Below are 57671 nucleotides of genomic sequence, written 5' to 3' on the forward strand. Positions count from 1 at the left end.
GGCGGGCGGCCCCGTCACCGGCCGGTGCGCCGAGGGTCCGGCTCTGCGGAGCCGACGGCCCGCAGGGACCGGTCGGCGACGGTCACCGCCAGGAACAGCACGCTGACGGCGAGCATGAACCAGGCGAGGTGGTGCAGACCCACCGTATCGATGTGGTGGCCGAAGAACGCGGCATTGGCCGCGGAGGCGATGATCGCGCCGAGGTAGCCGAAGGTGCGCAGGAGCCCCGCCGAGGAACCCATGCGTTCGGGGTCGGCCTGATGGTAGACGGAGTTCTGCAGGGCGAGGCTGTTCAACCCCTGGGGCACCCCGAGCACGACCACGACGGCCAGCAGCATCCATACCGGGCTGTCGGCATGCAGCAGGAACAGCAGCGCACAGGCGCCGATCTGTCCCGCCGCACCCGCCAGCAGCTTGCCGCGCACGGCCTGACGTCGGCCGGTGAGGGTGGACACGAGGATCGCGACGCTGAACAGGGGCAGCTGCACCAGACCGGCCTGCGAAGCGGTCAGCCCGCGCCCCTCCTCCGTCCACTGGGTGTACCCGTACAGGAAGGCGTACGTGACGACGTAACACAGCAGCGCCCTGCCGTAGGTGGCGACCAGCGGCAGGTTGCTGCCGAGTACGCGTACGTCGATGAACGGCTGCCGGGCGCGCAGCTCGCGCCAGGTGAAGCCGGTGCCCGCGGTGACCGCCAGGACGGGCAGGTACCGGGTGCCGGCGCCGGGGTCCATCAGGAACAGCAGGAGACAGACGAGGGCCGAGGCGAACAGGCCCATCCCCGGCAGGTCCAGGTCGCTCACCGGGTGGTGGCCGTCGTCGCGGCGCTGGGCGGGCGTGGCGGGGAGGCGGCGCGCCCCGAGATACAGGCCGGCCACCGCGAGCGGGATGTTCACGGCCAGGATCGCGCGCCAGCCGCCGACACCGATCAGCAGGCCACCGAGGCTGGGCCCGATGACGGCGATGGTCTGGGTGGTGACGGCGAGGGCGGTGAGCACACCGGCCGGGCTCTCCATTCCGGTGCGCCGGGCCTCGCTGCGGATGAGGTACATCGCGGCCGGATAGCCGGAGCAGGTGCCGAGGCCGAGGAGCACGCGGGCGGCGATGAGCACGCCCAGGTTGGGCGCGCACATGCCGACGACGCCCGCGACACCGGTCAGCGCGGTCCCGGCCAGGAACAGGCGGCGGGGGCCGAAGAGGTCGATCAGCCGCCCCACCACGGGCTGCCCTATGGCGGTGGCCAGATAGAGGGCGGAGATGAGCCAGGCCGTCCGCGAGGGCGGTGCGCCGAAGGCGGCGCCGATCGGCACCAGCGAGACGGAGATGATGGACGAGTTGACGGGGTTGAGCACCGAGCCCAGCATCATCGGGGCCAGCAGCCGCCGGTCGAAGCCGGCCGCCGGTCTCTTCGCCCCGCCGGGGAGCAGGCGCCGCAGTACCCCGGTCATGCCCGGACGATCCGTTCCAGCAGGGCCGTCGCGGCGAGGAGCGTATGCCGTTCCTCCTCCGTGCACTCGTCTTCCAGGGCACGTGTGAGCCAGCCCTCGCCGGCGCGGCGGCGGTCCTCCAGGAAGGCGTGGCCCTGCCCGGTGACGAAGATCAGCTGCCGCCGGCCGTCCCCGGGGTCGGGGCGGCGGGCGACGAGACCGCGCTCGGCCAGCACGGCGACGGTGGCGGCCACCGATTGGTGCCGGACGCGCTCTGCGGTCGCGAGATCGCTCACCGACGCCTCGCCGTCCTTGTCCAGCCGGCTCAGCACGGAGGTCTGGGTCGGGGTGAGGTCGCCGGGGTCGTACGTCTCGCGCATCCGGCGCCTCAGCCGGCTGAACACCACGCGCACCTCGCGGGCCGCGCGCGCCGCCGACTCCGAGACTCCGTCGGCGGTGTTCCGAGCGGTGCGGGCGGCCTCGTCCATATCCTCAGGTTAACGTGCGCAGCTTGGACTGCGGACCTGGCGCTCCGCGTGCATGTACAACAACGCGCTCGCCGGGGCAGGAGAGGTTCCTGCCCCGGCGAGCGCGGGACGTGAGCGGAGGGTCAGGCCATTTCGGGCTGGGGCTCCAGCTTCGGCACGGTCACGGCCTTCGGCTCCCACCGCTTGGTGGTCCGTACGTAGCCGTAAATCACCGAGCCCATGGCCGCGAGGAGAAGCGGTCCGAACACCCACGGATAGTGGGCCATCTCCAGAGACAGATAGCGATAGGACACCAGCAGCAGCGCGAACACCGCGGTGCCGTAGGCGACCAGCTGAATGCCCGACCGGTCCCAGCCGCGTTCGAGCGCGCGCATACCCGTCTCGATCGTGAGCGTGAACACCACACCGGCGACGAGGTCCGCGCCGTAGTGGTAGCCGAAACCGAGTGTCGCGGCGAGCGTGGCCACCAGCCAGAAGGCGCCCGCGTACTGGAGGAACTTCGGGCCCTTGCGGGAATGGATGAAGATCGCGGTGGCCCAGGCGGTGTGCAGGCTGGGCATGCAATTGCGCGGGGTGATCTCGTCGAACGGCATGTGGTGCGGAGTCCCGATCGGCGTCGGGGTGTCCGGCCACAGGTTGGCCACCGCCCAGTGCCCGCCGTCCGCGCCGAACGCGAAGATCGGTCCGACCACCGGGAAGATCATGTAAATGGCCGGACCGAGAAGACCGATGACCAGGAAGGTGCGCACCAGGTGGTGGCCGGGGAAACGGCGGTCGGTGGCCACGTTGCGCAGCTGGTACAGCGCGACGAGGACCGCGGCCACGGCCAGCTGCGTATAGACGTAGTCGAGAAAACGGGCGCCGACCGGGCCGGTCGCCTCGATGAGCCGCCCCGCCACCCAGGAGGGGTTGCCGAGCGCGTGGTCGGCGTTCCCCATGTACTGGTCGAGCACATCGGGGCGGGTCTTGGAGGTGATGAGCAGCCAGGTGTCACCGGTCTTCCGGCCGGCCACGAGAAGCAGCCCCAGCCCGACGCCCTTCAGGAGCAGGATGCGTTCCCGGCCCGTGCGACGGGTGACGGCGATGACCGCGACCCCCACGATCACCCACAACGCGCCGTTGCCGAAGGGGTGGCCTTCGGTGACGGGGGCGTCGGCCACCCACCGCACCAGCGCGATGACGATGTCGATGCCGGCCGCGACACCGACCGCGATGAACCGTTGCCGCCAGGTGAGGACCACCATCATCAAACCCATGCTGGCGTACAGCAGAAAGCCCGATTTGGGGGCGAATATCGCTTCTTGGGCCTGAGTGGTGACCGGCCCCGGCAGGCCGTAGTGGCGTGCGGCGATCTCCAGCGCGACGAGGAATGCGAGGGTCACCACCGCCGCCGCCGTCCACAGTATCGCTCGCGGTTGGCGCCACGCGGCGAAGGGTATTCGGCGGTTTATTCGCGAAAACACCCGCGATGCTATAGATATCAATTCTCTGGCCGATGTCTTAGGTTTTGGTCGAGTGGGTCGCTTTTCATGCCGGACGGCATGGTTGTGCGGGCGATGAGGGCGTCGCCGGGGTGCGATCATGCTAGCGGAGGGGGTCTGGACGGGATTCGCTGGTCATGACTGGTAAGAAGGACGCGGAATCCTGATCCGGGGTTCACTATCACGACGCTGACACGAAACACGGCCACCCCCCGGCGTGGACCTTACGTCAGTGGGTGGCGGCTTCCGAAGGTGTACGTCCCGAATGAGACGTAGCCCGCCACTGAGGGCGGGCTGCGACGCTCCCTTCGCGAGCCGGGCCGTACGCGGGTGACTCCCGTCAGGACAGGGTGCAGCTCACGGTCGGTACGCCGCCGGCGCCGGGCGCCCCCTGGAAGCCGAAGCTCGTGTGGGCGCCGGCCGCGAGGCTGCCGTTGTAGTCGGTGTTCGTGACGGTGACGGCGCCCCCGCTCTGCGTGTAGGAGGCGTTCCACATGTTCGTGACCTTCTGGCCGCCGTCCCAGGTCCAGGTCACCTTCCACGATGTGGCGGCCGATGTGCCCGTGTTGGTCACGGTCACATCCACCCCGAAGCCGCTGCCCCAGTCGCCGTTCACGGTGTAGGCCGCCGTGCAGCCGCTGTTTGAGCCGGAACCGGAGCCGGTGGTGAGGGCGGTGACGGAGGCGGAGCGCGGCGAGGTGTTGCCCGTCGCGTCACGGGCCCGGTCGGTGTAGGTGTACGACGTCCCGGCGGACACACCGGTGTCGGTATACGTGGTGCCGGTGGCCGCGCCGACCTTGGTGGAGCCGCGGTAGACGTCGTAGCCGGTGACCCCGGTGTCGTCGGAGGCGGCCGACCAGGAGAGGGAGACGGACGTGCCGGTGGTCGCGGTGACGGTGAGGCCGGACGGGGCGGTGGGCGCCTGGGTGTCCTCGCCACCGTCACCGCCACCGCCACCGTCACCGCCGCTGCCGTCGCCGTTGCCGAAGTCGGGCGCCTTGATGCTCGCCAGGTAGCCGTCCTTCACCGTGTCGACCGAGGTCCAGTCGTCCTTGAGGACGCCTCCGGTGTCACCGGAGTTGGGGTTCCAGGACCAGAAGGTCCACGAGAAGCTGTCGCCCCCGTACTGATCGGTCGGCCGCAGGTAGTCGGCCAGCGCCTTCAGCCACTTCTGGTCGGTGGTGGACTGGAGCGTCGTGCCGAACTCGCCCATCCAGACCGGGGCGATGTTCTGCTTGAAGAGGTAGCCCCAGTACTTGTCCCAGACGCCGGGCATGTTGCCGGGGAAGGAGGCGTCGGTGAACCATGGCTGCTGGGCGACGCTCGTCGCGTAGTCGTGCGCCGAGTAGACCACCCGGTGCGCCACGCTGAGCTCCACCGGATGCCGGCCGGCGCCCATGAGGTTGCCGCCCCACCAGCCGGACGCCCCGTCGAAGGCCTGCACACCCTCGACGAAGATCAGCAGGTCGGGGTTGGCCGACAGGACGGCGTCACCGCCGCGCTCGGCCGCCAGCCGCCAGTCCTTCGTCGTGTCGCCGCACCCCCAGCAGGCGGGGTCGTGGGGCTCGTTGTGCAGGTCGATGCCGATCACCGCGTCGTTGCCCGCGTACCGGCCGGCCAGCGACTTGAGGTTGGCCAGCCAGGTGGATTCGGGCACGGCCGAGGTGTACCAGAGGGGCGACTGACCGGCGGAGTCCGGTCGGTGCCGGTCGAGGACGACCTTCATGCCGAGGCTGCCCGCGTGGTCCACGGTCCGGTCCATGACGCCGAGCGAGTCGAGGCCCTGCAGATCGCTGTTCATCCCGCCGGAATAGTTGATGCTCGCGGCTTCGGTGCCCGCGAAGATGTCGTCGCTGGAGGGCAGCCGGATGGTGTTGTAGCCCAGCGACCGCATCTGGTCGATCATGCTCTTGTAGTCGCGGGACCACAGGCCGTGGGCCACGTAGTTGGCGGTCTCGAAGCCGAACCAGTTGATGCCGGCGACGCGGACCGGCTGGTTGTCCGCGTCCAGGATCTGCCGGCCGCTGGTGTGCCAGTAGCCGGAACCGGACGAGGCCTCGGCGGCCGAGGCCACCTGGGCGCCGGCGAGGGGCAGGAGCAGGGCCGCCGGGGTCACGGCGGCGGTTCTGGCGGCTCTGCGGAGGGTGCGGAGAGGGCGAAGCACAGTGCTGCTGGTTCCTCTCTCGGCGGCGCGGTCCCGGCGATTATGGGAGCGCTCCCATTGCGCCGTGCGCCGTGCCGCCTGTGGCATGGGGGACGGGGGTCTCGGTGGGCGCCGGCCGCCCCGGCTCTCCGTGGCGAAGTCTGGTTGCCCGGAGGGGGTGGGGGTGGATGGTCGGCGACCCGGCGCCATAAAAGCGATAAAGCCATGGCCATGTCAATGGAGTGTGCGGCGTTCGTGAGTTGAAGCCGGGGTGCGGTGGGGTGTGCGTCACCGTCCCGAGGTCGAGACCGGCCGGTATGGGCCGGGCGTATCCCGGAAAGGGGTGGACGCCCAGCCTACGTGATGCAAATATATGCGACATGAAGCATGACCATGCATCGAAACCAGGAGCCGACACCGTGGCCTGGCCTACGGGCTTCCTCGCGTATACGGGGCACGGCGGACTGCGCGAACACGGTGACGACATCTCGATCGTCGCCTCGGACCGGCCGGCGTCCAGCGCCGCGATGTTCACGCGGAGCCTCTTCGCCGGTCCGGCCGTGGTCCTCAGCCGCAGGCACGCCGCAGGGCGGAATCTGCGTGCCGTGACGACGCTGGCGCAGAACGCCAACGTCGCCACGGGGCGCCAGGGCGAACGGAACGCCGCCGAGGTGGTCCGCCGCGTCGCCGGGATTCTGGGCGCCCCGGAGGGCGAGGTGCTCATCGGCTCCACCGGCGTCATCGGTCGCCCCCTGCCGATGGCCACCATCCTCCCGCACTTCGACCGGACGGCCGAGCGGGGCATCGCGGCGTTCACGGCCGGTCCGCTGGACGTGGCCCGCGCGATGATGACCACCGACACCCGCCCGAAGGTCGCGGTCCGCACCGTCGGGCAGGCCCGCATCGTGGGCGTCGCCAAGGGTGTCGGCATGCTGGAGCCCGACATGGCCACGATGCTCGCCTACGTCTTCACCGACGCCGAGGTGTCACCGGCAGACCTGGACGCCGCACTGCGCGGGGCGGTGGACCGTACGTTCAACTGCCTGAGCGTCGACACCGACACCTCCACGTCCGACACCGTCGCGGTCATCGCCAACGGCGCGGCCGGAGCGGTCGACGCGGCCCTGTTCGCCGATGCGCTCGCCGACCTGTGCCTGGACCTCACACTCCAGCTGGCCGGCGACGGCGAAGGGGCCACCAAACTCCTGCGCGTCACCGTCGCCCGCGCCCGCGACCACGCACAGGCCAAGCGCATCGCCAAGAGCGTGGTGAACTCCCCGTTGGTCAAGACCGCCGTCCACGGCGCGGACCCCAACTGGGGGCGGGTGCTGATGGCCATCGGCAAGAACACCGACGACACCGACATCGTGCCGGGCGACGTCACAGTGCGGTTCGGCGAGATCGAGGTGTACCCCGAGGAGCCCGAGGAGGACACCCTCGGCAGACTCGTGGAGATCATGCGTCAGGACGAGGTCGACATCGTCGTCACACTCGGCCTCGGCGCCGCCGAAGCCACCGTCTACGGCTGCGACTTGTCCGCCGGCTACATCCGCGTCAACGCCGACTACACGACCTGACCCGCCGGGCCCGCCGCCCCGGCCGAAAACAGACCGAGGCGACGGGCCCGGTGTCACAGCCGTACGAAACTCCCGACGAGCACGGCCAGTGAGAGCAGCAGCATGCCGAGACAGTTCACCCAGAACGCGCTGCTCAGCGCTCGCGCGCGGATGTGCGAGGCGGCCGCCGCGAGGAAGTAGACGACGATCGCGGCCGTCGTCGTCATGGCGACACCGGGCACCCACAGGCCGACGAGGAGCCCCACGACCGAAGCGGCCTTGGCGGTGGTCAGCGCCCACCACCAGTCGCGCGGCAGCCGCACGCTCTCCAGGCAGTCGACGATGAACCGCGGCGGACGCAGCATCATCGCCGCGTCGCCCGCCTGGATGACGAGCAGAACCACCACCGGCCATATGAGGGACGGGAGTTCGGAGAGCGACACCGGTCAGAGCCCTTCCTGCGCGGTGACGAATGCGGCAGTGCGCCCGATTCTCGCCGCCGTCTGCTGGGGGTCGGTCGATCCCGCGGCGAGCAGCGTCAGCTCACCCAGGTAGCTGGAGAACATCACCTGCGCACCCAGCCGGGCCTGCGCCTCGGGTGCACCGGCGTTCACCAGCGCCGCGGTGAGGTTGTCCTCGGTGAGCGTGCGCAGCGCGCCCAGGGCGGCGTTCTCGTCCTTGCCCCGGGCCAGCGTCCGGAAGTAGGCGCGCGCGAGGTCGTCGTTCTCGGCGAACAGGCCCAGGAACGGGTCGAAGTAGTGGGACAGGTACTCGACGGCCGACGGTGCGGCGGCCCCCGCCCCGGCCGGTGCCGGCGGGGGAGGGATGCGGTCGGCGATGGCCCGGTCGTACACCAGGCTCAGCAGGGACTCCTTGTCGCCGACCGCCATCACCGCGCCCACGGAGACCCCCGCTTGCGCAGCGACCTGGCGCACCGTCGTGCTCTGGAAGCCGTGCTCCGTGAAGAGCTGCGCGGCGGCCTCGACGATGCGGGTGGCGGTCCGCTGCTTCTGCGCCGCACGCATTGACTGAACCTGTTCATCGAACATGTCCATGATGTAGGCACGCGTTCGCGCCCCCGCAAGGGCGGCGGCGCGCCCGGTCCGCGGCGGCGCGGACCGGGCGCTTGCCGACTACAACTCGTCGCCGAAGGCGGCGGCGAGTTCGCGCCACTCGGCGAGCGGCAGCCCCGTTTTGCCGTCTTCGGCGGTGACCACCTGGAGCGCGACATGGTCGGCGCCCGCGTCGATGTACTCCCGCGTCCGCGCCTTCACCCGTTCGGCGTCGCCCAGCGCGAAGAGGGCGTCCAGGAGACGGGGGCTGCCGCCGCCGTCGAAGTCGCTCTCCGTGAAACCGAGGCGCAGCAGGTTGTCGGTGTAGTTGGGCAGCTGGAGGTACATCGCCAGCATGGCGCGCGCCGTGGTGCGGGCGCGGTCGGAATCGGTGTCGAGTACGACGGACAGCTCGGGGGCGAGCAGGGCGTCGGGTCCGAGGGCCTCGCGTGCCTCCGCGGTGTGCGCGGCGGTGACGAGGTAGGGGTGGGCGCCCAGCGCCCTGCCCGCCGCGAGCTTCAGCATCTTCGGGCCGAGCGCCGCCAGCACCCGGTGACCGGGCCCCACGGACGGCTCGGCGGCGTCCAGGGCGTCCAGGTAGGCCACCATCGCGCTGTACGGCTTCGCGTACTGGGGGACCATCGGGCCGTGGCTGACGCCCAGGCCGAGGACGAAGCGCCCCCGGGCGTCGGCCTCGATCGCGGCGACCCGCGCCGCCACCTGCTCGGCGGTGTGGTCCCAGATGCTCAGGATGCCGGTGGCGACGGTGATCGTCCGGGTGGCGTCGACGATCGCGGCGGCGTCGTCGGGGGAGGGGCTGGCGCCGATCCACAGCGTCCCGTACCCCAGGGTTTCGAGTTCGGCGACCGCGTCCGCGATCGCCGCCTTCCCCGCGGCGTCCGCCCTCGACGGGTGCAGCGCGCTGCTCCAGATGCCGACCCGTCCGAATGTCTCACGTGTCTCAGAAGTCATGCCGTGCTCAACAGCGGCCGGCCCCCGCTATTCCCCGTCGGCCGCATTCGGGCCGGGATTCACCCGACAGGCCGTCACGCCCCCGTGTGCGCACCTCATGTGGGCGAGTGGCCGCGTGTGCGCGGGCGCCGCCGGGGCAACTGGCGGATATTGGATGCTCTGCGGCCCCGCAGTGTGCGCCCGCCCGACGAGGAGGTAGCTGCCGTGACGACCCCCGCCGCATCGGAGGGACCTGGAGGCAGGGAGCAACGCCCGGACGGGGGAGGGGGTGGCAGGAGAGAGGGCCGCGATCCGCGTGACGAGGTGGCTGCGCCGGGCGATTCCGGGCTCGGCACCATCACGACGGCCGTACCGGCCCGGCTGGACCGGCTGCCGTGGTCGCGCTGGCACTGGATGATCGTCATCGGCCTCGGCACGGTGTGGATTCTGGACGGCCTGGAAGTCACGACGGTCGGCAACATCGCGAGCCGTCTCTCGGAGGACGGCTCGGGCCTGGACATCACGTCCGCCCAGGTCACCGGACTCGCCGCCGCCCTGTATGTGGCGGGCGCCTGCTCGGGTGCGCTGTTCTTCGGGTGGCTCACCGACCGGTTCGGCCGCAAGAAGCTGTTCATGGTGACGCTCGCGGTGTACCTCGCCGCGACCGCCATGACCGGTCTGTCCTTCAGCGCGTGGTGGTTCTTCCTCTTCCGCTTCCTCACCGGCTTCGGTATCGGCGGCGAGTACGCGGCCATCAACTCGGCCATCGACGAGCTGATCCCCTCGAAGTACCGGGGCCGGGTCGACCTCATCATCAACGGCAGCTACTGGCTGGGCGCGGTCGGCGGTGCGCTGCTGTCGATCGTCATGCTGAACACGGACTTCTTCCCCAAGGACCTCGGCTGGCGGCTCACCTTCGCCCTCGGCGTCGTCCTCGGCTTCGTGATCCTGCTCGTACGGCGGCACGTGCCGGAGAGCCCGCGGTGGCAGTTCATCCACGGGCACGGGGAGGAGGCGGACAAGCTCGTCGCGTCCGTCGAGCGGGAGATCGAGGACGAGAAGCACGAGAAGCTGCCGGCCCCGGCCGGTGAGATCACGATCCACGAGCGCAAGAGCATCGGCTTCGGCCTCATCGCCAAGACCGTCTTCCGCAGCTACCCCAAGCGCGCCGTGCTCGGTCTCTCCCTCTTCGTCGGGCAGGCCTTCCTCTACAACGCGATCACCTTCGGCTTCGGCGCGATCCTGACGAAGTTCTACGACGTGCAGAGCGGCCACACCGGCTACTACTTCGCGGTGATCGCGGGCGGCAACTTCATCGGCCCGCTCGTGCTCGGCAAGCTGTTCGACACGATCGGCCGGCGCATCATGATCGCCGGCACCTACATCCTGCCGGGCATCCTGCTGTTCATCACGGCCTGGCTCTTCGACCGGGGGTCGCTGACCGCCAACACCCTCACCGCGTGCTGGTGCGTCGTCCTGTTCTTCGCCTCGGCCGGCGCGAGCAGCGCGTATCTGACGGTCTCCGAGGTCTTCCCCATGGAGACCCGGGCCATGGCCATCGCCTTCTTCTACGCCGTCGGTACCGCGGTCGGCGGGATCAGCGGGCCGCTGATCTTCGCCGACCTCACCGAGTCGGGCATCCCCGGCGACACGGCCCTCGCCTTCTCCATCGGCGCGGCGCTGATGTGCGCGGCCGGTATCGTCGCGGCCTTCCTCGCGGTCGACGCCGAGCAGCGCTCCCTGGAGGACATCGCCAAGCCGCTCTCCCAGACGGCCTCCGGCACCTGAGCGACGCCGGGGCCGGCCCCGTGACGGCCGCTCAGCGCGGGGTCGGCGTGGGGCCGGCGAGGCCGTGCAGCAGCAGGCGCGTGAGCGTGTCGATGATCTCGTCGTCGGGGACCTCCGGGCGCCCCGGCCCCGCGGTCGTCACCGCGAACCCGAGCATCGAGACCATCGCCCCCATGGCGGCGGCGACGATGGCGGGGTCACCCGGGAGCGGGTGACCCCGCTCGCGCAGCCACGCCAGGTGCTCACGGAAGACGCCGGTGTCCCCGGCCAGGCTCGCCCAGGCGCGGCCCTCGCTCGGCGGACCGGCGAAGCCGGTCTGCATCAGCGCCACGATCACGGGCAGGTGGTCGCGGATCACCCCCCAGGTGACGGCCAGATGGGCGCGCAGCTGCTCGGGGTCCGTCAGATCGTGGTCGGCCGCGTGGCCGTCCGCGCCCATCTCCGAGTCGACGTGCGCGTTCAGGTCCCGCATCAGGGACTGGAGCAGGGCTTCCTTGTCCGCGAAGTGGGCGTAGAACGAGCCGGTGGCGCGCCCCGCTTCCCGCGTGATGTCGGTGATCTTCGTGTCGAGATAGCCGCGCTCGGCGAAGAGCCTGCGCGCCGCCTCCTTCAGCGCCGTCTCGGTCTCGGCGGCCTTCTCCTTGCGAACGCCCATCTGACGGGGGCTCCTTCGGGCTTGACGTGCGGTCCGGGCTCCATCATAGTGAACCCGCATTCGGTGAATATTGATTCAGTGAATATGGATTCATGGGGGCGGAAGTGAACGTGATCGTCGTCGGCGGGGGAGTGGCCGGAATGGCGAGCGCCATCGCGCTGCGGCGGATCGGAGTGGAGGTCGCGGTCTACGAGGCGTACGCCGAACCGGCGGGCCAGGTCGGCTCGTTCCTGAGCCTCGCGTCCAACGGGCTGCGGGTGCTGCGCGCCCTCGGCGTACTGGAACAGGTGCGGCGGGCCGGGATCGACGTGCCGCACCAGCGCATGTGGGCCGGCTCCGGCAAGGTGCTGGGAGACGTCCCACGCGGACGGCTCAGCGGCGACACGCTGCACAGTGTGACCCTGATGCGGGGCGCGCTGGTCGAAACGCTCCGCGCGCAGGCGGCGGCCGCCGGGGCGGACCTCGTCACCGGTGAACGGCTGGTGGACGCCGTCACCACGGACGAGGGCGTACGAGCGGTCTTCGCGAGCGGCCGCACGGCGGAGGCGTCCCTGCTCATCGGGGCGGACGGCATCGGCTCGGTCACCCGGTCGCTGCTCGACCCGCACGCGCCCGCACCCGAGTACGCCGGCACGTACAGCATCTCCGGCGTGTCCGACGGCGTGGACACCGAACCCGGCGTCTTCCACCTGACCTTCGCCCGCCCGGGCGCCTTCCTCCACCTCGCCGCCCCGGACGGCAGGGTCTGGTGGTCCGCCCAGATCGCGAGCCCCGGGGAACCGGGACTCAGCCGCACCGACGAGGAATGGCTGAGCCACCTCGCCGGCCTGTACCGGCACGACCGGATGCCGTCCACGATCATCGGCGCCACCGTCGAACTGCACCGCCCCACCCTGACCCACAAGCTCGACGCGGTCCCGGTCCGCCACAACGACCGCGTCGTGCTCCTCGGTGACGCCGTACACCCCGTCGGTGCCGGGCAGGGCGCGTCGATGGCACTGGAGGACGCGCTCGTCCTGGCCCGGTCACTGGCGACGGAGCCCTCGCTGCCGGCCGCCCTCGCGGCATACGACACCGCTCGTTCGGGCCGGATCGCCAAGATGGCCAAGGCTGCGTCGGGCAACCGCGACAGCAAGGCGGCCGGCCCGCTCGCCCGGCGGATGCGCGACCTGATGATGCCGCTGGGCATACGGATCTTCTACGAGAAGGCCATGGCCTGGCTCTACACCTACGACTGCGGAGAACTCCAGGCCGCGCGGCCGCCCGGCAGCCCGGGGACGACGGGCTGCTCGAACCGACGGGTGTGCACCGGGGACGGGGGCCGCCCGTGAGGGGGCACGCGTACCGGCCCCGGCGCTGATCATGGACGGCGCGGTTCGGGGCACACGGCGGTGGACGACGTTCGTGACATGCCGAGGGAGACGCCGTGCCGATACGGAGACCGAGAAGCGACACGCCCCGTCCCCGCACGACGGGTTCGCTGCGCAGCCCCCTGCTCACCCTCGCCCTGGCCGGCGCCCTGATCTGTGCCGCGGCCCTGCTCTTCCTGCGCTTCGCCCACTGGGCCGGCGCCCACCCGGTCACCGCCGTACTGTTGGCCGTGCTCGCCGTCCCCGTGCTCTACATCCTGTTCCGGGCGATGCCACGCACCCGTGAGCTGCGCCGGGCCGCCCGCGAGGGGATGACACCGTCCCCCGGGGAAGCCGCTGGCGCTCCCCGGAGCGACGACGCCGCCGAAGCGCCCCCATCCACCGCGGACGGAACGGCAGGCCCCGCGCCTCTCTCCGACGCACGGGGCGGGCTCACCGCCGTACTCCCGCAGCCGGCTTCCGACTTGCCCGCGTTCGACTTCGGCGCGCTCGACCCCGACGGCTTCGAGGCGGCCGTGGCCGCGCTGTGCGAACGCGACGGCTGCCGCGAGGTCGAGGTCGTCGGCGGCGCCGGCGACCTCGGCGCCGACGTCCTCGCCACCGCACCGGACGGCCGGCGCGTCGTCGTGCAGTGCAAGCAGTACGGGCCCGCGCACAAGGTGGGCTCCCAGGACCTCCAGCGCTTCGGCGGCACCTGCTGGACAGTCCACGGAGCGCAGCTCGCCACCGTGGTGACGACCAGTGAGTTCACCGCGCCCGCCCTGGAGTACGCGGCGGCCTGCGGCATCCAGTGCGTGGACGGGGCCTCGCTCACCGCCTGGGCCGAAGGCTCGGGCCCGGCCCCCTGGGGCCCGGCGATGCTGGACACGGCCTGAGAAGCGCTCTCGGCCCGGGCATCGGCCCACCGACCGCATACGCGCACAGCATCACGGACCCGCGGGGGAGGAACGGGGCGTGGCGCCTTCGGAGTTGGCCGCGGCGGCGGTACGGGTGCCGACGGGGGGCGAGCCGGCCACGGCCGAGCGGAAGGCGGCCGTACGGGAACTGGTGTGGGGCCGGCTGGGGCAAAGCGATCTGGGGGTATCCGCCCTCACCCGGTTGCACGAGCACCCCGGTGAGGGCTCAGCGGCCATCGTGGCCTCCGTGCTCGCCGACGACCTGCGCGCGGACCCCGACTTGTCGGCGCTCGTCGCCGAGGCGCTTCGTCCGCACCCGGAACCACGGGTGCCGGCCGGCGCTCCGCAGGCGCCCCCGCGAGAGAGCACCCCTCCCCTCCCACCGCCTCCCAGGCCGACCGCGCCCCGCCCCAGGCGACCGGGACCGCGTCGGAAGTACGCAAGGTCTGGCTGCTGGGTCTCCCCCGGATGATCCTGGCATCCTCGGCCCTCGGCATCGCCGGAAACCTAGGAGCCAAGCGGCCCCTGCTGCTCGTCATCGTGTGCGTGTCCGCGGGCCCGGCCGGGTACGGACCGCGGTGCGGAAGCCGCCTTCTGCGGCGAGGCGTGCCCGGCCTCTCGCTCCGGGCCGCCATGGTGATCGACGCGCTGGTCCTGACCAGGCTGTTTCTCTGGGTGTTCATCCGCTGACGAGGCGCGCCGCACGGGGACTGCCAACGGCACCGGCGTGCAGCCCCGGCGCCCCGCGTCCCGGCGTGCGAGGCCGGGCGAGGTCCCGCCGCCCACGACCCGGCCGTCCAGGACCGCGAGCCAGCCGTCCTCGGGCAGGGCGGCGGGCAGCCCCTGCGCGTCGGGCGGATCGAGGGCCCTGAGCAGCGCAGGGTCCGGGTCCGCCGGGGCGGTGGCGGCTGCCGCGCGCGGTGCGCTCGCACGCCACTCGGCGACCGTCCGCTCGGCGCCCCGGGACCGTACCCACAGCACGTGCTGGACCACGATCAGCGGACCGAGCGCGGTCAGGAGGGGAAACGCCCCGGTCAGCGCGCCCAGGGCGAACAGCAGGCTGACGGCGCCGGACACCGCCACCCCGATGCCGGCCGCGAGCAGACCGGCGGCCCGCCCGAAGGCCTTGAGCGCCACCAGCGGGAACAGCACGAGCAGAAGCAGGTCACCCAGCCCCAGCGCCACCGGCGGATCGCCCCGGGTGACAGCCAGCAACGGGGCGAAGGGCAGCCCCATCACCTGGGCGGCGAACCGGTCCATCACGGAGGTGAGCCCGGTCGCCACCAGGTCGTAGCAGGCCAACGCCCCCGCGAACCAGGCCGCGTGCGCCGACCGCATGCCGCTCTGCGCCCACATGTTCGCCACGCCCACTACGGCCGTCGCGAGCAGCACATCGGTGAGCACTACCACGGCGAGCGACCGGTCCGCGAACGCGCACCCGGCGGTGGCCGCGACCGAGACGAGCGCGACCGCCCACGCCCGGCCCCCGCCCGTCAGCGGCGCCAGCGTGAATTGGAGCGCCGCGCAGAGCACCAGCCCGAAGACGACCGCCACCGCCGTCCGGGGCAGCTCCAGGTAGAGCAGCGGTGCGGCCACCACCACCGCGAACACCACGGCCACGTCCGCGAGTTCGTACCGGCCCACCGGCGGGCGCGGCATCCGGACACGGCCGAAGTAGGCGAGGCCCGCCAGCGTGATCACGGCGACGCAGCAGTTCAGGCCCACCAGGGCCGCCGTGCTCACGCCGGGCTCACGATGCGGGCCGCGGCCGGGCGGGCCGACTCGAACGTGCGCTCCCGCAGGTCCGCCCGGACCGGCCCGGTCGGCGGCATCGAGGACGGCTCGTCGTGCAGCACGATCGCGCCAAGCGCGAGCCCCGAGGCGGTGGCCCGCTCCTCCAGCCTGCTCAGCAGGCCCGCGGCGGGCAGCCGGCGGACCAGGACGTGCAGGCGCGGACCGGAGGGCGTTTCGACGAGGGCGTAGCGCGCGGGCAGCGGGATGTCCGGCTCCGACTCAAGCAGGTTCAGCACCGAACGGGTGGGGACCGCGACGCTGAGCGGACCCGACCAGCGGCCGAGTATCTGCGAGGTTGCGGGCAGATGGGCCAGCTCGCAGCCGGTCGAGCTCTCCGGCAGCCGCACCAGGTCCCCGGTCGCGTACCGCAGCAGCAGGGTGCAGTCCCGGTAGGGGACGTACGGGGTCTGCACGATGACCCCCACACCGCCCGGCGCAGTCGGCGCGTGGGTCACCGGGTCGAGCACTTCAAGATGCCCGAACTCGGTGGTGTGGTGCAGATGCCCCTCGGCGCACGGCGTGCCGCCCGACGGCACGGTCTCCGTCATCATGTACGAGGTGGAGGTATCGGCCCCCAGGACCGCCGCCGCCCGCTCCCTCAGCGGTTCGGAGAGCGGTTCGCCGCCCACGCCGATGTATACGAGCCCGAAGTCCGAAGCCTGCCAGCCGCCGCGTTCCGCCTCTTCGACCAGGGCCGCGAGGTAGGAGGCGGACAGGGTCAGGTGCGTGATCTGCGGGGCCTTGCCGCGCAGCCCGAGCGGGGCGGCAAGCCGGTCCAGCGCCACCGCCGGCTCCACGGTCCCGAGCTGCACGAACGATGCCCCGATGCGGGTCACCGACTCCTCCACGTTGAGCAACGGGAGCGTCGCCCGCGAGCAGCCCGCGTAGGCAAGGGTGTGGTGGGGGCGCAGGCCCAGCCCGAGCACGGCGGACACGGTGCTCATGGCGACCGCGATCTCGACCTCGGCCCGGGAGTACCAGACGGTGGTGGGTGTGCCGCTCGTCCCCGTGGTGAGCGCCATCAGCGCAGGTGCGGAGACGGCCGAGACGAATGCCGCCGGCAGACCGCGCAAGGCCGCCTTCGGTGTCACCGGCACCTGATCCCAGGTCTCCGGCGTGAGTGTGCCCGGATCGAGGCCCAGCCGGTCGAACGTCCTGCGGTAGTAGGCGGTGTGCCGGGCGGCCGCCCGTGCCGTGGCCCGCAGACTGCGTTCGGTGACGGTTCGCCGTACCGCCGGATCGACGGCCCCCGCCCGGCCGGGCAGCAGAGCCGAGTCCGCGCCCGGTTCACCGAACTCCGCGATCGTGGCGACGAGATCCCGGGCGATGCGCTCCAGGTCGTACGGGCGGATCGGGCGATTGCGCAGTATCGCCGCACCGTAGCGGAGCTGGCTGAGCGCGGTACCGAACAAAGAGGCCTCCTGCGCCTGGACCGGTATTGAACTCCCGGTCCAGGCCGGGCGGTTCCGTCAGACCATGCTGGCGAACATGGCCGCGGTGAGCGTGCTGAAGGCGTACTTGATGTAGTGCTTGACCATGGCGGGTCTCCCTCCTCGGGACCGCCCCGCAGGACGGCTGGGCTCCTGTGGTGCACTCGCAGCCAAGGACGGCTGTTCGATGAACGAGAGAGTAGAGCAGGGCTGTTGCATACTCAACGGTGCGTGCCGATCTGGTCGTTCACCCCGGTCGCTCCGGGCATCGCCCCCATCGGCCGCATCGGCCGCATCGGCCGCATCGGCCGCATCGGCCGCACCGGCCGGCCATGGGCTCGCGATCAGGGGCCGGTCTCTTCTGCGCCCTCATCCGTTTCCCGTTCGCGCGGGGCGAGCGCGGCGAGGTCGCGGTGGAGGGCGGTGGCGTCGCCGCCGCGCCGGTTGAACCCCTGGAGGAGGCGGCGCGTGATGGCGGGCGCGAGGAGGGCGTCACCGGTACGGACGGTACGCACGGCGGCGGTCAACTGCTCGGGGGTGACGTCCGCGAGGGAGGCCCGGGTGCACGCCGAGGAGTGGGGTCTCCCCTGTTCGAGCGGAGCCGAGAACTTCGGGGAGCCCCAGACGCCGCGGGATGCTTCACGAAGATCCGCCGGACCGGCCCTGGGCGACGCGGGAGCGCCGCTGGTCCAGGCGCCGGATCACGGGCGTCGCCGTCGCACCGTGCAGGAGCACGGAGGCGAGGACCGTGAACGCCGCGACCGCCCACAGCTCGTCGGCGTACCGGGTGAACGGCCCCTTGCCGAGGGCGTACGCGAGGTAGAAGAGCGAGCCGATACCCCGGATGCCGAACAGGGCCGTGACCGCCCGCTCGCGCCGCCCGGCCGGAAAGCCCAGCTGCGCGGCGACACCGGCGACCGGACGGATAACAAGGATCAGGGTGACCCCGAGGAGCGCCCCCTGCCAACTGAGGACGGACAGCCCGTCCGCGACCAGGTACCCACCGAGGAGGAACAGCAGAACAGCGGTCAGCAGACGCTCGATCTGTTCGCTGAAGCCGTGCAGCACTTGGTGGTAGCCGTGGTTGCGCTCGGCGGCCCGAATGGTGCACGCCGTGACGAACACGGCGAGGAATCCGTATCCATGGGCCAGCTCGGTCAGCCCGTAGGCGGTGAAGGTGGCACCGAGGGCGGTGAAACCCTCCATCTGCTGCGAGAGCCGAACATGGCGGGAGCGGAAGAACAACCAGCCGAGCATGCGCCCCACCAGCACTCCCGCGACCAGCCCGACAGTCGCCCGCAGCAGCACATCGGCCACCAGCCAGTGGCCGATCCAGTCCGCCGACCAGCCCTCGCCCGCCGTCGTCGCCAGCGCGACGGCGGCGAGGACGAACGGCAGCGCCAGCCCGTCGTTGAGACCGGCCTCGGAGGTCAGCGTGAAGCGCACCTCCTCCTCGTCCTCCTCGTCCTCACCACTGATCGGCTCCCCGACCCGCACCTCCGCCGCCAGCACCGGATCGGTCGGCGCGAGCGCGGCGGCCAGGAGCAGGGCCACGGCCGGAGGCCAGCCCATGAGCCATGTGCCCAGCAGCGCCACCCCGGCGATGGTCAGCGGCAGGGCCAGCCCCAGGAAGCGCCAGGTTCCCGCCCACGCACGCCATCCGAACGGCCGGTCGATCGCCAGCCCCGCGCCCATCAGCGAAACGATCACGCAGACCTCCGTCACATGCTCGACCCACACGCGGTCCCGCACGGGGTCCACCACGGGCACGTCCAGCGGCAGCAGGGCGATCGCCGCACCCGCGACGAGGAACACCATGGGCATGGAAAAGGGACGCCGACGAACCAGCGGGGGAAGGACAGCGGCCATCAGGATGCCGATACCTGCTGCCATGTATATGCCGTGCGCCAACGTCATGCGGTACCGAGTCCTCCGTCGCTTCGGGCCGCAAACGGATGAACGGGCACGGGACGGCCACGCTGACTGAGGATGCGGCGGGAGGAATACCCGGATACCCCGACACCCGGTACACACGCACCCGCACGTCAGCACACCCGCCCACAGCCCCGAGTGCCCGGCAGGCCGTGCGGCGGATGCATGGCGGCAGGCGTCGGGGCAAGGTGGGGGACATGACGACGATCCTTGGCGCCATCGTTCTCGGCACGCCCGACCCGCCCGCCCTGGCCGACTTCTACCGCGCCATGCTGGGATGGGAGGAGGCCGAGCGGGAGCCCGATTGGGTCAGGCTGAAGGCCCCGGAAGGGGAGCGCCCAGGCCTCAGCTTCCAGCTGGAAACCGACCACACACCCCCGGTCTGGCCCCAACTCCCGGGAACCCAGCAGATGCAGGCGCACCTGGACATCCAGGTCGACGACCTGGAAGCGGAGACCCAGCGAGCCTGCGCCCTGGGAGCGACGCTGGAGGAGCTACAGCCCCAGAAGGACGTACGTGTCCTGCGCGACCCCCACGGCCACCCGTTCTGCCTCTTCCTCCCGGGCGCCTGAAGACCCTGCCCGACGGGGACGGTCTCACCCCTGCTCGGCCGCGCCGTTGAAGAAGTCGATGAAGCTGTACGGCGCGCGGTCGCCGAGGCAGAGGTCGAGGATCTCGCGCGCGTCGTCGTAGAACGGCTCGGTACGCGCGAACAGCGCCTCCTCGTACGCGGTGAGCGCCGCCTCGATGTCGCCGGGACGGGCGGCGATGGCCCTGCCGAGCTCGGAGCCGTCGAACATCGCCAGGTTGGCGCCGTCACCGGAGGGGCGCATCAGGTGCGCGGCATCGCCGAGAAGGGTCACCCCGGGCACCCGGTCCCAGCGATGACCGTCCGGAAGGGTGTGGATCATGCGGGCGACGGGAGCGGTCTCGCCCTCGGTGATCAGGGCGGTGAGGTGCGGCGCCCAGCTCTCGAACTCCGCGGCGACCCGGGCGCGCGCTGCGGCGGGGTCGCCGAAGTCGAGCGCGCCGATCCACTCGGCGGAGCGGTTCAGCTCGACGTAGGTGTGGATGGTGTCACCCGCCTCGCGGTGGGCCACGATCCCCTTCCCCGGCGTGAGCGCGTACATGGCGCCCTCGCCGACCGCCTCGGCCGTCGCGGGGTGGCGCCGGTCCACGTCGTACAGGTAGGTCTCGACGAACGTCGTGCCCGTGTACGAGGGTGTGGCGTCGGACAGCAGCGGCCGGATGCGCGACCAGGCGCCGTCGGCACCGACGAGGACGTCGCTGGTCACGGTCGAGCCGTCGGCGAAGCTCAGCTCGTGCCGGCCGCCACCGAGCGGCCGGACACCGGTGAGCTTGCGCCCCCATCGAATGGTCCCCCCGGGCAGTGAGTCGAGCAGGATCTGCCGCAGCTCGCCGCGGAGCACCTCGGGGCGTGCGGCCGTGCCGTCGTCCGGGAGGTCGAGCAGCACCGCGCCCCGCTCGTCCAGCACGCGCGCGGCCTCGGCGCCCGCGTGGATGATCGCGCGGAACTCGTCGAGGAGACCGGCTTCGGCGAGCGCGCGCTGTCCGTCTTCCTCGTGGATGTCGAGCTGGCCACCCTGCGTACGGGACGCGGCCGAGGGATCGGCCTCGTAGACGGTCGCGGGGATGCCGTGGACCTGCAGGACGCGTGCGAGGGCGAGGCCGCCGAGGCCCGCGCCGATGATCGTGACCGGGGTCGTCATGGCGGGTTCCTTTCGCTGGGTAACGAGGACTGGAACATCGTTCCAATCGCTCGCACCCATGTTGGAACGCCGTTCCAGTCATGTCAAACTTGTCCCATGGCGACCAGACCGAAGCGAGCCGAACGGCGCACGGACGCGCTCTCGAAGGAGCGGATCGTGCGGGCCGCGATCCAGATACTCGACGCGGACGGTGAGAGTGCGCTGACGTTCCGCGCACTCGCGGCGCGCCTGGCCACCGGCAGCGGGGCGATCTACTGGCACATCGCCAACAAGGACGACCTGCTGGCCGCGGCCACCGACGACGTCATCGCCCGCGTCGTGACGGACGTGCCGAGCGGCGCCGGCCCGCAGGAGGCGGTCCGGGCCATCGCCCTGGGAATCTTCGACGCGATCGACGCCCACCCGTGGGTGGGCCACCAGCTCTCCCGCATGCCCTGGCTGGCCGCGATGCCGCAGATCTTCGAGGGCATCGGCGGCCAGCTCCAGGCGCTGGGCGTCAGCGAGGACGCCTGGTTCGATTCGGCGTCCGCGCTCGTGAACTACATCCTCGGCGTCGCCGGACAGAACGCCGCCAACAGCCGCGCGCACGCCCACGGGACCGATCGCACGGCCTTCCTGGGCGCCGTCGCCGACCAGTGGACGCGGCTCGACCCGGCACGGTATCCCTTCGTGCACCGGGTGGCGGGGCAACTGGCCGACCACGACGACCGCGAGCAGTTCCTCGCCGGCATCGACCTCATCCTGGCCGGCCTCAGGACCGCGACACCCGTGCCGGACGCCTCAGGCGGCGACGGGGCCTGACCGGGCACCGCGAACCGGCGTCGGGCGGCTCGCCGAGTCCGGCACGCCGTTGCGCAGAAGAGCGTCGGCGGTGCTCAGGGCCTCCCGCACGTCGCTGACGCCCGTCATGACACACAGGGTGTACGCCGTGTCCTCGCGTTGCCGGACGGTGTCCGGGGTGGAACGGCGCTCGTCCTCGATCACCGCGTCGGCGTAACGGGACAACGCGGCACGCAGGTCTCCGGGCGTGGGAAGCAGCACAGCCAACTCCTCCTCAGTGGACCGCCCCTCCTGAGCCGCACGATGGGCGGGGGCAGGGGCATCGCTCACAACGATCTTCGGATTCCCCGCATCACGCAGAGCATTCCCCCGTATTCCGGCCACCTCGACAGGCCCGCAGTCGATCCCGATAAGCCTGCTGGGACGGGGCACACGTCAGGTATGGCCGGGGAGGCCGCCCTGCGGAAGTCGGAAGAGGACCCGCACGGCAGGCCCCTCGGTCATGTACGTCGCCCACCCCGCCCCGGTCCACCCGCACCTGTGGCCGTTGCGGGCGATCGGACGCAACGAACGTGCCATCGCTGCCCTCGGCCCAGCCGCGGCGTTTCACGCGGAGCCGCGGCTGAGCGATCGGTGACTTCTCGCGAAGGGGCCGGATGACGCGTGTTCCCGCAGGGCCGAGGCTACGGGTGCCACACCTGGCCGAAGCGCGCCACGTAATGCCACACCTTCTTGACCGCCTGGGCGTCGAAGCGCCCCGCGCAGGCCGCGTCTCCGACGATGCGGGGGTCGAGCACACCGTCAACGGCGATCGTCGTGCCCAGGTCGACGTACTCCTGACCGCGGTAGCCCGGGTGCCGGCGCAGGTCCTCGACCGTGAGCCGGAACCCGGGATGCCACTCCACGGGGCAGCCGAGGCGCCGGGCGGCGGTCTCGACAGCCGTGTCCCGGTAGCAGGGGTCCAGGACCAGCGCCTCCACATGGCGCTCCGGACGGACCGGCCCATGCACCTGCGCCTCGATGTAGTCGTCCAGGGCGTCCCGACGGCCGGCCAGGGCGAGGCCGACGAGCCCCATACGGGAGACGACCCCGAAATCCGAAGGCTGGAGGAAGCTGTCCGGGTAGCAGAACGTGGTGCGCTCCAGCGCCTCGAAGGCCAGCCTGAAATGCGCGGAGCCGAACCGCGGCGCTCCGCCGGCCGGCTTCCGGCGGAAGTTCAACGCCCCGTAGACGGGCCGCTCGTGGGCCGGAGCCGTGTCGTACGCCCCGTCGAAGATCCGGCTCTCCCAGCGCCACCGGTCGCCGCCCGGATGGGCGGTCAGTCCGCCGTTGCTGGTTCCGGTGACGAACTGCGAGCAGTAGGCCCCGGTCTCGGCCATCGCCTCCAGGATCGGCCTGCCGCGCACCGGACGGTCCGGGTGGAAGTTGAGGGTCACCCGAAGTGCGGGGTCCGCCGGAGGGCCCGATGCCAGCGACGTGACGTGGTCGAGGGCCCGTTGCTGCGAAGTCCGGAAGGAGGAAGGGGAACTCATCCGCACAGTCTTCCCCGATGCGGTCGACCGGCGCACGGATTTGTCCCCGGGCAGGCACGCCCCGGGGAGATGATGCGGCGGAGAGAACTGCCTACGTGCCGTGTTACCCGACCGGGGGTCCTTTGTGAGTCCGACCGACCAGATACTTCCGCTCGCGGGCGTCGCCCTGGGGGCCGTCATGTCGTTCCTGGTGAGCAGCGCGACCGAGCGTACGAGGTGGCGCAGACAACAAGCCGTGCGATGGGACGAGCGCCGCCTGACGGCGTACGCCGAGTACGCCCACGCGGTCAAGGAGTTGGCGGCGCGCTATCAGATGATCGCTGCCGCCCGCGGCCTGACGTCGGGCCCCGTACCACTGGAGCCGACCCCGGAAGTACTCTCCGAAGTCAGCCAGTTGGAGTCCAGGCGCTCCGCGCTGTCGGAGACGCTCGGACTGCTCGGTGACACCGAGGCGAACACCGCGTCCAAGTCACTGGACCACTGCTTGTGGCGGTTGGAGTCCCTGGCCCGGGGCGTCACCATGGAGGCCGAACACGACTGGGACCAGGCCTATCTGGAGTTCCGGAACGCACGAAACCGCTACGTCGAGCGCGCGCGGGCCAGCCTCGGTGTGACAGGGGCCGCCGGCCGGGACGTGGCCTGGCCTGCCGCATGGCGTCCCGCGGCCAGGCCGTAGTCCTCACCGTGAGGACTGCATACACGCGTCTCGTGACCCGAGCGATCCGGCGACCTCCCCCGCCGTCAGGCGACGAGCCGTACGACCAGTGCGAGGACCACGAGTGCGCCGACTGCGACCCCCGTGGTCTGCCAGATCCGCTTCCGGGGCGGGAGCGTCATGACGTGCGGCCGCCCGCCGTGGGGAACACGAACAGGTCAGGGACCTGCCCGTGCCCGCGCAGCGCCGTACGGTGCCGTCCCTGCCGCAGTCGGGACAGCTCTCCCGATCCCGGTCGCCCGGCAGGTGGTGCACTGGCTTACCCACCGCCGGGGATGCAAACTCGTCCTCACCTGGCCCGCCTCGGCCACCGACACCTTGCCCGTGCGCCCCGAGGACGTCCCCGTCGTCCGGCCCGATGGAAGTTACCTGGTCACGGGGGACTCGGCGGAGTGGGACTCAGCACCACCCGGTGTGTGCGTCTCGTCGCCCGGCCCGGCCGCCGCCCACGCGATCCGCCCGCCGCGAATGCCGCACCCCGCCCTGCGCTACCTTCCTGGAGATATGGACGACGAGGCGGAGGCACCCTTCATCGACCCGGAATCGGACTACCCGTGCTGCTGGTTCTGCCCGGCCCTGCGGCTTCCGCGCACCGGTTTTCTCGTCGCGGACCGGCCCAGCAGGGACTGGCCGTTCGATGTGGCGGACGGCTACCGGTACACCGTCGACACCCGGACCCCGGTCTGCGTACACCCCGGCCGCGTCGGCCTGGACGCGGAGCGCAGGGCCCGGATCTACGTGGACCCCCCGCCGCCGGACCCCGAGCAGACCGCCCTCGCGCCGGCCGGACGGCGCCGCCGATGGTGGCGGCTGCGGCCCGGTCCGAAGAGCATGTCGGGTCAGGGGTAGCTTAGGGGTAGCCTGCGTCTTCATGATGCGTGCCTGGTCTCTGCCGATCCTGCTCCTCGTCTGCGGTTCGGCCGCCGCGACCGGGTTGTTCTTCAGAGGACACATCGCCGAAGGCGTCACCATCGTGCTGGCCTTTGCGCTGCTCACGTACCTGAACTCGCCCCTGATCTTCCCGAAGTCGATCGGCGCGCTGGAGGCACAACGCCGTAGCGCGGTCGACGGCCGCCCGATCGTCTTCTGGCGCCCGGGCTGCGCGTACTGCCTGCGCCTGCGCATCCGGTTGCGCCGCCGCGCCCGCCATCTGCATTGGGTCGACATCTGGCGTGACCCGGAAGCGGCGGCGCTGGTGCGGGCGGCCAACGACGGCAACGAAACGGTGCCGACCGTCCTCGTGGCGGGCAAACCCCACACCAATCCGGACCCGGCATGGGTACGCGCACAACTCGCCCCATCCACGCGACGGAACTGAAGCGCCGAGGCCCGAACTCGGCGGGCCTCCGGACCAGCGCACGCCGACCACCCGCTGAGCAGTGACAGGGCCTCCTGCCTGCGGCTCACCCCCCGCCGTCACGCACCCAATGCCTCATCCGTACGGTCCGCCGCCGCGTCTTCGACGGCGATGCCCAGCCGGTCGGAGACCGTACCGAGAGCCGGCCCGAGCGGCAGCGAGATCCGCGTGACGGCCTGCCCGTCGCCCCGGGTCGGCTCCCGGTTGACGATGAGCACAGGCTTTCCGGCCTGGGCGGCCTGCCGGACGAATCGGAGCCCGGACATCACCGTCAGCGAGGAGCCCAGGACCAGCAGCGACGTCGCCCCGCGGATCAGTTCGCGGCAGTGCTCCACCCGCGCAGGGGGCACGGCTTCGCCGAAGAACACCACGTCCGGTTTGAGGATGCCGCCGCAGACCGCGCACGGCACCACCTGGAAGTCACCGACCTGTTCATCGGTGAGATCGGCGTCGCCGTCCGGATTGACCGTGGCGGCCACCGGCTCGAACCCCGGATTGGCCTCCTCCAGCCGCCGCGCGAGCTCCCGGCGCGAGACGAACGTGCCGCAGGAAAGGCAGACGACCCGGTCCAGGCCGCCGTGGAGCTCCACGACACCCTCACTGCCGGCGGCCTGATGCAGACCGTCGACGTTCTGAGTGATCACCCCCGAGAGCAGACCGCTGCGCCCGAACGCGGCCACCGCTCGGTGACCGGCGTTCGGGCGTGCGCGCCGGAAGGTCCTCCAGCCGAGGTGACTGCGCGCCCAGTAACGGCGCCGTGCCTGAGCGCCGCCGGTGAAGTCCTGGTACGTCATCGGGGTGTGCCGGCTCAGGCTTCCGCCCTCGCCCCGGTAGTCGGGGATGCCGGACTCCGTGGAGATACCCGCCCCGCTCAGCACCAGCACACCGCCGCCGTGGAGCGCTTCGACGACTGGGGCCAGATCGGTGGTGGCCGGTGGCAGACTGTCGGTGGGAGTCCAGCTCAGAGTGGGACGCATGCGCATGCGTCCAGGGTACGGAACGGGCCCCGCCACCCTGCGGTCACGACAGGAGCTCGACGTACCTGTCGGTTCCGTGTACGCGAATGCGCTGCCCGTCCTGGATCAGCCGGGTGGCGCGCTCCACACCCACCACGGCCGGCAGACCGTACTCCCGGGCGGTCACCGCACCATGCGTCATCAGGCCGCCCACCTCCGTCACCAGCCCCGCGACGCCGACGAAGCCGGCTTGGCCGCCCGGAGGAGCACAGGCCGCAACCGGCTGTATCCGCGCACGGACACCGGACGCAGCGGCCGCAGCGCATAGCCCGCCACACCCGCCAGCTCGCCGGCGAGCGCGGTGTTCACCAGTACGGAGGCAGGCCGGGCCACCGCGGTGAGCCGGGCCGCGATGTTCACCGCCGCCCCGTAGACGTCACCGAAGCGGCCGATGACGGCGCCGTGGGCCAGCCCGGTACGCACCTGCGGCAGCCCCGGGTCGGCGTCGGCGCGAGCCGTGAGCTCCAGGGCGATGTCGGCGGCAGCGGCCGCCGACTCGCACACGAACAGCACCTCGTCGCCGATGGTCTTCACCACCTGGCCGAGCCCTTCGGCCACCACGTCACCGGTCATGCTCTCGAACCGGTCGAGAACCCGCACGAGTTCGGCCCCGTCCAGCCCACGGCTCATCCGGGTGTACCCCACCATGTCCGTGAAGCCCACCGCCCTGTCACGCACATGCGCACCACCACCGGGCACACCCGACGCCGAGCCGTCCTCCCGGCCCTCGGAGAGCGCGTGCCCGGCATGCGCCACGAGGTGCCGCCGCCACACGTATCGCTGCACCAGTTCGATCTCCGGCAGCAGCGCCGCCATGTGGTCGAGCAGGGCGCCCTGGCCGGGCGCCGGGTCCTCGTCGCTGCCGAACCAGTCGCGGAGGGTGTGCACCTGCCAGTCCGCGAGCCGGGAGAGATGATGCCCGAGCGCGCGGGCCATCATCGTCTCGCTCTCCTCGGTGATGAGCCCGGCCGCGACCAGGCGTTCCCCGGCGCGCAGGGCCTCGACATCGGCATCGGTGAACACCCTCGCGTCCTCGTCGACCGCCGGGAAACCGAGCGCCCGCCAGACCCGTACGGCATGCTCGAACTCCACCCCCGCACGCTCGGCGACCTCCCGCCTCGTCCACACACGCCCCCCGCCGAGCAGCACCTCCTCGACGGACCGCCGCGCTCCACCCTCCGGCCGCCCGGGACTCGTGGCGCTCACGTGGTGTGCACGATCAGCACATCGAGACCGGCCCTTCTGGCAACATCCGCCGGCACGGAGCCTAGGAGCCGCCCGGCCAGCGAGCGCAGCCCGCGGTTCCCGACGACCAGCAGATCGGCCGAGCACTTCCGTGCGGTCCGCACAAGCGCCGGAACCGGGTCACCCTCCACGGCGACCGTGCGCACGTCGACCGCGCCCTGGAGACGAGCCCGGTCCTTGGCGGTTCTCAGGGTCTCCTCAGCGGGCGCCGACCCCACGACCTGATAGGCCTCAGCGCCTAACTGATCCTTCGCAAGCGCGAGTTCGGGTCCACGCATGGGTGCGTACGCGCAGGTGACCACGAGCTCAGCCCCACACACCGCGGCGAGCCGGGCCGCGGCCTCGACCGCCGCGAACGACGACTCCGATCCGTCCGTACCGACCAGCAGGGTCCGATAGGCAGTCAAAGCAATCTCCTTACTCGAAAGTAAACTTACTTCAGAGTAAGGTAGAGCGTGGCCCGAAGCCGAGCAAGGGCGGGGTGGCCCTCCGAAGCGAGGTGATCACCCGTGGAGCGAACGAGTCCCTGGGCTGTCGCCCTTGAAGCGTTGCCCCGCGGCGATCCCGTCGCCTACCACCGACCAGACGGTCCCGTCGTCGCCGAAGGTGAACTGCGCAAGCAGGCGCTGTAAGCGGACAGTCAGCCGGATGGCGAGCAGAACCATGCCTCGTGCTTGGGGGGCGACGGGCGGCGGTGTCGCCCTGGCCCAGCGATCCCTACACTCGCGGGATGAACAACCTCAGGTGCACCCATTGCGGCACCATCGGCCTGGCCGATGGCTTTATCGAGGACGCGGGCGACCACACGCGCGGATACGCGCGATGGATCGAGGGTGCGTTGGAGCGGGGGATCTTGGGGGGCGCCAAGCGCATGGGCCGGCTCCGGCGGCAGATAGAAGCGTTCCGCTGCCCCAAGTGCGGACACCTCGAACTGTTCGCCACCGGCGAGGGGTAGTTGGCCCCCGCGCCGTGCTGTCCGCTGGTGCGGCGAGAGCCAGAAAAGGTGGTCAACCAACGCTCACCCAGGTCGCGACAGCCGGCTCGATTGGCAGCAGCGCCCGCGTGGCCCGGTTTGGACCCGTCGCTCGGCAACACGCCGCCGAGGTCGCTGGCGATCCCGACGCCGGCCGCCGTCGAAATGGCAGCTCCTCCGCCCGCGGGCCCCGTTCCGCCAATGGGGTGGACGCGGCGCCGCGTATGCGTGTTCTCTCGGTGGGGCGTTGGGTGAGGCTGAGGATGTGAACGGTATAGGCCACCGGTCAATCACAGCTGAGAGCGGGAACTTCACGTGGCGGATGCAAGGGGCTCCTCAACGAAGGTCGACGCGTGGACGCAGATGCGCGACGCGATCACGACCCGGGCCGTGCTCGTCATGGTGGGAGTGCTTTTGCTCCAGCTGGGTTTCGCCCTTTCGTACATGGGGGCGTTTCACTCTCCCAAGCCCCACCGAATCCCGATCGCCGTGGTCGCGCCGCAGGCAGTGGAAGCAGACCTGGTGGCCCGGCTCAACGCAATTCCCGGCGACCCGTTGCACGTGACCTCCGTCCCGGACCGGGCGCAGGCCAGAGCACGGCTCCTGGAGCGAACGAGCGACGCCGCCCTGATCGTGGAGGTGACCGGACGCACCGACACCCTGCTGGTGGCCTCGGCGGGTGGGCCCTCGGCGGCGGATGCCGCGACGAAGGTCGTACAGGCCGTCGAGCGTACGCAGAACCGCGCCCTGGCCGTCCGTGACCTCCGCGCGCCCGCCGCAGGCGACTCGCGGGGACTGTCGTCCTTCTACCTGGTGCTCAGCTGGACGATCGGCGGCTACCTCGCCGCGTCGGCGCTGAACATGGCGGCCGGTTCCAAGCGTCCCACGCTCCGGCGCTCCCTCGTGCGGCTGGCAGCGATGGTGCCGTACGCCTTCGTCTCCGGGATCGGTGGCGCGATCATCGTGGGCCCGGTGCTCCACTGTCTGCCGGGCTCCTTCTGGGAGCTCGTCGGCATCGGCACGCTGGTCGTGTTCGCCTCCGGTGCCGTGGGGGTGGCCTTGCAGTCGTTGGCCGGGACGATCGGTCTGGGCCTCACCATCCTCATCTTCACCATTCTCGGCAACCCCAGCTCGGGCGGGGTGTATCCGGCGTCGCTGCTGCCACCGTTCTGGGCCGCGATCGGCCAGGCTCTGCCGCCCGGAGCCGGTACGACGGTGGTCCGCAACACCGTCTACTTCGACGGCAACAACATCACCGGCGCCCTGTGGATTCTCGGCGCCTGGGCTTTCGCCGGAATCGTTGTAGCGCTCCTGTCCGCCGCCCTGCGCGACCGGAAACATCGGCCGCGCTCCGAGGCGGCGGCCGGAATCCGAGCTTGAACTCAGGAGCGGAAGCCGATCACGCCGAGGCCGGGTAGCGCCTCCGCGCGCCGCATCCGGTCGAGGCACTGCGTGACGGCCTTCACGACTTCCGGCTCCCGCGGCGGGGCCCGGCCCGAAGCTGACCTGGGGTACGGAGAGAACGCCGACGCACCCGGCGGCTTCCCGCTCGGTCCGGCGCGCAGCTGTCATCCAGCCGGTCGCCGGCACGAGCAGGCCGAGTCAGGACGGCTTCGAAACCACGCGCATGCCCAGTCCCCGCACGCGGTAGATGCAGGTGTCATCGCCCCACAGCGACGCGTCCGCCACCGCGTAGGGGCCCCTCTCGTCCGCGCCGGTCTCCACGATGTCCATGTCCACCCGGATCAGACGGTGGTCCGGGGTGATCTGGCCGCGGTACGTCCATGCCGTCTCCCGGCCGGGCAGCACCGGCTCGAAGCGGGGGCGCGGCGTACCGGCGGCCGCGTCGCGTTCGAGCAGGTAGAACTGGAGCAGTTGGCACATGGCCTCGATGCCCAGCGAGCCCGGCTGCACGGGGTCCTGGAAGAAGTGGGCCCGGAAGAACCAGGCGTCCTGGCGCACGTCCTTCTCGGACCGCAACCGGCCCAGTCCCGCGCTGCCGCCATCCGGCCAGTAGCCCGTGATCCGGTCCAGCATCAGCAGCATGGGGCCCGGCAGACGCAGCTCCCCGGCGCAGTAGCGGTCGGGCCGGACGGTCAGGTCGACGGTGCGGTCGCAGGGCTCGGCGAGGCGGCTTTGGCCGTCCGCCGACGTCGCGAGGCCCTGCTGCTCGTCGAAGGCCGACCGCGGGAAGTAGCCGAAGACCGTTTCGACGGCGAACACGGGCACACCGTCGGCCGAGCACGACACCCGGAACGACTCGACGATCAGGTCACCGCTGCGCGAGATGCGCGTCAGTTCGGCGTGGGTACGGACCGTACGTGTCTCCGGGGTCACCTCGCCGGTCACCGTTCCCGCCCCATCGAGGTTGCGGAACAGCAGGTCCACCTCGGCGGTCAGGGCGCTGCCCACGTACGAGGCGAGCCAGCCGCAGGGTTGCAGCGCGGTTTCCACGAGCACAGCGAAAGGCATGGCGCGGCCGCCGCTCTGCTCGAAGAACCACGCCTGGTCGGGTACGTCGTACTCCGCGACGACGGAACTACCCTCCCGCATCCCGGCCTGCGGTCCTTCCACCGAGACGATCCGGCTCATGAAGTGGTACGGGGGACCGGGGAGCCGCGCCACCCGGCGGGTGCCGTCGAAGGGCTCGTACATCGTGCCGAACGCCTCGCTCGGCCTGCCCCAGGCGCTTGCCAGCAGCGAGGGGTAGTCGAAGGGGAATCCGTCGGCCGCCGTGGCCACCGGCCTCTCCTCCCGGTGGCCTGTCAGCCCGCCCAGCTGCGGCAGCGGCACAGGGGCTGCCCCGGTCTGCACAGCACGCGGGCCGGTGTGCCGCCACTGCGAGAGCGGCCAGTCGGGCACCAGCCGCAGGGCCATGCCGCGCCCGAGAAACGCCTTCGTCCCATCCACCGAGCCCAGTACGTCGGCGTGGAGCGTCGGCACCGGGCCGGCCGAGACACCGCGTACGAACACCTCGTAGACGACCCGCCGCCCCTCGGGGGTCGCCTGCCCCCGGCACATGGTCCGGTAGGGCCGACCGGTGACCGGTTCGAAGCGCCACCCGTCCCGGTCGACGGTGTAGCCCATGGCCGTCAGGTAGAAGGCCATCGCCTGGACACCGCCCTGGAGCATCAAGGTGCCCGGCATGCAGGGGTCGTTCTTGAAGTGCCCGGCGAAGAACCAGTCGTCCGGCGCCAACGACGTCTCGGCGCGCAGATACCCTCGGCCCCACGGTCCTCCGGCCGAGTCGAACGCGCTCACTTCGTCCAACAGCCGCAGCCTGCCCTCGTCGAACCTCGGCGTGCGGATGTGGGCCGCCGTACCTTCCCAACCGGGACCGAAGCAGTCCGCCGGCCGCCCTTCTGTCAGGGCTCGGACCTGCTCCGCGTCGAATCGGGCCCGTTCGCAGTGCACGGCAGGCGGGTCGAGCGGCAGGGCGTCACCCGGCGGATGCTCGGCCGCGTCCCACCGGATGCCACCGCTGTCGGCGAGTTCCGCAGGGGTGAAGAAGCCCGCCTGGCCCTCGCGGACACTGAGCCGGAGCTCGCCGTCCACGTAACAGTCGTAGTGGAAGAAGGCCAGCCGCACGCCACCGGCTTCCGCGTGGCCGTCGACGTGGATCTCGAAGCACAGGGTGTCACCGGCTCCCGGCGGGGCGCCATGAAAGGTCACCTCGCAGCCGAGCAGCCGATAGGCGCGCTCACCCCGGTTGAGGAGATCGGCGCCCAGCCAGCTGAGCAGGAGCAGGTCGGCCTGGCCCGCCTCGATCAGCAGGCCGGTGGGCATGCGCCCCGTCGAGTCCAGGTACCAGCTGTCGGACCGGATGTCGGTCTCCGTCCAGATCCTGCCGTCCGTGCGCACCGGTCCCGGCATGGCGAGCGCCGCGGGCACCGCGTCGATTCCGGTGACCCGGTCGGCGAACAGCATGGGAGGACCGGGCATCCGGGCCTGCACCGCGTACCCGTCCTGCTCTGCGAACCGGGGCCCGAACAGGGCGGAGATCTTGTGCGCGGCGAGGTACTCCAGTTGGGCGCGGTCGAACTTCGGCCCCGGTTTCGGCGGCGGCGACGACGGTGACGCGGGCGTACGCGGCAGGGGGGCGGGTGCCGGCCGAACCGGGGCCGGCGGCGGCGGGAGCTGGACGGCCGGGCGGGGTGCTGTGAGTGCGGGCGGCTCTACGGCGTCAGGGGCGGGGGCCGGTGTTCCGGCAGCTGTCAACGCCCTCACGGCCAGCGTCGACATCCGCAGGAAACGCTGATGGCTTTCGGCGTGACGGGCCATCACCTCACGGTGCAGCTCTGCGGCCCGCAGGCCGAGCCGGGCGACTGCGGCCCGCGCGTCTTCCCGTGCCCGGGATTCCGCGTCGCTGGGAGAGGGGACCGGGAGGGTGGGGCTCTCGGAGTGCTGCGGAGCCGGGGTGGCGTCCGCGCCGGGGCTTCTGTGCGGCGGGGTGGTGGGGGCGGCGGGCCCTCCCGGCACCCGGGCCTGCGGGACGGTGGAGGCGACCGGACGGCGGCCGGGGCCGTGGTCCGGGACCGGGGCCAGCTCGGGGGGCCGGGGCAGGGTCGTCACAGCGGGCTCCAGGTAGGGCAGGCACGGGGAGGGGACTACGGGAACGGTGACGGTGGCACCGGGATGCGGGAGATCCGTGGCGGCGTCGCCGAGCCGGGCGAGCAGTTCCTCGGTTCGTACCGGCACTCCGGCGACGACGAGTTCGGCCACCGACAGGCACAGCTGCCGCAGTCCGGTGTCCTGCGGGGCGTCCAGCGCCACCGCCACGTGCTCCCGGTCGCCGAGCACCCGTTTGATCCAGCCGGTGCACAGCCTCCGCGGCCCGTGTTCCACGAAGACGCGGACCCCGTCGGCCCACGCCTGCTCGACCATGGCCGCGAAGCCGATCGTGCCCATCCCCTGAGCGGTGACCGCCTCGGCGGCCCGCTCGGCCGTCGGCCGGTACGCCTGCCCGGTGGCCCCGCTGTAGAACCGCACACCGGGAACGTCCACCGTGGGACGGTGATGGACCGCGCGCCACACCTCCCGGACCTCCGCCAGCTCCGGGGCGTGGGCCGCCATGTCGTAATCCAGCTCGATGGCGAGGTCGGTACCCAGCCGGGCCACGACAGCCGCGCACGCCCGGGACTCGCCGCCGATGACGCAGATCCCGGGCGCGTTCACCGCCATCAGATGGACGGCGGCCTCCCCGGTGAGCTCCGCACGAACGGCGTCCACAGGGGCACCGACCAGGTAACTCGACCACCGGGAACCCTGAATGCCCCGACGCTCCCAGTGACGCCGCACTGCCCGGAGCTCGCCGGTGAGCTCGGTCGTGAACAGACCGCTCTCCCGGGTGGCTTCGTACAGTCCCGTGGCGTCCGGCCAGGCATCCAGCGCGACCAGCGCGGTCGACTCGCCCGAGGAGTATCCGAGCGCGGCATCCGGCCGCAGACCGAGCACCTCGCGGCTGAACACCGTTTGACACACCGCCAGTTCGGCGGCGATCCAGAGCTGCCGGAGCACTCCCTGCCGAGGCCCGGACCGCAACCGCGAACCGAGCGCACGGTGTTTGTCGCGGACCGCCTCGCCGAGTGAGGGCAGAGCGAGCATCAGCTCGTGACCCATGCCCCGGTAGGCGGCCGAGCCGTTGGTGTACACGAACGCGGTCTGCCCGTCGACCGGCCGGTCCCGGTACAGCACGTCGGCCGGTCGGGCCCCACCCTCCGCCAGCCAGCGGCGGGCGGCTTCCCTACGGTCCGCTGGCACGGTGTCGCCGTCGACCACGAGCGCCAGCCGGGCCGGGCCCGCGCTTGATCGCACACCGGAATCCAGCGCGGCCAGCACCTCCCGGCGGTCCGCCCCGGAGTAGACGTGCAGGCTCGGAGCGGGACCGCGCAGCCACGGCCGGGCGTCCCCCGCACGGAGGCGCACGCTCACGGCGGGCCCCTCCAGCGGCGTCACCACAACGCGCGCGGTCCGGGCGACTGCCCCGGCGTCGGCGGGCTCGCCCGGCCGGGGCACGGCGCGGTGCTGGAGCGAGAGCGCCGCGACCGCGACGGAGACCAGCCCGGACGCCGCATGAGCACGCCCGAAGGCCGCCGCCGGGTCGAACGTCACGCCGGGGCCGTCGCCGATGACCATGTCCGGCTCGTCGGCGCATTCCTCGTCCAGCAGGGCGACGACGGTGTCACCGTCCCTGCGTGCGGCGTCCAGGAGCTTCAGGACCAGGACGACCGCCGCGTCCCCCGGAACGTCCTCGTGCCCGAGTTCCCGCAGGGCGGCCCGGTGGACCGCCTCGCAGGACAGGTCGGCGGCACCCACGAGCGCGGCGTCGGCCTCGCCCGCACGCAGGGCCCGGGCCGCGAGCTCCAGCGCGACCGTCCCGGAGGCCTCCTCGGCGGACACCGTGAACCCCGGCCCGCCGAGGTCGAGTTGGGTGCTGATGCGGTTCGCCGCGAGGTTCGGCATGCTGCCCACCACCCCCTCCGCCGTCATCGGTGGAGCAAACGCGTCCCGGGCGGAGTCCGCCGGCACGGCGGTGCCCTGACCCGCCTCCTCCAGCCAGTGCGGCACCCGCCAGCGGGCACCGGGCCGGGCCACTTCCGGGTCCACCCCCGTGCCGATGACCACCATGGTCCGCTCGCGGGGGAGAGCCACCGCCCGCACCGCCTCCCGGGCAGCCTCCAGTACCAGGAGTTGGTGACGTACGGTGCGCTCCAATGCCAGTGGAGGGAAGCACAGGTCCGTCAGCCCCACCGTGAACTCCTGTGCCGGGCCGCGCTTTTCACCGCCCAGCACCGCCCGGCGCAAGTCCTCCGCAGACGTCCCCTCGCCCACCCGGGCGCCGACCGCGACGATCGCCACCGGGGCACGCCCGCCCGACCCCCCGGCCGCTGACGCCGAAGTCGCGGCCGAAGCCGGGGCCGAATCCGGACAGGTTTCCCGGCTACGGCCGGTCTGCCCCGAACCCTGCGTCGGCCGGGGTACGGCGGGCCGGGACACGTCGTCGGGCAAATCCACGATCAGGTGGGCGTTGGTGCCACCGAACCCGAAGGCACTCACCGCCGCCCTGCGCGGCCCCGGCCACTCCTCCGGTTCCGCGAGCACCCGCAACGGCGTGCCCGCCAGCGCGTTCAGTGGCCGTTGCGCACCGAGCGTCGCCGGACGCACCCCCGCCCGCAGCGCGCCGAGCACCTTGAGCAGCCCGGCCACTCCGGCCGAGGCCAGCAGGTGCCCGACGTTGGACTTAACCGAGCCGATGGGCACGTCGTCACCGGCCCCGAAGACCCGGGCCATGGCACGCGCCTCCACCGCGTCACCGACCGGTGTCCCCGTCGCATGGCACTCGACCAGCGAAACCGACTGGGGGGCGATGCCCGCCATGTCGTACGCCAGGCGCATGGCCCGGACCTGACCCTCCTCGGACGGGCTGATGAGTCCGGCCCCGCGTCCGTCGTTGGAGAGCCCCACGCCCCGGATCACGCCGAGCACGGGGAGGCCCGCGGCCCTGGCGTCGGGCAACCGCATCAGGGCGACGAACCCGGCGCCCTCGCCGTGCACCAGCCCGTCCGCGTCCTGGTGGAAGGGGCGACTGCGTCCCGTCCGGCTGGTCGCGGACAGCCCGCAGAACCCCACGTGCAGGTAGAGCGGGTCGGGCCGGCTGACCGCACCCGCCACCATCAGGTCGGCCGTGCCGTCGTGCAGCCGGTCGCACGCCAGCTTGACCGCGTACAACGAGGACGCACAGGCGGCGTCGAGCGACCACGCCCCCGCGCCGAGCCCGAGCGCCCGGGCGGCGAGCGCGGCGGGCAGCCCGGAGGAGAAGCGGTTGCGTGCGTCGGGACGTGTACGGCGCTCACCCGCCAGCAGGGCGTCACGGAGCGGCGGCGGCCGCTGCGCGGACAGCCAGACGTGTTCGGCGAAGGCCGCCCCGGACTGGGTCGGGTACGACAGGTTCCCCAGCACCAGCCCGCCGCGCGGCAACGGACCCACACGGTTCGCCTCGGTGAGCGCCTGCCGCACCCCGTACAGGACCCAGTGGAACAGCGGGTCCAGCGAGGAGATCCGCTCCGGGGCGATCCGGAGACCGCCCGGGTCGAAGACGGACTCGAACCGTTCGACGTAACCGCCGACCTCGGTCCAGGTGCGGTCGAGGTGGTCGTCCACCGAGCCCATGACCCAGCGGCGCGGGATGCGCCAGCGTCCCGCAGGGGCGGCCGCCAGGCTGGTGCGGCCGGCGGCGATGTTCTCCCAGAACGTGTCCGGGTCGAGTGCACCGGGCAGCACACAGCCCCGGCCGACGACGGCGATCGGTTCGAAATCCATACGAGCGCTCACTTAAGGGGCAGGGCGGGACAGTGGATACCGGCAGGGCACGGGCCCGTCGGCGGTGTCAGGAAGGGCGGCGGACGAGTTCGACACCGATCAGTTCCAGCAGGACGGACCCGTCGGCGTCGATCAGTGCCGCGTCGCACCGCGCCCCCGTGGTGTGTGCCCTCCGCCCTCGCACCACACACCGCACGCCGCCGTCCACCGGACCGCGGCGGTGCACCCTGCACTCGGCCACGGCCATCGGCAGCGTCCCCGCCCCGAGCGCCACCTCGGCCCAGAGAACGGCGAGTTGGAGGGCGCCGTCAACGGCTGCCGCATCGAGCGGCCAGTGAGCGCCTGCCCACTCCAGGTCGCGCAGGCCCACCACAGTCGCCTCGGCTCCGTGATCCGAGGCGCCGTCCACCGTTCGCAGCGCATGGAACCGGGGACCGTGGAAGAGAGCCGTGCCCTCGTACGGATCTGCCGAGTCGAGCGGCTTCAGGCCCTCGGGGGTGTCCCATGCGTTCCCAACCGGCTTGTCGGCCCCGGTGTCCAGCACCGCCCGGAAGTACGCCGAACCGTCCTCGCCCCGCAGCTCCGCCTCCAGCCCCGACGGCGCACCGGGCGCGCCCCTGCTGCCGAGTACGGTGAGCCGGTGGCCGGCACCCGCCAGCTCTGGCAGGGGACACGTCCTGTACACGCGCAGATCCCGCAGGACGAGCGGGCCGGGGGCCGGCAGCCACGCCGCGGCCGCCCCGGCGAACCAGTTCAGGGCCATCGCCACGGGCAGCACGGGCGCATCGGCGGGTGCGTGGTCGGCCAGTTGCGGCAGCGAGTCCGAGCGGACCAGCAGTTGCGCCCTGGAAGGGCCGCAGGCCGGGGCCATGGCCGCCGGATCGTCCCCGGCCACGAGGACGACGCGAGCCTCATCGGCAGCGGCGCCCAACTCGGCGGTGAAGGCGGCCGCGCCCTGCTCCAGAGGGATGAGCGGGACGCCGGACCGGCCGAAGTGCGCGGCCAGGGACGGCGTGACCATGCCGCCCTGCCAGGGCCCCCAGGCCACGCATCGCACGAGGCAGCCGGGGCGGCGGGCCTGCTCGGCCGACGCGACCTGGTGAAGGACCTCGTTGGCCATGGCGTAGTCGCTCTGCCCCGGGTTGCCGAACACGGCGGCCACCGAGGAGAACAGGCAGATGACGTCCAGGGGATCGTCCGCCGTCGCCGCCAGCAGCGCCCGAAGGCCGTCCACCTTGGTGGACATGACCAGCTCGGCCTGGTCGTCGCTCTTGTCGGCGATCCGCTTGTCGGCCAGGACCCCCGCACCGTGCACGATGCCGGTGACCGGACCCCAAGTGTCGCGTACGTCGCGGAGGGCGGCGGCAACGGCGTCACCGTCGCGGGCGTCCACCTGGACGTACCGGACCGGTGAGCCGGCCGCCTCCAGAGCCGCCAGCGTCGCGCGCACCTCGCGCGCGGCCAGGATCTCCCTGGCCCGTGCCGCGATCCGTGCGGGCGAGGAGCCCGCCGCGTCCGTGCCGGCGCGTTCCGCGAGCAGACGGGTGAGGGCCGGCTCGTCGGACGCCGAAGCGAATCCCTCCGGTTCGGCGTCCGGGTCCGTCCTGCCCACCAGTACGATCCGGGGACGGTGACTCCTGGCCAGGTCCAGCAGGGCGGCTGCGGTCACCCCGCGCCCGCCGCCGGTGGCCACGATCACCGATGCGGAGGTGACCCGCCGGGCACCGTCCTCGGACGCCGTCACCGGAGAGGGCACCATCCGCAGCAGGGACCGAGTCCCGTCCGCCCGGAGACCGACCTCCATGTCGGCTCCGCCTTCGAGCAGCTCCCGCACGACCGCCTCCGCGACCCTCTCGTCGTCCCGGCCGCCCCGCTCGCAGTCGACGATCCTGACCGACCCGTCCGGCCACTCCTTCGCCGCGGTCCTGACCAGACCGGCGACCCCGCCCAGCCAGGCGCGGTCGGGCGCGTGGCCACCGAGCCCGAAGTCGCCCCCGGTGTCCTGCACGCTCACGAACAGCACGTCGCCCTCGGTCGCTCGCGGCGCCACCGTACGTGCCGCACTAAGCGCCGACCGATGGACCTCTCGGGCTGCCTCCGGCGTGCCGGACGCGGTCAGCGCGCCGAGATGGACGACAGCCCGTGCGTCCGACGGCACCTTCGCCGAGGTGGTGGCGTCCACGCCGTGCTCCGCGAGTTTCCGGGCGACGAGGCCGGCCAGCCCGCACCCGTCCGGACCCTCACCGGTCACCACGACCGGCCCGCCCAGGAGCCCCGCGGTCAGCAGGCCGGACGCCGGTGACTCCACCATGCGCGGTACCAGCCTCGTCAGTGCGACCTGCTCGCCGGTTTCGGCGTGGGGGCCGGGAAACCCGGCGCCCTGCGGAGTGCCGGTGTCTGCGGAAGGCGTGGCAGAAGCGGGAGTGCGACGGGGCTCCGGGACGGCCGGGCCGGCGGTGTCGGCGGAAGGCGCCGCCACGGGACCGGAGCCGGTGGCGAGCGCATCGACGATCTCGCGCAGGGTGCGGAGCCGGCCCAGGTGCCCGAAGTCTCCCGCCGCCAGGTCACCCAGCTGACGGCGAACGGCTGACAGGATCTCGACGCGCTTGATGGAGTCGACCCCCAGATCCGCCTCCAGCTCCATGTCCATGTCGAGCATCTCGGCCGGATAGCCGGTGAGCCGGGCCACCACCGACAGGAGGAGGTCTTGCATCTCCGACGGCGACAGGGATACAGCACCATCGCCGGGAGCGGGAGCGGGAGCGGGAGCGGGAGCGGGAGCGGGAGCCGGGGTCGGGGTCGGCACAGGTACGGGAGCGGGTGCGGCGGGTGCCGGAGGTACGGGGATGGCGGCCGCGGCCGGAGCGGGCACGGCCGCCTCGGTGCCTGACCCGCCCGTGACCGGTGTGTGCGGCGGTGACGACGGGCGGGGGAGTGGCAGCGGTGCGGGGAGAGCCGGTGCGGCGAGTGTGTCTCCGGCGGGAGGCATCCCGAGCATCGCGGCCAGGCTCGTCTCGGTCATCCGGAGAAAGGCCATGTGGCTGTCCGCCAGCATGCGTTGACAGGCCGCGTGGGTCTCTGCCGTCTGCCGGTGAACCTGGTCGACGGCTGCGTACAGGTCGGCGCCGTAAGAGGTGGCCTCGTGCGCGGGCGTCGGCCGCTGGGCGTGGACGGGAGCGGAAGTGGGGGCGTACGCGGGCACGGCCACTGCCTGGGTGTCGGACTCGGATTCGTACGCGGGCATGGGGGCCGCCTGGGTGTCGGACTCGGATACGTGCGCGGGCTTCGGCCGGTGTTCCGGCTCGCCTGCCGGCCCGGGGACCGGCTCGGCGGCTGCGGTCCCGGGCGGGGGCAGCTGCTGGTGGTTGGCTCCGCTGATCTTCACGGTCATTCGGGGCTCGCGCTCCTTCGCTGAGGTTTCGGGCGAGTCGTAAGGGGCCCAGAGAGTGCCGAGGTCAAGGGGGACACCGAGCACGGCGAGTTCACCGAGCGCCGCGTGCAGGCTGCTGACCCCGTCCCGGCCCGGCCGGTCCAGGGAGACGGCCGCGTGCCGGCGGTCGCCGAGAATCTGCCCTACCAGGACGGTCAGCGCGTTGCCCGCGCCGATCTCGATGAAGGTCCGTACCCCGTTCGCGTACATCGCCTCGATCTGGTCCTGGAACAGCACCGGCGAGGCGAGGTGACCGGCGATCCGACGGCGCACTTCCTCCGGGGCCGAGGGGTACGGTGCCGCGTCGGCGTTGCCGTAGACCTCGATTCCCGGCTCCATGAGCGGCACGGTGCGCAGGTACGCGGCGAGCGGTTCGGCGGCCGGGGCGACCATCGGGCTGTGGAAAGCCGTCGAGGCGGCCAGCCGCCGGGTGGCCACCCCCTCGCCGGCGAACGCCTTCTCGGCGCGCACGACAGCCTCTTCGGAACCCGAAAGCACCACCTGGCGGGGCCCGTTGTGATTGGCCGGCCAGATGTCGCCGAATCCGCCACCGGCCAGCACCTTCGCGACCCGCGCGTGGTCCGCCGCCACCGCCAGCATCGCGCCCGGTGCGCCCGACGCATCCCGCATCAGCTCGCCGCGGCGACGGGCCAGACCCACCAGCGACCCGGCGTCCAGCACACCCGCGCAGTGCAGCGCCACCAGCTCACCGAAGCTGTGCCCCGCCACGCAGTCCGGACGCAACCCCAACTCCCGCACCACCTCCAGCAGCGCCAGCGCGTGCACCGCGAGAGCGGGCTGCGCCCACTCGGTGGCATCCAGCAGCGCCCGCCGGGCCGCGCGCTCGCCGTCGGTGAAGGCGGGCGGCGGGAACACGACCCGGTGCAGGGTGCGCCCCTCGAAGCGGGTGCCGCCCAGCCGGTCCCACACGGCCTGGGCGGCGGGCGCCAGCATCGCGACGTCGGCTCCCATCCCGACGTACTGGGAACCCTGTCCGGGAAACAGGAAGCCGATGCGGCCGGGCGCGGGCTCCCCGGACGCGAACCGGACTCCGGACGGCGTGGAGAACGCCGTGCCGGGCCGCTGCCCGATCAGGGCCAGCGCCTGGTCGTACTTCGCACGCAGGTCCTCACCGTCGCCGGCGACGACCGCCAGGCGCACCCGGTCGGTTGAGGAGAAGGAAGTGTGGCTCTCCCGTGCCAGCGCGGCGAGCGAACGGCCGTCGTCCGCCCGCGGCGGCACCAGGTCCGCCGGCGAGGCACCGCTGAACAGGACGAGTTCGCTCGGCGCCCATCGATGGCGCAGGGCCGCGCGGCCCCGGGCGCCCGAGGGCACGTACTCCTCCAGCGTGACGTGGAAGTTGCTGCCGCCGAAACCGAAACTCGACACCGAGGCCCGGCGCGGATGTCCGGCAGGCCGAACCCAGGGGCGGGTCTCGGTGTTGACGTAGAACGGGCCGTCCGGACCGGCGGCCGCCGGGTTGGGCAGTTCGACCTTCACGGTCGGCGGCAGCACCTTGTGGTGCAGGGCCATGACCGCCTTGAGCAGCCCTGCCGCGCCCGCCGCGCACTTGGTGTGACCGATCTGCGACTTGACCGAACCGATCGCACACCACGGCCCGTCCGTACGGCCCGACGCACCGAACACCTCGTTCAGAGCCGCCAGTTCGGCGGTGTCCCCGGCCTTGGTCCCGGTACCGTGCGCCTCGACCAGTTCCACGGTCTCCGGCCCGTACCCCGCGTCCTCGTAGGCCCGGCGCAGGGCCCTCGCCTGGCCGGCGGGCAGCGGGGCGTAGATCGCCGTGCTCCTGCCGTCGGACGACGTACCGATGCCCCGGATCACCGCGTGGATTCGGTCGCCGTCGCGCTCCGCGTCGGACAACCGCTTCAGCGCGTACATGACGACCGCTTCGCCGAGCATGGTGCCGTCCGCCGCGGCCGAGAACGGCCGGCAGTCACCGCTGGGGGACAGCGCGGGCGTCTTGGAGAAGCAGAGGAACATGCCGACGTCGTTCCCCGTGTCCACGCCCCCGCTGATCACCAGGTCGGCCCGGCCGAGCGCCAGTTCGCCGACCGCGGTGGACAGGGCCGCCAGGGAACTGGCACAGGCGGCGTCCGCGGTGTGGTTGATGCCGTGCAGGTCGAACCGGTTGGCGATCCGGCCCGCGACGACGTTGCCGAGCAGGCCGGGAAAGGTCGACTCCTGCCACGGCGTGAACCGCGCCGCGATGCGGTCGCACACGGCCTGCGCCTCCGCCTCCCCGAGACCGCTCTCGCGCAGGGCGGCGAGCCACACCGGGCGATGGGTGCGCCCGTACATGTGCGGAAGGAGTTCCAGGGCGGCCGAGCCGAGGACGACACCGGTCCGGTCCCGGTCCACCCGGGCCCGGCCACCGGCGTCCGCCAGCACCTGGTCGGCGACCATCAGAGCGAGGAGCTGTGACGTGTCCGTCGACGACAGACCGGTGGGCGGCACCCCGTACGCCATCGGGTCGAAGTCCACCTCCGGCAGGAAGGCACCCCGGCGGGCGTACGTCTTGTCGGGGGCGGCCGGGTCCGGATCGTAGTGGTCCTCAACCCGCCAACGCGACGCGGGCACTTCGGTGATCATGTCCCGTCCGCCGCACACGATCCGCCAGTAGCCGGCCGCGTCCGTCGCACCCGGCACCAGGGCGCCAACACCGACCACGGCGACGGGGGTCCGGCCGAGCGGGGAGGCGGGCACGGTCTCTCCTTGAGGCAGGGACGGCGCCTTCGGAACGCCGGGGCCGCTCATGCCAGCTCGCAGGGCACGTAGGTGAAAGCCTCGGGAGGCAAGGGGACTCCATGGGTACGCAGTTGATGGGCGCGGGTGAGTACGGCCGCACCTTCGAGGAGGTTCAGAGCGATCTGCACCACGGTCCGGTGCCCCGGTTCGGCCAGCCACGTGCCCGTCACCCACCGGTTGAAGGCGCCCATCGACGGCCCGCACCAGATCTGGTAGTCGGCCCGCCGCGATCCGTGCCCGGTGATCGCCCAGCGGCTGGAACTGCCCAGGTACCAGCGGAAGACCAGGGCCATCCGGTGTTTCGGATCAGCTTCCGCACGCCTGATCTCGGCGGGATCGCGCTGCTCCCAGAACGCGCGCGTGCGCTGCCAGATCTCCTCGAACGGGGCGCGCAGCACATCACGTTCCAGCGAGGTCCGCAGGGCGGGCGGGACCTCCTCCAAGGAGCCGTGCGCCCGGTACGCCGCGTGGAGCCGGCCGGCCCGCTGGGCGAACATCGTCCCGCGCGACAGCACTTGCAGCTTCACGCCGAGCTCGAACATGTCGGCCGCCGGCGCCATGGCCACATCGGCGATGTCCGCGTCGCACAGCATCGCCTTGGCCTCGTCGGACAGACCGGCTTCGACGGAGGTCTGGTTGACCGACCCGACGACCACGTAGGACGCGCCGAGGGCGAAGGCGGCGGCCACCGCGTCGGGTGTGCCGAGGCCGCCGGCCGCACCGATCCTGACCGGCCGGTGGTAACCGAACCGCCTGCAGAGCGCGTCGCGCAGCGCCGCGATCCTCGGCAGCAGGACCGACAACGGCCGGTTGTCGGTGTGCCCGCCGCTGTCCGCCTCCACGGTGATGTCCTCGGCCACCGGCACGCGGGCCGCCAGATCCGCCTCCTCCCGAGTCAGTCGGCCCTCGGCCACGAGGGAGTCCAGGAGGGCGGCCGGGGCGGGGGAGAGGAACCTTTCAGCCACCTCGGGCCGGGAGACCTTGGCGAGCATCCGCGTAGGCCGGACGATGTCTCCGTCCGCCCCTCGGCGAAGCCCCCGGGCCGAGCACCACACGACGGCCGGGGTCAGCTCCATGTACGCCGACGCGGAGACCCGGGGCACACCGCAGCGCACGAGAAGCTCCGCGACGCGCGACTCCAGCGCCGGTTCGGCCGGTGAGTGGATGAGGTTCACACCCCAGTTCCGGCGCCCACCCAGCTCATCGACCAGTGTGCGCACGGCCCGTTCCACATCCGCGTACGCCAGGCCGCCCGCGCCGAAGAAGCCGAGCATGTCCGCCCGGGCCATCGCCGACACCATGGCCGTCGTCGCGATTCCGTTCGCCATCTCGCCCGCGACATAGGGGAACCGGACGCCGTGCGCCTCGCAGAAGGTACGGCCGCCGAGCCACTCCGGATACAGCGGGGGCAGCGTTCCGAGGGCCCGGCCCGGCGGCACGGGCCCGTGCGCGAGCCCCAGCTCACGGCGGTCCGGCCCGCTGACCACGTGGACGGGCTCACGGATGCGCCGGGCACAGGCCGCGATCCCGTCGGGTGTGAAGGCCGGTGGGGACACGGCCGGGGAGCCGGAAGCTGCGAGGACGGGCACGGGGAGGCTCCAACGAGACAGGACGCGGGTCGGTCGACGGGGAAGGGGTGGGCTGAGGTGGTACGACGGTCAGGCGCAGCGAGCGGTCGGGGAGGCGGCCGCGGGTGGGTCCGGCGGGCCGGGCAGAGGCAGGGTGTGAGGGGCCAGGCCGGACCAGAGATAGTCGAGTCCCACCGGGGCGGACGCGGCCGAGATCCCCAGCCGCGATCTGACCCGTGTGTCGTCGAACCGCCGCCGGTGGGCGAGGTAGGCCGTCATGCCCGGGTAGAAGTCCAGCAGTGCTTCCAGGGCCGACAGGGTGCCCGGTTTGTCGGCGACCAGTTCGATCGAGAGCGGGACCAGCCGTTCCAGCAGGGCCACGACCGTCGGCACGGGCACGTCGCGGTCGTGCACGACGTGGTACGTGTCGACCCCGCCCGACGGCGTCCGGCCGGCCAGCCGCACCATGACCTCGGCCGCGTGCTCCACCTGCAGGAGGTTCAGCCGGCCGTGCGGATGCCCCACCATCCGGACGCGGGGGCGCGCCGCCGGGGTGTGGCCCCGGAGCACGCGGCCGTGGGGGCCGGGCCCCGGGTGACTTCCAGGAGCGGACGGCGATACGCCCCCGTCGCGTTCCGGGCCGGCGGCGCGCAGCGCTTCGCGCAGGACTCGCTCGATGACGAGCAGCGGATGCGAGGGAAGTGCGGGGTGCGGAGGCAGGTCGGTGACCAGAATGCTCGGCCGCAGGATCAGGGCCGGGCGGCCGTGCTCCCTGGACCACGCGTGTACCAGCAGCTCCGCCTCGTACTTGGAGCGTTCGTAGGCGTTCTCGAAGCCGCAGACGTCCTCGAGCTCGTCCTCGTACGCCACCCCCTCGCGTCGTGCCCCCGCCACGAAGGCGGTGCTCACGTGGTGGACCCGGGGCCGCAGACGGCTTGCCGCGGCCAGCTCCAGGACGTGCCGCGTCCCTTCGACGTTGGTCCGGCGCAGCTCGGGGAGGTTTCCTTCCAGGTTGATGCTGCCCGCGCTGTGCCAGATCGCGCCGATGCCATCGGCCAGCTCCTGGAACGTCCGCTCGGACAGCCCGAGTCGGGGCAGCGCGAGGTCGGTCTCCACCACCCGCAGCCGGCCCGGGAGTTCGGCCGTGAACGCCGCGGGCGCGCCCGTCACTTCGAAGAACTGGGTGATCCGGTGCAGAGCGTTCCCCGATCCCGTGTGTGCCAGGACCGTCAGGGACCGGTGCGTGTCGAGCAGACGACGCAGCAGGCGCAGTCCGAGAAATCCGGTGGCGCCGGTGAGGGCGACTTGCACGGCCATGGCTCCAAGGGCTTCGGAAGGACGGGCCCGCGCCCGGAGGCAGGGGACGGGGTCGCCGGCGGGCGACAGGGAAGGACAAGACACGACGGGCCGTCCCCGTGGCGCGGGCACGCCACGAGCGGCTCGACTCGTCAGGCCGGCCCGGAGCCGCGAGCGTTCGCCGCTTCTTCCACGGACCCGGCCTCGCCGTCAGGTCCTCGGCTTTCCGGGCCCGTTGATCTCCGGCGCAGGGCACACGATGTCAGACGGCGGCCGGAGCGAACGCCCCCGATCCGGCCGGCTCACCCGAACGGAGTACGTCGCACCTTCACCGGCGCACGCCCCGCAGCCAGGGCAGCAGCCGTCCCGCGCGCACGTTCCGGCGCGCCGCGGTTCAGCGGCATCCGCACGGAGTTGCGCACGCGGCACGTACCTCCTTCGAGGGATCTTGTCGACCGCGCTGCGACAGAGGCGTGCTCGGCTGGACGGCCCCGGACAGCGGCAGACGTTGAGCGGCAGGAGAGTAGACACGGCACGGGGAACAGGCATCGCGGTGGCCCGAAGAGAGCCGCGGCGCTCCCACCGCATTGAGCGGCAACCGGGCCGCGCGGGAGGGAGCCGGCATCGGCTGCCGGTGTGGAGCCACCGCCGCCCGCGGTCATCCTGAAGAGCGCGGCGGGGATGGACGGGCAGGCCGCGGTCCGCCGCTGATCCTGCCGCCCGCTCATCTGCGCCCCACCCGTTCTCTCCGCCCCGTCAGCCCGCACGCACATGTCACGCATTGGAGCCGAAAGCCCCATGTCCGTTTCCGATCAGCCCGCCTCGTCGGCGGAGTCGACGACTCCCGCCCCCTCCATCCCGTCCGCCCGGCCCGCGTCGTCCGGTCAGTCGGACCACTCCGGCGAGACGGGCCGGACGGCGCAGTCCGCTACCTTTCCCCACCAGCCCGCCCACCCCGTGGACCGCGCCTTCCTCAACCTGGAGCGCAGCCGCCCCGACGCCCACTGGGACTCCGGCGGTGTCGCGTACCTCAGCGGCCCGCCCCCCGCCCTCGCCGACCTCCGTGCATACGTGGGCTACCGCCTGGGTGAGCTGCCCCTGCTGACGAGCCGGATCGAGGGCGGGGGGCGGCCCCGGTGGCAGCCGGACCCCGGCTTCGCCGTGGACCTGCATGTGCACGAGGTCGTCGCCGACGGCCCGGCCGGGTGGGACTCCGCCCTGCACACCGCGCTCAACGCACCGTTCGCGGCCGGCACCTACTGGGGGGTCTGGCTGATCCACGGCCACGCCCCCGACGCGTACGCCGTGTGCTACCGCTTCCGGCACGCCTGTCAGGACGGTTCGGCCGCGGCCATGACCTTCCGGGCCGTGCTCGGTGAGGGCGAGCCCTCGGCCCGCCCGGTGCCCGACCGAGGTCGTCGGGCCGCGGTGCCCCGGCGTGTGGCCTCGGCCGTCGGGCTGGCCGTGAAGTTCGTGGCCGGCACCCTCGTCGTACGTGGGCACCGCCCCGTCGCCGCGTACGTCCCCACCGGCGAGCGGCAGCTGTGGCGGGGCCGTGTACCGGTGGACACCCTCCGCCGGATCGGGGCGTCCCGCGGTGGCTCCGCACATGATGCGCACCTCGCCGCGCTCACGGGGGCGTTGAAGGCCTGGGCCGACCGCTCGGGTGTATCTCTCCCGCGGGTGACGGCCGTACTGCCCGTCGACGCACGGCGCCCCGACGAGGAACAGACCTGGGGAAACCGCTGCTTCGCCCTGCCGCTTGAGCTGCCCGTACGGGTCGCCTCGTCACACCCGGACGGCTCCTCGGACGATGACGCGGCCCTGCGGCGACTGGACCACGTCATGACGGCGACCCGGAAGCTGCGGGGCGACGTGTGGCGGCAGGCCATCGGCGACCTGGTCCGTTTCATGCCGGCCCGCCCCACCGAGTGGTACATGCGCAGGGTGCTCTCCCCGCGCGTCACCAACGTCATGGCCACCTCCATGCCGATCGCCGACAAGGGCAGCCTCGGCGAAACCCAGGTGACGGGCACCGCCTTGATTCCTCTGCTCGTGCCCGGGCACCTCTTCGCGGTCGGGCTCTCGTTCTTCGGTCAGTGGGCCGAGGTGTCCATCGTCGCCGACAGCGGACTGCCGCTGGGCGAGCTGCTGCCGGAGCTGTGGGAACAGGCCGTGCAGGAACTGGAGGACAGCTCGGCGCCGGTGTGAGCCGGGCAGGTGTCGAACCGTGCGGCCGGCTACGTGCTCCCGAGCTCCGAACCGGCCCCGGACAGGGGCTCGGAGGAGTGCGGGGCGGCCGTCTGCGTGTCGGCCGGATTCCTGGGCGGGGGCGGTCCGGCGGGCGGCGTCGGGAGCGCGCCGCGTGCGCGGCGCCGGCCCACCCGGAGCTCCCGGCGTAGGGCCCTCTGGTAGGCGCGGACGTCGATTTCGATGCCGTGGCGGTAGGTGGACACATACGCCCTGGCATGGCGGCGCCGCTCGCGGGCGATCGCCCGCGTCATCTCCGCCGGCGACGGGAGGGCGACCGGGCCCTCGATCAGATCGGCGATCCACTCCGCCTGGGGTTCCAGCAAGGGGAAGGCGGCCCCGGAGGGTTGGGCGAGACCCATGAAGTAGAGACCGGCGAGCCGCGGGTGAACCGTGCGCAGATACAGCTCCGTACGGCCGCTGTGGGCGGCGAAGACGGAGGGGCTGATGAAGGGGAAGGAGATGTTGTATCCGGTGGCGTACACCACGGCGTCCACGGATTCACGGCTGCCGTCCGTGAACGTCGCCGTGTCCCGGCCGAAAAGGCTGACGCCCGGCTTCGGGGTGACCGCGCCCCGTGCCAGCTGGACGAGGAGTTCGTCCGAGGTGGAGGGGTGCGCGGCGAGGGGTCCGCGGACCGGTTCGGGGAGCCCGTAGTGAGCCGGGGCGCCGCGGGTGAGCCGTAGGAGCAGCGCCATCGCCGGACCCTTGAGGAAGCGTGGAAGACCGGCCAGCGGGCTGCGGACCAAGTGGTCCGCCGGCCGGCCGAGCAGCATCTTGGGGAACACATGCGCCGGGTCACGGGCCGAGAGGTAGGTCCGCGCGGCCGTCCGGGAGACCTCCGCCGCGATCTCGCACGCGGAGTTGCCCATGCCGATCACCAGCACCCGCCGGCCGGCGTACGGCTCGGGTGTGCGGTAGTCGTGCGAGTGGACGGCGGACCCTTCGAAGTCCTCCGCCCCGGGGACGGCGGGGTCAGGGAGACGCGGGTCCCAGTGGTGACCGTTGGCCACCACCACATCGGTGTAGCGCCGGGACACCGCCTGCGCGCCCGCGTTCCCGCGGCGCCGGTGGACGACCTCCCAGCCGCCGTCGTCCAGGGGGCGCACCGAGGTGACTTCGGTGCCGAACGCGATGTGCCGGTGCAGACCGAACGAGGTGGCGTAGTCCTCCAGGTAGGCGAGGACCTTGCTGTGATGCGGGAAGACGGGGTAGCTCTCCGGCATGGCCAGCGAGGAGAAGGACATGCTCTCCTTCGAGATGTTCGCGTGCAGCGACGCGTACACCCCCGACATGCCGTTGTCGTTGCCGTAGCGCCAGAGTCCGCCGAGGTGTGAACCGGCTTCGAAACAGTCGAACGGTACGTTCCGTGAGGCGAGGACCTTGCTCGCGGCCAGACCGGACGGACCGGCTCCGATCACGCACGTTCTCCGCATGACTGGCCGACCTTCCCTGACCGGGCCGCAGCCCTGATGTGCACGGCGGAGCCCTGGGCGTGCACTCCGGTCTCGTCACGCTAGCCGTCCCTGCCGTCCCGAAGCGGGTCCACCGCCGAAAACCCGCCGCACGCGTGGTATCCCGTGCACGGGGTTGACGCCCGCGGAACGGCGCGCTCCAGCACCGTTTCCGCCGTGTGGCCCGCTCGTTGGGCACGAGCGGACCGGTTCCGCGGCCGAGCGGCCGGCCGGAACCGCCGCCGGGCCGGAGAACGCGTACGGCCCGGGACCTCGGGAAGACCTGTTACGACGGAGCAGCGCGATGGACGTCACGGATGTGCACCACTCCTACCGGCAGCATGCCGTCCTCCGGGGCGTCGGCCTTCGGCTGCGGCCCGGCACACTCGCCGGGATCGTCGGGGAGAACGGCGCCGGCAAGACGACCCTGCTCAAGGTCCTCGCCGGTGAACTCAGACCCGACCGGGGAACGGTTCGGCACAACGGCAGATTCGGCTACTGCCCGCAGACCGTCGTTCTGGACGACTCGTTCACCGTCCGCCAGCACCTCGACTTCTTCCGGAGCGCGTTCGGCCTCCCGGACCTCCGACGGGCCGGCGAGGTGATGGAGATCCTCGCCTTCACCGAATACCTCGACCAGCGTGCGGGCCTGCTCAGCGGAGGCTCCCGACAGAAGCTGAACCTGACGCTGGCGCTCATGCACGACCCGGACGTCCTGCTGCTGGACGAGCCCTACCAGGGGTTCGACTGGGAGACGTATCTGCGCTTCTGGGAGCTGGCGACGAGCCTGCGCGACGCAGGGCGCTCGGTGCTGGTCGTCTCGCACCTGGCGTACGACATCGACCGGCTCGACCTGCTGTGGCGTCTGGAGGGCGGGCGCCTGCACCGTCAGGAAACGCGTACGGAGGCCACGGCGTGAGGAGGCACTGGTCCCTGTTCACCACGGCGTCCCGATACGCGTTGATCGGACACGCCCGCAACCGGTTCGCGATGCTGCTGGTGGTCGTGTACATCCCCGTGTGGATCGGCTTGGCCTACGTGGCCATCCCCGACCGGCCGGCACCGTTCCGGCTACGGGCCACCGGCGAGGTCCTGTCACCGCCGGGCAACCACCTCACCCAGATCACGGGCGCGCTGAACGCGGTCACTTTGATCGCCGGCTTCATGATGTTCGCCGCCACCTTCACCGGGGGCGCCTTCGACCGCCGCCTGGCCATGGCGGGATACCCGCGGTATCACCTCGTCCTGGCCAAGCTTTCCGCGCTCACGCTGGTCTGCACGGCTGTCGCCGCGTACGCCACGGCCGCCGCCGGCTCCGCCTGGTCCCCCCGGCAACCCCTCATGCTGGCCGTCGGGTTGTTCCTCGCCGCCCTGACCTACGGGGCGCTCGGAGTGGTCTTCGGATCGGTGCTCCGCCGCGAGGTGGAGGGCATGTTCGCCATCCTGATGATCAGCATCCTCGACGTCGCCCTGCAGAACCCCCTCTCCAGCTCCGGCTCGGACAGCGCCGTCGTGCGTTTCCTGCCGACGTACGGAGCCGTGCAGGCCAGCATGGCCGCGGCCTTCTCCGACGCACCGGTGGGCGAGGGCCTCGCGATCCAGCTCCTCTGGCTCACCGGGGCCGCCTGCGCCGGGTTGCTGGTCTTCCGCAGGCGCACCCGCAACGCGCTGCCGCCCCAGCGGACGGCGAGCATCCCGGCGCCCGCCCGCCCCCAGGAGGCTGCCGGGCGGGTGGGCGCCGCCCCGTCGAGGGACCGGTGGCGTTTCGGCCCGCGACGGCCGTGACCTACGAATGCCGGTGATCGTTCTGTAGCCGTCGGGCACCGACGCGGTGCCCACGACGACATCCCCCTCGTACAAGGAGCAGCACTCCCATGGCCCTTTCGCGTACCGCCCGAAGCACGGTCCTCGCCGCGACTCTCCTGTCCGTCTCCGCGCTGGCCGTCCCCTCCCCGGCGCAGGCGGCCTCCCTGCCGCCCGCGTGTCAGGAGGCGCTGCTGGAAACCTTCGACAAGTTCCCCGTCGTCGACTTCACGGTCCCGGACAAGGCCAAGAACACCATGCTGGGCGAGGTCCTGGGCCTGAGCGAGACCGACCAGCAGGTCTTCACCGAGAAGGCGTGCGCGGCTTGGAACAGCTGGGCGACCGACAACGGCAAGGCCGTCGCCACGGACCTGGACACCCGCTACCGCAACGCGGCCGGTCCCGTGTGCAACAAGTTCGCCAAGTCATCCCTGGCGACGCTCAAGAAGTACGCCCCGAACGTGCCTGCCGAGACGCGCGAGCTGGAGAAGCTGGCCAAGAGGATCTGGAAGGACTCCATGGAGAAGCTGGCAGCCAACGCCACCAACGCCGACTGCCGTAGCGCGTACGACGCGGCGAAGGCGGGCTGGTAGAGGAACCTGCCGGGCAGCGCCACGCGCTGCCCGTGGGCAACCGGGGCTGGGGCGCGGTGAACGAGGAAACGTGCCGGGCTGGAGGCGGAGACCGCGGACTTGGGCTTCCGCCTCGACCTGGCCCCGGGGCCTGTGATGCTCGGCCGGCGCTGCGGGCAGCCGGCCCCGACCACCGTGTGACGCTCGCCGTGCGTGCGCCTCGCCGCGCGCCGGGCGGCGCCGTACACGGCGAGAGCAAGACCCGTGCGCTCGCTGAAGCAGGTGATTCCGGCTCGTGCGCGTTCCACGTTCACATGACGTGGGCAATTTCCGATCAGCGGTCCTCACCGTTGAGAGGGACACACATGACGAGCCACGCAACTGAAGTCGAGCTGGAAAGCCTTCTCCACCAAGCCCTGCGGACCACCCGGACGGACGCGCACTGGACGGCCGTCACCGACGACATGTGGTGCCGGGTCGCGTCACGAGCCGGGACCGGTCCCGACCAGGGCTGGAAGTTGCACTTGTCGGCAACGGCCGCCTCCGCGCCGACCGTCCTCGCGAAGGCTTTGGACGTACTGCTGCGGGACGAATCCCCCTTCAAGTTCGCGCGGTCGCTCGACCAGGTGAACGCACTCAACTCCCGTGCCACGCCGCGGGGCAGCTCCGGCAAGTTCCTCACCGTCTACCCGCGCTCGGACGCCGACGCGGTCCGGCTCGCCCGGGAACTGCACGCGGCGACGGCCGGGCTGGCCGGACCCCGGATTCTCTCCGATCAGCCCTACGCCCCGTACAGCCTGGTGCATTACCGCTACGGCGCCTTCACCGGCCGGCAGCGGCTGTCCGACGAGGGCCTGCTGATCTGGTACATCGAGGACCCCGACGGCAATCCCGTGGAGGACGAGCGCACCGGCCGCTACTGCCCACCTCCTTGGGCGGTCTGCCCGTTCCCCGCCGCGGTGCCCCTCCCTCCGAGCAAGAGGGACGCAGCGAGCAGTCAGGTACTGCTCGGCGGTCGCTTCGCGGTACGGGAGGCGATCCGACACACCAACAAGGGCGGCGTCTACCGGGGCACCGACGTCCGCACCGGCGCACCCGTGGTCATCAAGGAGACGCGACCACACGTGGAGGGCGACACATCCGGCCGTGACGTCCGCGACTGGCTGCGCGCCGAAGCCCGGGCGCTGGAAACGCTCAAGGGCACGGGGCTCGCTCCGGACGCGCTGGCACTCTTCGAACACGGCCGCCACCTGTTCCTCGCCCAGAGCGAAGTCCCGGGCGTCAGCCTGCGGACCTGGGTTGCCGAGCACTTCCGCGACGTCGGCGGCGAACGCTACCGCGTCGACGCACTGGCCCAGGTCGCGCGACTGGTGGACCTGATCGAGGCAGCCCACGCCCACGGCTGCGTCCTGCGGGACTTCACCCCCGGCAACGTCATGGTCCGCCCGGACGGCGAACTACGCCTCATCGACCTGGAGCTCGCCGCCGTCGAGGCCGACTCCTGCCTGCCGACCCGCGTGGGAACCCCTGGCTTCAGCGCCCCCGAGCGTCTGACGGACGCACCCGTATCCGTGACAGCCGACTACTACAGTCTCGGCGCGACCGCGTGCTTGGTCCTGGTCGGGAAGGTGCCGAACCTCCTGCCCGAGGAACCTGCCACCAGGCCCGACGAGGAACGGCTGGCCGCCTGGCTGACCGCCTGCGCCGGACCCGCGAACCTACCCGCCGGCGTGGCGGAAATGATCGTGGGACTGATGAGGGACGACCCCGCCGAGCGCTGGAATCCGTCCCGGGCGCGCGAGGCCCTCCGCAAGACGGACCCAGCACGCCCGAGGGGCAGAACCGAAGCCCAAGTCCCCCCAGCAGGCGGCGAGGGCCGGCACGACGCGGTCGCCGGGCTCGTCAACCACCTCGTCGACTCGATGACTCCGGCGGACGACCGACGCCTGTGGCCCGTGTCCACCACGGCCGGGGAGACCGACCCCTGCACCGTGCAGCAGGGAGCGGCCGGCCCCCTCGCCGTGCTGACGCGGTACTTCGAACTGACCGCAGACCCTCGCCTGCCCGAGCTGATCTCGGCAGCGGGCCACTGGGTCGCAGACCGCACCGACACCCGCTCCACCCGCCCCGGCCTGCACTTCGGGGGGCGCGGAACTGCCTGGGCGCTCTATGACGCCGGACGCGCCATCGATGACCCGGCCCTCGTCGAGCACGCACTGGCACTGGCCCTGGCTCCCCAACAGCCCACGCCCCACCACGACATCACCCACGGCACCGCCGGCAGCGGAATGGCTGCCCTTCACCTGTGGCAACGCACCGGTGACCCGCGCTTCGCCGAACTGGCCACCGACGCGGCCGACCGACTGGCGTCCGCCGCACAGCACGGGCCGTCCGCGGTGAGCTGGCCGGTCCCCGCAGAAGCACTGACCGGTGAGGCCGGTAAACGGTACCTGGGCTTCGCCCACGGATCGGCCGGCATCGGCTGCTTCATCCTCTCCACCGCGATGGTCTCGCAGCGCCAGGAACACTTGGACCTGGCGGTGGAGGTCGGCGAGCACCTGCTGCACAGCGCCGTATCCATCGGTGAGACGGCCCAGTGGCCCGCCCAGGCCGCTGACGAGCCCACCGCCCCGTACTGGTGCCACGGCGCGGCGGGCGTCGGCACCTTCCTCGTGCGGCTGTGGCAGGTCACCGGTGACGACAGATTCGGCGACCTTGCCCGCCGCAGCACGCGGGCCGTCATGGAACGAGCCTCCCGCGCCCCCCTCTCCCAGTGCCACGGACTGGCGGGCAACGGCGACTTCCTGCTCGACATGAGCGCCGCCACAGGGGAACCCGCCTACCGCGCGATGGCCACGGAAATGGGCCGCCTTCTCCTCAGCGAAGGAGCTCGCCGCCACGGGCACACGGTCTTCCCCAACGAGTACGGAGACGTCTCGACCAGCTGGAGCGACGGGGCCGCCGGAATCCTGGCCTTCCTCCTACGGCTCCGCCACACCGACCCCCGGCACTGGCTCGTCCAACTGCCGGGCCGAGCGGCAGAAGATCTGCCGCCAACCACCCCAGGAGAAGGAGAAACCAATGGAAACCCAGGACCTCGAACTGCTCGCCCACCTGCACGCCCTCCCGGAGACCGACCCCGTCGCCGCTGACGGAGCCCAGTTCTCGGCGACCTGCGAGTGCGTCGGCCTGCTGACCGTACTCAACACGGTCTGTATCGGCATCAGCTGCGCCTAGGACCGGCACCACGTCCGGCCGGCGGCTGTCCCGGGACAGCCGCCGGCCGGACCGCCGACTCGACCTCCGGCACAACCGTTCCCAACGACACACGACACAGGACACGCGGGCCGGACAGCGCAAAGGCCTCGTGTCACAGGCCGAGCGGAACCGAATGGTGACCACCAGACGAGGACCGGACCCCATGCAGCTTCACACCGGTGATGACGATCTCGCCCATGCGGCCCTCGCAACAGCCGCCATTGCCAGCCCGAACGCCACACACCCACCTCCGGACTCCAAGTGCGCCATCAGCACACGCGGCCTGACCAAGACCTACCCCGGACCGGACGGGGCGACCACCTACGCCGTCAGAGGCCTGGATCTGGACGTGCGACAAGGCGAGACCTTCGCCTTCCTCGGCCCCAACGGCGCCGGGAAGTCCACCACGATCGCCATGTTGTGCGCCCTGGCCCGCCCCACAGCCGGCCACGCCACGGTGGCAGGCGCGGATGTGCTCGCACAGCCCCACCAGGTACGACAACGGGTCGGCATGCTGTTCCAGCACAGCGCACTGGACCCGGACCTGACGTCCGAACAGAACCTCCGCATTCACGCACGCCTCTACGGGATTCGACGCGGCTATACCCGACAGCGCGCTGCCGAGGTCCTGGAGGTGGCCGGACTGACCGACCGGCGGCGTTCCCCCGTACGCACCTTGTCAGGCGGAATGCGGCGCCGCCTAGAAATCGCCCGTCAGCTGCTGCACGCGCCCAGCCTGCTGTTCCTGGACGAACCGACCACCGGCCTGGACCCCCACGCCCGCGCTCAGATCTGGGCGCACCTGTACGCCCTGCGCGAGCGGCACGGCACCACGCTCTTCGTCACCACCCACCACTTGGAAGAGGCGGGAAACTGCGACCGCGTCGCCATCATCGACCACGGCCGGCTGGTGGCACAAGGCACCCCCCTCGCACTGAAAGCCGCGATCGGAGACGACCGGGTCGTGCTGCACACCAACGACGACGCCACGGCACACCAGGTCGTCCGACGGATCGCGCCGCCGGAACACTCCGTCACCGTGGACCCCGGCGGGGTCTGCCTGCGCGTGCCCGACGGCAGCTCCTGGATTCCCCGCTTGTGCGCGGCGCTGGAAGGCCACGGCATCGCCGTCCGAGCCGCTTCCGCGACCCCGCCCACACTCGACGACGTCTTCTTCCACCACACCGGCCGCAGCATCCACGGCGCGCCCCCCGACCCGGCACCGACCACGTCCACCTCGTGCGAGCCCACGACAGCAACGGGCGGCGGCCGATGACCACACTCCCTCTCGACACCCCCAGCGCCCCTTCCGGCGCCTTGGGCAGGGAACGGCCAACCCGCCTGCAACACGAACTGCGCGCGATCCACGCCCTGATCTACCGCGATCTGCTGCGCCTGGCCGGCCAGCGGGCCCACACCACGCTGATGCTGCTCCATCCCGTGCTGTACCTCCTGATCCTGGGAGGCGGGCTGGCCGCTCTCATCCCCAACTCATCACTGGGGGTCGGCTACCAGACCTACCTCTTCCCCGGCATGCTGATGATGACGGTGCAGACGCCGGCCATCCTGGTCGGCATCCGCCTGATCACCGACCGCCAGAGCGGCTACCTGCGCGAACTCCTGATGGCCCCGGTCAGCCGCTCAACCCTGCTCCTGGGAAGCTGCGCCGGCGGCACCCTCGTCGCCACGGCCCAGGGCGCCGTACTGCTCAGCCTGGCGGGCGTAGTCGGTCTGCCCTACGACCCGCTCCTCCTGGCGCTGCTTCTCGCCGGGATGATCCTGATCTCCTTCACCATCACCGCCCTCGCCCTGACCCTGGCGGTGAGCCTCCGCAGACCCGAGGCGTTCCACACGTTGCTCGGCGTGGTGATGATGCCCCTGCTGTTTCTCTCCGGCGGCTTCTTCCCACTCCAGTCCCTCCCAGGCTGGACCCACGTCCTGGCCGCCGCGAACCCGCTCGCCTACGGCGTCGACCTGCTCCGCGGCAGCATCGCCCTACAGGTACCGAACAGGACGGCCGTCGATGGCCTGGAATGGGCCGGCTGGCAGCTGCCCCTCCCCTTGGAAGCGACCCTGCTCCTTATCAGTGGCGCAGGGGCTTTGATGTGGGCCGCCCACCGGTTCAAGCGACTGGAATGAGGCGCCGGCAAGTCCTTCCAGGCCCACCACGAAACGCGATCCAGCACCTACTCCGCATCGGCCGGTCCGGCTCGACGCGGGACCTCACGTCGTCGCGTTCTCGCCGAGGTTCCCGAAGACGCGCGGCACCCATAGGTCGAGCCGGGTGGTGAAGGCCGCGGCTGAGTTGATGTCGAACGCCGGTATCGGTCCGCCGTCGTCGAGACCGTCCCAGTAGTCCACGTCGGCCCAGCCGCCCCGAAACAGCACGACGGACAACTCGGCGTCCGCGGGACCGCGGATGAGCACGCCGACGGAGTCGGGATCACGCATGAGACCACGGTCAGTCTCAAGCCGCTGAGGCCACGGCGCGGTGGCGTCCCGCCACGTCACCTGCCCAACCTTGAGACCGGCTGCCAGCCATTGCTCAGCCCGCTCCGCGATTACTGCGGCTGCCTGATCGAGGTCGATGATGCGTTCCACGAGCGGATCATGCCCCACTGCGACGGCTGTCACCTGAGACCGA

At 71.9% G+C, this 57671-nt stretch carries 43 protein-coding genes and 2 pseudogenes; 19 read left to right on the forward strand and 26 right to left on the reverse strand.

Annotated features, from left to right (window positions below; genetic code table 11):
- Window positions 1-14 precede the first annotated feature (14 nt).
- The 4 genes from E6P78_RS13545 to E6P78_RS13560 all read right to left on the reverse strand — a co-directional run bounded on the left by E6P78_RS13545 (window position 15) and on the right by E6P78_RS13560 (window position 5512).
- Window positions 15-1448 carry an MFS transporter gene (locus E6P78_RS13545; protein WP_136203818.1) on the reverse strand — a complete coding sequence of 478 codons (1434 nt, stop codon included), beginning with the start codon at window positions 1446-1448 and terminating at the stop codon, window positions 15-17.
- Window positions 1445-1915: a MarR family transcriptional regulator gene (locus tag E6P78_RS13550; protein WP_136203819.1), complete on the reverse strand. Its 471-nt coding sequence runs from the start codon at window positions 1913-1915 to the stop codon at window positions 1445-1447. The genes E6P78_RS13545 and E6P78_RS13550 overlap by 4 nt, the downstream gene beginning before the upstream one ends.
- A gap of 122 nt (window positions 1916-2037) precedes the next feature.
- On the reverse strand, window positions 2038-3300 hold the full coding sequence (locus E6P78_RS13555) for a phosphatase PAP2 family protein (protein ID WP_136203820.1): 1263 nt from the start codon (window positions 3298-3300) through the stop codon (window positions 2038-2040).
- A gap of 436 nt (window positions 3301-3736) precedes the next feature.
- A complete protein-coding gene (locus E6P78_RS13560) occupies window positions 3737-5512 on the reverse strand; it encodes a cellulase family glycosylhydrolase (protein WP_240799194.1) in 1776 nt (591 codons plus the stop codon).
- Window positions 5513-5919: 407 nt separating this feature from the next.
- On the opposite strand from E6P78_RS13560, the gene argJ reads away from it, so the two are divergent.
- Window positions 5920-7116, forward strand: a complete 1197-nt coding sequence (gene argJ, locus E6P78_RS13565; RefSeq protein WP_206307801.1) for a bifunctional glutamate N-acetyltransferase/amino-acid acetyltransferase ArgJ — start codon at window positions 5920-5922, stop codon at window positions 7114-7116.
- A 53-nt stretch (window positions 7117-7169) separates the two neighbouring features.
- Here argJ and E6P78_RS13570 read toward each other — a convergent pair whose 3' ends face one another.
- From E6P78_RS13570 to E6P78_RS13580, 3 genes are all read right to left on the reverse strand, one after another.
- On the reverse strand, window positions 7170-7538 hold the full coding sequence (locus tag E6P78_RS13570) for a DoxX family protein (RefSeq protein WP_136203823.1): 369 nt from the start codon (window positions 7536-7538) through the stop codon (window positions 7170-7172).
- Between the two features lie 3 nt (window positions 7539-7541).
- Window positions 7542-8144 (reverse strand): TetR/AcrR family transcriptional regulator, encoded by a 603-nt coding sequence (locus E6P78_RS13575; protein WP_136203824.1) that lies wholly within the window; start codon window positions 8142-8144, stop codon window positions 7542-7544.
- Between the two features lie 84 nt (window positions 8145-8228).
- Window positions 8229-9119, reverse strand: a complete 891-nt coding sequence (locus E6P78_RS13580) for an LLM class F420-dependent oxidoreductase (RefSeq protein ID WP_136203825.1) — start codon at window positions 9117-9119, stop codon at window positions 8229-8231.
- Window positions 9120-9323: 204 nt separating this feature from the next.
- Here E6P78_RS13580 and E6P78_RS13585 point away from each other — a divergent pair, with 204 nt between their 5' ends.
- The gene (locus E6P78_RS13585; RefSeq protein ID WP_346765570.1) at window positions 9324-10886 is read left to right on the forward strand and encodes an MFS transporter; all 1563 of its coding nucleotides are present in this window, start codon (window positions 9324-9326) and stop codon (window positions 10884-10886) included.
- A gap of 31 nt (window positions 10887-10917) precedes the next feature.
- Here the strand turns inward: E6P78_RS13585 and E6P78_RS13590 are convergent, their stop codons facing one another.
- The gene (locus E6P78_RS13590) at window positions 10918-11541 is read right to left on the reverse strand and encodes a TetR/AcrR family transcriptional regulator (RefSeq protein ID WP_136203827.1); all 624 of its coding nucleotides are present in this window, start codon (window positions 11539-11541) and stop codon (window positions 10918-10920) included.
- 92 nt (window positions 11542-11633) lie between these two features.
- Between E6P78_RS13590 and E6P78_RS13595 the strand changes: the two genes are divergently transcribed.
- Together E6P78_RS13595 and E6P78_RS13600 are read left to right on the forward strand one after the other, a co-directional pair.
- Window positions 11634-12872, forward strand: coding sequence for an FAD-dependent monooxygenase (locus E6P78_RS13595; RefSeq protein ID WP_240799195.1), 1239 nt, complete (start codon window positions 11634-11636; stop codon window positions 12870-12872).
- A 95-nt stretch (window positions 12873-12967) separates the two neighbouring features.
- Window positions 12968-13786 (forward strand): restriction endonuclease, encoded by an 819-nt coding sequence (locus E6P78_RS13600; protein WP_206307803.1) that lies wholly within the window; start codon window positions 12968-12970, stop codon window positions 13784-13786.
- A gap of 528 nt (window positions 13787-14314) precedes the next feature.
- Here the strand turns inward: E6P78_RS13600 and E6P78_RS13605 are convergent.
- The 4 genes and pseudogenes from E6P78_RS13605 to E6P78_RS13620 all read right to left on the reverse strand — a co-directional run bounded on the left by E6P78_RS13605 (window position 14315) and on the right by E6P78_RS13620 (window position 18948).
- Window positions 14315-15550: a hypothetical protein gene (locus E6P78_RS13605; protein WP_240799197.1), complete on the reverse strand. Its 1236-nt coding sequence runs from the start codon at window positions 15548-15550 to the stop codon at window positions 14315-14317.
- On the reverse strand, window positions 15547-17013 hold the full coding sequence (locus tag E6P78_RS13610; protein WP_136203828.1) for a phenylacetate--CoA ligase family protein: 1467 nt from the start codon (window positions 17011-17013) through the stop codon (window positions 15547-15549). The genes E6P78_RS13605 and E6P78_RS13610 overlap by 4 nt, the downstream gene beginning before the upstream one ends.
- Window positions 17014-17408: 395 nt before the next feature.
- A pseudogene (locus tag E6P78_RS13615) lies at window positions 17409-17582 on the reverse strand (DNA-binding response regulator); the annotation flags it as partial.
- 88 nt (window positions 17583-17670) lie between these two features.
- Window positions 17671-18948 carry a cation:proton antiporter gene (locus tag E6P78_RS13620; protein WP_136203829.1) on the reverse strand — a complete coding sequence of 426 codons (1278 nt, stop codon included), beginning with the start codon at window positions 18946-18948 and terminating at the stop codon, window positions 17671-17673.
- 212 nt (window positions 18949-19160) lie between these two features.
- On the opposite strand from E6P78_RS13620, the gene E6P78_RS13625 reads away from it, so the two are divergent.
- Window positions 19161-19535, forward strand: a complete 375-nt coding sequence (locus E6P78_RS13625) for a VOC family protein (RefSeq protein WP_136203830.1) — start codon at window positions 19161-19163, stop codon at window positions 19533-19535.
- A gap of 24 nt (window positions 19536-19559) precedes the next feature.
- Here the strand turns inward: E6P78_RS13625 and E6P78_RS13630 are convergent, their stop codons facing one another.
- A complete protein-coding gene (locus tag E6P78_RS13630) occupies window positions 19560-20693 on the reverse strand; it encodes an NAD(P)/FAD-dependent oxidoreductase (RefSeq protein ID WP_136203831.1) in 1134 nt (377 codons plus the stop codon).
- 96 nt (window positions 20694-20789) lie between these two features.
- On the opposite strand from E6P78_RS13630, the gene E6P78_RS13635 reads away from it, so the two are divergent.
- The gene (locus E6P78_RS13635) at window positions 20790-21494 is read left to right on the forward strand and encodes a TetR family transcriptional regulator (protein WP_136203832.1); all 705 of its coding nucleotides are present in this window, start codon (window positions 20790-20792) and stop codon (window positions 21492-21494) included.
- On the opposite strand, the gene E6P78_RS13640 is transcribed toward E6P78_RS13635, so the two are convergent.
- Together E6P78_RS13640 and E6P78_RS13645 are read right to left on the reverse strand one after the other, a co-directional pair.
- The gene (locus E6P78_RS13640; RefSeq protein WP_240799198.1) at window positions 21474-21734 is read right to left on the reverse strand and encodes a DUF5133 domain-containing protein; all 261 of its coding nucleotides are present in this window, start codon (window positions 21732-21734) and stop codon (window positions 21474-21476) included. The two genes, E6P78_RS13635 and E6P78_RS13640, sit on opposite strands and share 21 nt — an antisense overlap.
- Before the next feature lie 422 nt (window positions 21735-22156).
- Window positions 22157-23005, reverse strand: a complete 849-nt coding sequence (locus E6P78_RS13645) for a DUF3626 domain-containing protein (protein WP_136203833.1) — start codon at window positions 23003-23005, stop codon at window positions 22157-22159.
- A 124-nt stretch (window positions 23006-23129) separates the two neighbouring features.
- Here E6P78_RS13645 and E6P78_RS13650 point away from each other — a divergent pair, with 124 nt between their 5' ends.
- From E6P78_RS13650 to E6P78_RS13660, 3 genes are all read left to right on the forward strand, one after another.
- The gene (locus E6P78_RS13650; RefSeq protein ID WP_136203834.1) at window positions 23130-23681 is read left to right on the forward strand and encodes a hypothetical protein; all 552 of its coding nucleotides are present in this window, start codon (window positions 23130-23132) and stop codon (window positions 23679-23681) included.
- Between the two features lie 543 nt (window positions 23682-24224).
- Window positions 24225-24569 (forward strand): hypothetical protein, encoded by a 345-nt coding sequence (locus E6P78_RS13655; RefSeq protein WP_136203835.1) that lies wholly within the window; start codon window positions 24225-24227, stop codon window positions 24567-24569.
- Between the two features lie 22 nt (window positions 24570-24591).
- Window positions 24592-25038 (forward strand): glutaredoxin domain-containing protein, encoded by a 447-nt coding sequence (locus E6P78_RS13660; RefSeq protein ID WP_136203836.1) that lies wholly within the window; start codon window positions 24592-24594, stop codon window positions 25036-25038.
- A 98-nt stretch (window positions 25039-25136) separates the two neighbouring features.
- On the opposite strand, the gene E6P78_RS13665 is transcribed toward E6P78_RS13660, so the two are convergent.
- The 5 genes and pseudogenes from E6P78_RS13665 to E6P78_RS32760 form a co-directional block, all read right to left on the reverse strand.
- Window positions 25137-26060 (reverse strand): NAD-dependent protein deacetylase, encoded by a 924-nt coding sequence (locus E6P78_RS13665; RefSeq protein WP_136203837.1) that lies wholly within the window; start codon window positions 26058-26060, stop codon window positions 25137-25139.
- 37 nt (window positions 26061-26097) lie between these two features.
- Window positions 26098-26277: pseudogene (locus E6P78_RS13670) on the reverse strand (PEP-utilizing enzyme); the annotation flags it as partial.
- Window positions 26253-27299, reverse strand: a complete 1047-nt coding sequence (locus E6P78_RS13675; protein ID WP_136203838.1) for an adenylate/guanylate cyclase domain-containing protein — start codon at window positions 27297-27299, stop codon at window positions 26253-26255. The pseudogene E6P78_RS13670 and the gene E6P78_RS13675, both read right to left, overlap by 25 nt.
- Window positions 27296-27745: a universal stress protein gene (locus E6P78_RS13680; RefSeq protein ID WP_136203839.1), complete on the reverse strand. Its 450-nt coding sequence runs from the start codon at window positions 27743-27745 to the stop codon at window positions 27296-27298. The genes E6P78_RS13675 and E6P78_RS13680 overlap by 4 nt, the downstream gene beginning before the upstream one ends.
- Before the next feature lie 96 nt (window positions 27746-27841).
- Window positions 27842-28003, reverse strand: a complete 162-nt coding sequence (locus E6P78_RS32760; protein ID WP_168712615.1) for a hypothetical protein — start codon at window positions 28001-28003, stop codon at window positions 27842-27844.
- A 65-nt stretch (window positions 28004-28068) separates the two neighbouring features.
- On the opposite strand from E6P78_RS32760, the gene E6P78_RS13685 reads away from it, so the two are divergent.
- The gene (locus E6P78_RS13685; protein WP_136203840.1) at window positions 28069-28293 is read left to right on the forward strand and encodes a hypothetical protein; all 225 of its coding nucleotides are present in this window, start codon (window positions 28069-28071) and stop codon (window positions 28291-28293) included.
- 381 nt (window positions 28294-28674) lie between these two features.
- Window positions 28675-29691: an ABC transporter permease gene (locus E6P78_RS13690; RefSeq protein ID WP_136203872.1), complete on the forward strand. Its 1017-nt coding sequence runs from the start codon at window positions 28675-28677 to the stop codon at window positions 29689-29691.
- 222 nt (window positions 29692-29913) lie between these two features.
- Here E6P78_RS13690 and E6P78_RS13695 read toward each other — a convergent pair whose 3' ends face one another.
- The 4 genes from E6P78_RS13695 to E6P78_RS13710 form a co-directional block, all read right to left on the reverse strand.
- Window positions 29914-36630: a beta-ketoacyl synthase N-terminal-like domain-containing protein gene (locus E6P78_RS13695; RefSeq protein ID WP_136203841.1), complete on the reverse strand. Its 6717-nt coding sequence runs from the start codon at window positions 36628-36630 to the stop codon at window positions 29914-29916.
- Between the two features lie 67 nt (window positions 36631-36697).
- Window positions 36698-42835 (reverse strand): type I polyketide synthase, encoded by a 6138-nt coding sequence (locus E6P78_RS13700; RefSeq protein WP_136203842.1) that lies wholly within the window; start codon window positions 42833-42835, stop codon window positions 36698-36700.
- A complete protein-coding gene (locus E6P78_RS13705) occupies window positions 42832-44415 on the reverse strand; it encodes a PfaD family polyunsaturated fatty acid/polyketide biosynthesis protein (RefSeq protein WP_136203843.1) in 1584 nt (527 codons plus the stop codon). Before E6P78_RS13705 ends, E6P78_RS13700 begins: the two co-directional genes overlap by 4 nt.
- A 69-nt stretch (window positions 44416-44484) precedes the next feature.
- Complete coding sequence (locus E6P78_RS13710; protein WP_136203844.1) at window positions 44485-45711, reverse strand: NAD-dependent epimerase/dehydratase family protein; 1227 nt, start codon at window positions 45709-45711, stop codon at window positions 44485-44487.
- 777 nt (window positions 45712-46488) lie between these two features.
- Here E6P78_RS13710 and E6P78_RS13715 point away from each other — a divergent pair.
- Window positions 46489-47901, forward strand: a complete 1413-nt coding sequence (locus tag E6P78_RS13715) for a wax ester/triacylglycerol synthase domain-containing protein (RefSeq protein WP_136203845.1) — start codon at window positions 46489-46491, stop codon at window positions 47899-47901.
- Between the two features lie 29 nt (window positions 47902-47930).
- Here E6P78_RS13715 and E6P78_RS13720 read toward each other — a convergent pair whose 3' ends face one another.
- Window positions 47931-49361 carry an NAD(P)-binding domain-containing protein gene (locus E6P78_RS13720; RefSeq protein ID WP_240799201.1) on the reverse strand — a complete coding sequence of 477 codons (1431 nt, stop codon included), beginning with the start codon at window positions 49359-49361 and terminating at the stop codon, window positions 47931-47933.
- A gap of 337 nt (window positions 49362-49698) precedes the next feature.
- Here E6P78_RS13720 and E6P78_RS13725 point away from each other — a divergent pair, with 337 nt between their 5' ends.
- The 7 genes from E6P78_RS13725 (at window position 49699) to E6P78_RS13750 (ending at window position 57166) form a co-directional block, all read left to right on the forward strand.
- The gene (locus E6P78_RS13725) at window positions 49699-50313 is read left to right on the forward strand and encodes an ABC transporter ATP-binding protein (RefSeq protein ID WP_136203847.1); all 615 of its coding nucleotides are present in this window, start codon (window positions 49699-49701) and stop codon (window positions 50311-50313) included.
- Entirely contained in the window at window positions 50310-51179 is an 870-nt protein-coding gene (locus E6P78_RS13730; protein WP_136203848.1) for an ABC transporter permease, read from the forward strand. Before E6P78_RS13725 ends, E6P78_RS13730 begins: the two co-directional genes overlap by 4 nt.
- An 89-nt stretch (window positions 51180-51268) precedes the next feature.
- Window positions 51269-51790 (forward strand): hypothetical protein, encoded by a 522-nt coding sequence (locus E6P78_RS13735; RefSeq protein WP_136203849.1) that lies wholly within the window; start codon window positions 51269-51271, stop codon window positions 51788-51790.
- A gap of 344 nt (window positions 51791-52134) precedes the next feature.
- The gene (lanL, locus tag E6P78_RS13740; protein ID WP_136203850.1) at window positions 52135-54921 is read left to right on the forward strand and encodes a class IV lanthionine synthetase LanL; all 2787 of its coding nucleotides are present in this window, start codon (window positions 52135-52137) and stop codon (window positions 54919-54921) included.
- Window positions 54851-55006 carry a VenA family class IV lanthipeptide gene (locus E6P78_RS32765; RefSeq protein WP_168712617.1) on the forward strand — a complete coding sequence of 52 codons (156 nt, stop codon included), beginning with the start codon at window positions 54851-54853 and terminating at the stop codon, window positions 55004-55006. The genes lanL and E6P78_RS32765 overlap by 71 nt, the downstream gene beginning before the upstream one ends.
- 184 nt (window positions 55007-55190) lie before the next feature.
- Window positions 55191-56303, forward strand: a complete 1113-nt coding sequence (locus E6P78_RS13745; protein WP_136203851.1) for an ATP-binding cassette domain-containing protein — start codon at window positions 55191-55193, stop codon at window positions 56301-56303.
- Window positions 56300-57166 (forward strand): ABC transporter permease, encoded by an 867-nt coding sequence (locus E6P78_RS13750; protein WP_136203852.1) that lies wholly within the window; start codon window positions 56300-56302, stop codon window positions 57164-57166. The genes E6P78_RS13745 and E6P78_RS13750 overlap by 4 nt, the downstream gene beginning before the upstream one ends.
- An 84-nt stretch (window positions 57167-57250) precedes the next feature.
- On the opposite strand, the gene E6P78_RS13755 is transcribed toward E6P78_RS13750, so the two are convergent.
- Window positions 57251-57628, reverse strand: coding sequence for a hypothetical protein (locus E6P78_RS13755; protein WP_240799202.1), 378 nt, complete (start codon window positions 57626-57628; stop codon window positions 57251-57253).
- Window positions 57629-57671 lie beyond the last annotated feature (43 nt).

Source organism: Streptomyces sp. A0958, from assembly GCF_004795035.1.
Classification (GTDB): domain Bacteria; phylum Actinomycetota; class Actinomycetes; order Streptomycetales; family Streptomycetaceae; genus Streptomyces.

Coding starts and splice junctions, on each gene's coding strand:
- E6P78_RS13750 (WP_136203852.1), top strand. CDS start 56,300: ATGACCACACTCCCTCTCGACACCCCCAGCGCCCCTTCCGGCGCCTTG.
- E6P78_RS32765 (WP_168712617.1), top strand. CDS start 54,851: ATGGAAACCCAGGACCTCGAACTGCTCGCCCACCTGCACGCCCTCCCG.
- E6P78_RS13665 (WP_136203837.1), bottom strand. CDS start 26,060: ATGCGCATGCGTCCCACTCTGAGCTGGACTCCCACCGACAGTCTGCCA.
- E6P78_RS13690 (WP_136203872.1), top strand. CDS start 28,675: ATGCGCGACGCGATCACGACCCGGGCCGTGCTCGTCATGGTGGGAGTG.
- E6P78_RS13620 (WP_136203829.1), bottom strand. CDS start 18,948: ATGACGTTGGCGCACGGCATATACATGGCAGCAGGTATCGGCATCCTG.
- E6P78_RS13735 (WP_136203849.1), top strand. CDS start 51,269: ATGGCCCTTTCGCGTACCGCCCGAAGCACGGTCCTCGCCGCGACTCTC.
- E6P78_RS13725 (WP_136203847.1), top strand. CDS start 49,699: ATGGACGTCACGGATGTGCACCACTCCTACCGGCAGCATGCCGTCCTC.
- E6P78_RS13715 (WP_136203845.1), top strand. CDS start 46,489: ATGTCCGTTTCCGATCAGCCCGCCTCGTCGGCGGAGTCGACGACTCCC.
- E6P78_RS13685 (WP_136203840.1), top strand. CDS start 28,069: ATGAACAACCTCAGGTGCACCCATTGCGGCACCATCGGCCTGGCCGAT.
- E6P78_RS13580 (WP_136203825.1), bottom strand. CDS start 9,119: ATGACTTCTGAGACACGTGAGACATTCGGACGGGTCGGCATCTGGAGC.
- E6P78_RS32760 (WP_168712615.1), bottom strand. CDS start 28,003: ATGGTTCTGCTCGCCATCCGGCTGACTGTCCGCTTACAGCGCCTGCTT.
- E6P78_RS13635 (WP_136203832.1), top strand. CDS start 20,790: ATGGCGACCAGACCGAAGCGAGCCGAACGGCGCACGGACGCGCTCTCG.
- E6P78_RS13745 (WP_136203851.1), top strand. CDS start 55,191: ATGCAGCTTCACACCGGTGATGACGATCTCGCCCATGCGGCCCTCGCA.
- E6P78_RS13695 (WP_136203841.1), bottom strand. CDS start 36,630: ATGGATTTCGAACCGATCGCCGTCGTCGGCCGGGGCTGTGTGCTGCCC.
- E6P78_RS13595 (WP_240799195.1), top strand. CDS start 11,634: ATGGGGGCGGAAGTGAACGTGATCGTCGTCGGCGGGGGAGTGGCCGGA.
- E6P78_RS13700 (WP_136203842.1), bottom strand. CDS start 42,835: ATGAGCGGCCCCGGCGTTCCGAAGGCGCCGTCCCTGCCTCAAGGAGAG.
- E6P78_RS13660 (WP_136203836.1), top strand. CDS start 24,592: ATGATGCGTGCCTGGTCTCTGCCGATCCTGCTCCTCGTCTGCGGTTCG.
- E6P78_RS13590 (WP_136203827.1), bottom strand. CDS start 11,541: ATGGGCGTTCGCAAGGAGAAGGCCGCCGAGACCGAGACGGCGCTGAAG.
- E6P78_RS13645 (WP_136203833.1), bottom strand. CDS start 23,005: ATGAGTTCCCCTTCCTCCTTCCGGACTTCGCAGCAACGGGCCCTCGAC.
- E6P78_RS13655 (WP_136203835.1), top strand. CDS start 24,225: ATGGACGACGAGGCGGAGGCACCCTTCATCGACCCGGAATCGGACTAC.
- E6P78_RS13550 (WP_136203819.1), bottom strand. CDS start 1,915: ATGGACGAGGCCGCCCGCACCGCTCGGAACACCGCCGACGGAGTCTCG.
- argJ (WP_206307801.1), top strand. CDS start 5,920: ATGAAGCATGACCATGCATCGAAACCAGGAGCCGACACCGTGGCCTGG.
- lanL (WP_136203850.1), top strand. CDS start 52,135: ATGACGAGCCACGCAACTGAAGTCGAGCTGGAAAGCCTTCTCCACCAA.
- E6P78_RS13625 (WP_136203830.1), top strand. CDS start 19,161: ATGACGACGATCCTTGGCGCCATCGTTCTCGGCACGCCCGACCCGCCC.
- E6P78_RS13710 (WP_136203844.1), bottom strand. CDS start 45,711: ATGGCCGTGCAAGTCGCCCTCACCGGCGCCACCGGATTTCTCGGACTG.
- E6P78_RS13545 (WP_136203818.1), bottom strand. CDS start 1,448: ATGACCGGGGTACTGCGGCGCCTGCTCCCCGGCGGGGCGAAGAGACCG.
- E6P78_RS13630 (WP_136203831.1), bottom strand. CDS start 20,693: ATGACGACCCCGGTCACGATCATCGGCGCGGGCCTCGGCGGCCTCGCC.
- E6P78_RS13575 (WP_136203824.1), bottom strand. CDS start 8,144: ATGTTCGATGAACAGGTTCAGTCAATGCGTGCGGCGCAGAAGCAGCGG.